Consider the following 56405-nt stretch of genomic DNA (forward strand, 5'->3'; position numbering starts at 1 on the left):
GAAGTCGGACTTAACACCCACTGAGAGAGGTCGGCGACGCCCGCCGTGCACGGATCCTCGCGGTGTCCCACGGAATCCCTCCCTACCTGTGGATCGGCCTGCTCCTGTCGGCCTTGCTTCTGGTGGCTGCCGCCGCGGTCCAGATCCGCGCCGTGACATGGACGAGCGCCCTCAGCATCGGCCTGCTGACACTTTTGGTGTCAGCCGTGCTGGCCGTGCTGTCAGCAATGAACCACCCCTTCAGTGGGGGGATCCACGTCGAGCCCGAGCCGTTGAAATTCGCCTTGCAACGGTTCAACGTCCTCTGAGAGGACGTTGAGTCCGATCTTTCTCAATGGCGGCCGCGTGAACGTCATCGAACTCCTGGCAGATCTCCGGATCCGGCAGGACGCGGCCGCCACTCTCGCCTGATCAACCCGAACACCCACGAGTCGGATACCTCGCCGTTCACGACGCAGTCCTCCCGCAACGTCCCTTCATGCATGAAGCACCATGTCCATGCCGTCCGCGGTGCCGCGGCACCGGGCCCGGTGCGCGCCGGGCGTCTTCGGGGCCGCCACGGGGCACGTCATCCGCCCGCGGCGTCCTCGGGCTCCCAGCGCAGCAGGTCGCCCGGCTGGCACTCGAGCACCTCGCAGAGCGCGGCGAGCGTCGCGAAGCGCACCGCCTTGGCGCGGCCGTTCTTGAGTACCGCCAGGTTGGCGGGAGTGATCCCTACCCGGTCCGCGAGCTCGCCCACGGACATCTTCCGCCTGGCCAGCATCACGTCGACGTCGACGGCGATCGGCATCAGATCACCTCGTCCAACTCGGCCTGCATCTGCGACGCTTCGGCGTCGCGCGCGACGGCCTGGGCGAGCAGCATCCGCAGCACGAGCACGAGGAGCGCGACCCCCAGAATGGCCAGGCCGACCCCGCCCATGATGACGGTGACTCCCGGATCTTCCCGCTGACCCGGCGCATTGAGGATCGTGACCGCGAACCACACGAGGGCAACCGCCACGATCGCGCCGATCACGACGTCCACGTACCGGAAGGCTGCGTCGGAGAACACGGTTCCGCGTCGCACCATCGTCACCAGCCGCCACACGCAGACCAGGGCGACCTGGACCGGCACCAGGCCCAGGATCGTGATCAAGCGCAGCGGGGTCAGCGGGAGCGACCCGTCCTCCGGATCGGTGGCCAACGCCCACACCATCAATGCCTGCACGGACACGGTGCCGACGAGCACCACCACGAGCACGGCGCGCAGCGCACCCATTGTCAGCTTCCCCATGACCCATCCTTCCATCGACTCACGATGGGAATCTATCGAATCTCGACAGATGGGGCAAGGCCGGCCGCCCCTCAGCCGCGCGCTGCGGGTCGGAGAGGTGGCTCCGGTGGGCCTTGGGGGCCGGTGCGGGGCATCGGCCCCTTCAGCGCATCTTGAGCTCCTGTCCGGGGGCGAGCGCCGAGGAGATGCGTTCGGCGATGGTTTCGGCCGAGTTGCCCTCGGGACTCTTGGGTCCCTGCGTCACGGAGACGGAGATCGCGAGCTTCTTCGCCGGCAAGTAGGCCTGTATGGCCGCGTAGCCCGAGAACGACGGGTTCGTCAGGATCCAGCCGTTGACGACGATCAGACCCAGGCCGAAGTGGTGGGCAGCCGTATTGGTCAGGAGGCAGACGCTGGCCGGGCAGGAAGCCGTTGCGTGGCCGAGGCCGATGGTGCCGGGGTCGAGTTGGGTCCGGAACGACTTCTCGGACACCAGCTCCCCGGTCCCGACGGCACGCGCGGAGCGGTCCAGATCGCAGATGTTCTGCACGAGGACCGCGCCGGGAGCGGTGGTCCAGGAGGGGTTCCAGAAGGTCGACTCCTCGTAGGTTCCGCGTTCGGAGGTGAAGGCGTGCAGGACGGGTTCCGGGATCTGCGGCGTGTACTGGTTGCTGGTCTGGCTCAGCCCGAGCGGTTTCATCACGCGCTCCGTGAGCAGCTTGTCCAGCGAGACGCCGCTGATCTTCTCCAATGCGGCTCCGAGGATCGCGAAGTTGGCGTGCGAATAGCTCCAGTTGGTCCCCGGCTTGTACAGGAGCGGTTTGCCGGTCGCGATCCCGGTGACTTCGGCCGGTGTCCAGTTGCGGAACGGGGCGGCCTCGAGCTCGGCGAGGAAGGCGGGGTCCGTCACGTAGTCGTGGAAGCCGGACGTCGAGTCGCCGAGCATCCGCAGGGTGATCTCCGAACCGCGCGGGACCTCCGGCAGCCAGCGCGACACCGGGTCGTCGAGCGAGGCCTTGCCCTGCTCGACGAGCTGGAGCAGTACGGTGCCCATGTAGACGATGGCCACGGACCCCGTGCGGAAGTGCATCGACGGCTCGGCCGGAACCCCCGTCATCGACTCCCCGAGCGCGGTGGTGAGCACCTCCCGGCCGTCGGAGGAAACCCGCAGGATGACGGAGTTCAGGCCGAACTCCCGCTGGGCCTGCTGAGCGATGGTGAGGACCTCGCGCGCGTCTCCCTGGGCGGGGCCGGGCGAGCTGACGCAGGTGTCCGGCGCCGTCGCGGCCGAAGCCGGGCCGGCAGCGGTGCCGACCGGAAGGGTCGCGCCCATCAGGCCGGCGATGCACAGCAGAACCGTACGAGTACGCCTCATCCCGCCAGTATGGGCGGACCCGGCGTGCGGCGCACTCGGCCCGGACGGCCGCCCGTGCGGACGAGGCGGGCGACCACGGTCTTCACTGCCCTCGGTCTTGGCCGCCTTGGCTTCTAACCTGAAGCCAAGTCTCCGAAGGAGGGTGCCATGCAGATCGCCGTCACTACCCCGACCGGGAATGTCGGTCGCCACGTCGTCGCCGCACTGGTTCGCGCCGGAGTGCGGCCGCGGGTCTTGGTGCGCGATCCCGACCGGCTGACGCCCGAGATCCGGAACGAGGTGGATGCCGTGCCGGTCGACCAATACGACGCCGACGCGGTGGTGGCCGCCACCCACGACGTCGGTGCACTGTTCTGGGTGGACCCGACCACCGGCAGTGAGAATCCCCTCGCCGACTACGCCCGCGCCACCAACAGCGTGGTCCGCGCCGTCACCGAGAACCGGATCGGCCGCGTCGTCTTCCAAAGCAGCGTCGGAGCCGAGAAGCGTCACGGCGCCGGCGAGATCGACGGCCTGGCACACACCGAAACCGCGTTGGATGACACCGGCGTCGACGTCACGCACCTCCGCTGCGGCTACTTCTTCACCAATCTCGAACTTCAACTCGATGCCCTACGAACGGGCACCCTCAAGGTGATCCTCCCACTCGACCAGCCCATGGCCTGGGTGGCACCTCGCGACATCGCCGAGGTCGCCGTCACCCGCCTGCTTTCTCCCGCCTGGTCCGGACGCTGTGTGCAAGCGGTTCACGGACCCGACGACCTCACCTGGCGACAGGTTGCCGACATCCTTACCGCCGCCACCGGCCGGCCGATCGGCGTCGAACGGATCACCGACAACGCCATGCGCACCCAGCTCCGCCAGGCCGGGATGACCGACGGACTGGTCGAAGCCGTGCTCGGAATGTCGACCGGCCTGCGCGAGAACTTCGTGCCCGAACAGCACCGGACCGTCCGGACGACCACCCCGACCACCCTCGCCGCCTGGGCCTACGACCACCTCCGGCACCAGGTCAACGACGCGTCGTGAGTAGCGGTCCACTACGTGGAGCACGGGACGGGTCGACCCGTGCTGGTGCTCCACGGCGCCGACGTCGACCACCGCGAGGCCGAGGCTTGCTTCGAGCCGCTTTTCCACGGCGTGGCGGGACTGTGGCTCGCGCGCGTCGAGCGCTCGAGCTGACCTGTAAACAGGCAGTGGGCGACGGCGCCGCCGCGCGGCCGGGGCCCGCCCCCACCGTTCGGGCCCTTCCCGGCCTGCGATGATGAGCAGGACCGTACGAATGAACGTAGAGGCGGGGAACATGGCCGGTCTGGTGCTGCTCGGCGTCTTGGTGCTCGCCCTCGGCGGGTGCGCGTGTGTGGTGTGGGCGGAGCGGGGCGGGCCGCGGTGGGTCCGCGGCGTGGCGGCCGTGACGCTCGCCGCGAGCGATCTGGTGCGTCGATCCGAGAAGAACCGGCGCCGGAGTCTGAACCGGACCACCGGCGACGGGGACAGCGACTAGGAACGGGCGAAGCAGCCTGACGGTGAAGGGGCGGACCTCGACGGTCCGCCCCTTCACCCTCGGGGCCCGGCCCTTCGCCCTCGGGGCCCGGCCCTTCGCCCTCGGGGCCCGGCCCTTCGCCCTCGGGGCCCGGCCCTTCACCCTCGGCGGCCCGGCCTCGCCGGCTCAACTGCCGCAGGTGTCCGCCCTCGTTCGACAGCCCGTCGTGCTCATGCGCCGGCTCCCCCTGTCGGCCAGGCAACCGTCGTCTCCGTCGGCCGGCCGTAGTCGACACCGTCGACGCCCCATCCGTACAGTTCACGGATCTGTCCCATGAACCAGTCCGCGCCACCCCGTGCGCGCTCCAAACCGGCCTCCGGGTCCGCCCACAGTTCGCGTACCTGGTGCTGGACACCGGCGTCGAGTTCCCAGCCGTCCAGGCGGATGCGGCCCCGCTCGTCGAGGACCAGCGGCGCTGCCCCCGTCAGCTGCGCCCACAAGTCGGCCGCCTGCTCGCTCGTCGTACGGAACCCGTCTCCGAGGACGGTGCGCAGGAACGCGGTGTACAGGGCGATCGAGGGGATCGCGCTCGACGCCTGGGTCACGGCCGCGCCCGCGACCGCGGTGAACGCCCGGCCCGTGGTCCCCAGCTCGGCGTCCAGTTCCCCCGCGGTGCGCTCCAGGTCTTCCTTGGCCGCGCCGATGGTGCCGTTTCGGTAGATCGGCGCCGTGAGCTCCGAGCCGATGTACGTCAGCGCGACCGTGGTGAATCCGTTGGCCAGCAGGTCGCGTCCGGCCAGGGCCCGTACCCACAGCCTCCAGTCCGCGCCGCCCATCACCTGCTGCGTCGCGTGCCGCTCGTCGTCGCTGGCCGGCTCCAGCGAGACGTGTCCGACCTTGGGGGCGTCGCCGGAGAAGTCCAGGGCCGGAGCCTCGTACGGGCCGCCGAGCGGTTTGATCACCGAGTGGTGGACCGTACCGGTCGCCGGGTCGGTGCGGCGGGGGGCCGCGAGGCTGTAGACGAGGTGGTCGATCTTGCCGTACCGCTCCTCCACCAGGTCCAGTACCGGATGGGTGGATCCCCCGTAGATCCCGGGCAGCAGCCGTGGCCACCACACGGCCAAGAGCTCCTGCCACGCGTGATCGGCGAGCTCTCGTGAGAAGTACGCGATCCAGTCGGCTGCGCGGCGCGGGTCCCCCAGCGCGGTGCGCCAGTTGGCTTCGGTGACGGGAGCCACGGGGGTGGGGAACTCCTCGAGCTTCGTCTCGTAGAGATCCAGCCAGCGGTGCACGGCGCCCGACTGCCCGCGCGAGGCGAGCGCCTCGACCACCATCGGGGCGTGATTGGTGAGCCGGCCCAGGCGTTCGGGGCCCGAGGCGTGCAGCCGTTCCAGCGCTTCGTCGAGCACACCGCTCTCGTTCTGCATGTCCATGCAGAGCACGGTAGGCAAGGGGGCACGGCTTCCGTATCGGGCTGGGGTCGGAGCTTCGTCCGACCGGGACCTACGACCAAAGTCCGTCTGCTCACGACCCGAACCCCGCCCCGCACCCCTTCAGCCGGTTTCAGTCGTCGCGCCCGGCACCACGGTCGGGTGCGCTCATGTCTCCCGTCCCCGGCGTGCCGTGGGCGAGCCCGTAGCGCAAGTACACGGTGCCCTTCGGACCGGCTGCCGGCGGTTCGAGGAGCGTGACGTTCGTGGGCACCGCGCCATCGTCGAAGACCTTCTTGCCGACGCCGAGCACGATCGGGTGCACCCAGAGGTCGAGACGGTCGAAGAGCTTCTCGCGCAGGAGGGTTTGCACCAGGTTCAGGCTCCCGACGACCTTCACGTGCTCGTGCCGGTCACGGATCTCGCGCACCGCGCCGGCCAGATCCGGACCGAGCTGCGTGGACCCGGCCCACGAGAGGTCGGGCCGGCCGCGGGAGGCCACGTACTTCGGGACGCTGTTGAAGAGCGTGGCGATCTCGTTGTCCTGGCCGCCCTCCTGGTGCGGCCAGTAGGCGGCGAAGATGTCGTACGTCCGCCGGCCGAGCAGGAGGGCGTCCGTGCCCTCGTACGCGGCGCCGACCTGCGTCCCGGAGACGTCGTCCAGCAGGGGCGCCTGCCAGCCGCCGAACGGGAACCCCACCGGGTCCTCGTCGGGGCCGCCGGGCGCCTGCCCGACGAGGTCGAGGGTCGCGAAGAGCTCGATGTGGATGAGGCCCATGGCGTGCTCCCGATGGTGGCGGTGTCTGTCCCCTTCGGAAGGTAGACCAGCGGGCGCCGGCAAGCTCATCGCTGCGCCGGCCCTGAGCCTCACGTGACCGGGCGCGCGGTGCCCCGCTCGACGCGATCGCCGGCGGCCCGTCTCCGGTCAGCCCCGACCCGGCCGCTCCAGACGTCCCACCCGCCCCTTCTCCCCCGCCGCCCAGCAGCCACCGTCCGCCGTGCAGGCGACCGTGTCGAAGGACCCCGGGTCCAGTGCCCGCCAGGTGCGGCCACCGTCCACGGTCACGTCCGTGCCCGTCGGGCCCACCGCCAGGGCCGTGCCGGCGCCGTACGGGAACCAGGCCGCGCCCGAGCGGTACGCCGGCGGCGGGGTCGACGCCGGGCGCCAGGTGCGGCCCGTGTCCGAGGACACCGCCGCGGCCTGCGGGGAGGCCTCCCCGGTGCGGTAGTCACCGCCGACCGCGAGGCCCCTCGTACGGTCCCGGAAGGCGAGGCCGAAGACCCCGCGCGCCGGGTTACCCGCAGGGACGGTGGAGTCGGCGACCTGCCAGGTCAGGCCGCGGTCCGCGGAGTGCAGCACCCGCGCGGCCGCGCCGCCGCCGGTGGCCAGCCAGGCGTCGCGCGGACCGGCGGACACCAGGCACTGGCCGCTCGCCGCGAAACCCGCCTCACCCGCCAGCGCCTCCGGCATCCCGGCATTCGGCAACACCCGCCAGCTCCGCCCGCCGTCGTCCGTGGACAGGATGCGGAACTTCCCGTCCACCGGATCGCTCATCGCGAGCCCGTGCCGGGCGTCGAAGAAGGTGAGGCAGTCGTAGAAGGCCCGCGGGTCCGGGTTTCGGAAAGCCTCGGTCCACGTAGCGCCGCCGTCCTCCGTGCGGAGCACGCGGGAGGCCTCCCCTTCGCCGATGGCCAGGGCCACGGCGCGCCGCCCGTCGAAGGCCTCGATGTCCCGCAGCTCCAACCCCTCCGCGACGGCTCCCGGCGGCGAGACGTCCCGCCAGTTCCGCCCTCCGTCCGAGGTGCGCAGTACGGTCCCCTTCGAACCGGCCACCCAGGCCGTGGACCGGCTGACCGCCGCCAGGCCCCGGAAACGGGCGTCCTTGCCGGTCTCCTTGAGCGCCCAGCCCGCGCCCCGGAGGTCCCGGGACCCACCGGCGGCCTGCGCCGGCGCGGCCACCACCCCCAACAGCAGAGCCGCCGCGCACATGCCAACTCCCAGAAGTCTCATGGCGCCGGAAGCTAACGCACCCCGGACCCACCGTCCAGGGCGCGTCCCCATCCGCCGGCTTCCGGGGCGGCCCATGCCCCCGGAGGAACCGCGGCCGACGGGATCGGCGGGCGCCAGGAGACGCCGGTGCGGCAGCGAAGGGATCCGGCCAGACCGTGCCCGTACGTCGCCGGCCGTGGCCCGGGCAGGGCGACGGGGCTCGGGCGCTCTTCCGGAGCCATGACGGCTGGTCACCATCCCCTTCTCGGAGCGGCGTTGTCAGTGGCGGCGGTTACGTTCGAGGTGTTGCACAGGCCGTTTCCCGACAGGAGTGGACGATGTCCGAGAGCAGGGTTCAGCCCACGCTGAGGGTGGTGCTGGCAGACGTGAACGAACGCGTGGTGGAAGCGTGGCGGGCGGCGTTCGCCGACACCCCCGGCATCAAGATCCGCAGGGTTTCGATCCTCGACGAGGACGTCGACGCCTGGGTCACCCCGACGAACTCCCGGGGCAGGATGGACGGCGGGGTCGACGCCGTCATCAAGCGTCACCTCGGATCCGGCATCCAGGTACGTGTGCAGCGCGCGATCCGCGACCGGTTCTCCGGAGCCCTCCCGGTGGGCAGCGCGGTCTGCGTCCCCTCCGGGGCAACGGCCCCCCGATATCTGATATCGACGCCGACCATGGTGCGGTCCTCGCAGAACGTGAGTGCCACGCTGAACGTGGCGCTCGCGTGCGCCGCCGCGTTCCAGGCCGTCCACCGGCAGAACCGGCAGGCGCCGGGGAGCATCCGCTCCGTGGCGCTGGTCGGGCTGGGTGCGCAGACCGGACGGGTCCCGGCCAGGGTGTGCGCCAACCTGATGTGGACCGGCTACACGCTCTTCCACGACCACTGGTTCGAGGATGACGACGAGTTGCGCGCCACGATCATCACGCAGCTCGACGGGATCGAGAACGCCCCCGTCGAGGAGCGGGTACGCATAGTGCCGCCGAAGACCGTTGAGCCCGTCCCCGCCGGCCAGTCCGCCGGCTACGTCCATCCCTCGGACACGACGACCGAAAGTCACTCCCCCATGCCTGACGCGATCAGCGGCGCTGCGCCGATCCAGCCCGACATGAACGACCCGTTGGCCCTCGACGAACTCTTCAACGGCGGCGGTGAGGCCTGGCTTCCGCTCCTGAAGCCCGTCATCGAGGCGCTGCCGGACGCCGCCCGGTTCATCGGCAAGGGCCGTAGCCCTGAGGTCGTGCCGGTCCGTGAGCTGACCTTCCAGGCTCTCAAGCCCCATCCTCCGCACAAGTGGAAGGTCGTCGCCTTCGGCCAGAACCCCTACCCGCGGCCGGAGAGCGCGACGGGCATAGCCATGTTCGACAACGCCTTCAACGACTGGAAGGACAGCCAGTTCGGCCGGGTCGTCAGCGTCCGCTGCATCATCAAGGCGGCGGCGATGTGGAAGTACGGCATCGCCAAGAAGACGCCCATCGCCGACGTTCGCGCGCTCTTGAAGGAGCGGGACACCGTCCAGCCGCCGGAGTGGTTCCAGGCGATGCTCACGCAGGGCGTGCTGTTGCTGAACGCCTCGCTCACCGCCAGCGGCGACGGAGCGATGGCTACGGACCAGCACACGGCGTTCTGGCGGCCCGTCGCCGAACGGATCGTCGAGGAGATCCTCAAGGCCAAGCAGGAGGCCGACGAGGAGGACCGCGGGATCGTGTTCGCCTGGTGGGGGGCGCACGCCCGCAACCTGAAGAGGGTCGTCCTGCGGCTCCAGGAGAAGTACCCGGACGTCGAGGTCCGGCACATCGACCACGCGAACCCGGCGGCGCAGGGCGACATCTTCTGCGAGGGCGATCACTTCGCCCTGGTGAACGAGGCTCTCGCGTCGCTGGGTGCCGACGGGATCGACTGGCTGCCGAGCAAGGGGTGGAACGAGGGAGCCGCCGGTACGGACGGGGGTGTCGCGGCGCGCATGGGCGCCTTCATCGAGTCCACCATGAACCTGCACCAGCTGTACCTGGAGCGGCTCACCAGCGTCAAGGACGAGGGCCTGCTCCTCCCCGCGATCACCGGTGTGTTCGATACCCCGCTGATGGATTTCCAGGACGCCGTCGCACCGGTCGCCGAGACGCTGTCCGGGCTCGCCGGGCACATCGACCGGTCACGCGACTTCGGCAAGCGGCGGGCGGACGAGACGTCCGGCAGCCTGTCCGCCGACGCGATCGCCGCGCTCCACCTCTACACCTGCGAGTCCGCCTTCTACCGCGAGATCAATGCCGTCCTCCGCTCCCCGGACCGCACCAGGGTCGGGCCCTACCTGCCGTACCTGCGGCTGCTGTTCTCGGCGGTCTCGGGGCTGCCCGCACACACGCAGCCGCTGTGGCGCGGTGTGTCGCTGGACCTGCGGGCGCAGTACCCGGTGGGTCGGACGGTCACCTGGTGGGGCGTCTCCTCGTGCACCTCCGAGCTGAAGGTGGCCCGGTCGTTCCTGGGCAGCCGCGGAAAGCGGACGCTCTTCGAGGTGACCGCCGCCCAGGCGGTCGGGATCAAGCGCTTCTCCGCGTTCACCGGAGAGGAGGAGTACATCCTCACGCCGGGCACTCAGCTCAAGGTGACCGACGTGAAGAGCGAGCGCGGCGGCCTGTGCACGGTCAAGCTGACCGAAGTGGACGCCGCTCCCGTGGTGTACTGACCCACCCTCCCGGGCGGGCCACCCCTGCCCCGCGCTCCGCGCTCCAGGTGACCCTCGCGGCAGCTGCCGCGGCCGCACCCGACCAGCCACGGGGCCGGGGGACCCGCCTGCGCGGGCCCTGCCGTCATCCGGCGCCGCCTCGCCAGATGTTGTCGAACGCCGCGTTCTCGATGGCTCGGCGTTGTCTTACGGACGCCAGTTCCACCAGCGCGTCGTTGACGGCGGCGAGCACGGTCGCGACGGCGTCGTCGGTCACCTCCGGAGAGTCTCCGGTCCGCTCGCCGCGGACGCCCACGGCCTCGGCGAGGGCCACGAAGGCCGGGTCCTCCGATGTCCAGCGGTCCGCTGCCAGACGCCGGGCGGGCGAATCGGCGAGCATCAACTGACCGGCCCGGAAGGAGATTCCGGTGCGGCGCTGCCGGATGAGCTGCCCCTCCGCCTCGAGCGCCGCCTGGTAGGCCGCTGACAGGCCACGGCCCCTGCGCCACAGCCAGTCGGCGACCGACTCGTACGGCGCTGTCCGGACGAGCGCGGCGGCTGCCTCGTCCAACAGGCGATCGGCCGGTGCCGACTGGTCGCCCGGCACGATGTCATCCCCGTGCAGCCTGATGGACCGGGCGGCGAGGAGGTCGATCAACTCCGCCCCTGCGAGCGCGAGGGACAGGTCGCCCTGCTCGACGGGGCGACTGCCTTCCATGTCCATGGCAACGATCAGCAAGTCCCGCGGTGTGGTCATCAAGGGCTCCTCTCCATACGGATGCGATGTCGGTCTCCTCCAGCAGCGCCCGGATGGCGGCGGGCCGCCGGCCGTCGAGCAGCCCGGCCGCGGCGAGCACGAAGGCGCCCGGGCAGATGCCGACGATCCGCGCCCCGCGCCGGTGCGCCCGGCGGGCCGGCCGACTGGGGGCCTGCAGCAGGGCCACGACCCGGTGGAGTGCCGGGGACTTCGGCAGCGGACGAGGCGTCATGGCGTGAAAGTACCTGGTCCTGTCGTTTGGGACACTGGGGTCGCCGATTGGTCCAGTCCAGTATCGTCCTATGACCACCGCGCAGACACATATCCAGAACGTCCAGAACGCCGAGCCCTCCGGGAACGCCGGGAACGCCGGGAACTTCGAGACCGTCCAGTCCGATCCGCCAACCGCCCGGCACCCGTTGTGGGACCGGCGATTCACGCTCTACTTCATCGCCCGCGCCGTCTCCCTGGTCGGCGACGCGATGATGCCGGTGGCCGCCGCGCTCGCCGTCGGCCCGCTGTACGGGATCTCCGGGGTCGGCTGCGTCCTCGGCATCTGGACCGGGACGTTCGTGCTCCTGGTCCTGTTCGGCGGAATGTTCGCCGACCGGATCGGCGCCCGCCGGATGATGGTCGGCGCGGACCTCGTCCGGGTGCTCACCCAGGGTGTGCTGGCTGCCGCGTTCTTCGCCGGGGCGCCGCCGTTCTGGCTGCTGGTGACCATGGCGGCACTGGCCGGTGCGGCCGTCGCGATGTTCCTGCCGGGGGTGAACGGGATGGTCCCGCTGGTCGCCCGCGAGCCGCAGCGGGCGAACGCCACGCTCAAAGTGGCCGACGCGCTCGCCCACTTGGCCGGACCGGCCGTGGCCGGCGTACTGATCGCGCTGACCGGCGCAGGGACCGTGTACGCGATCGACGCCGGCACCTTCCTGCTCAGCGCGCTGTGCCTGGCGCTCATCCGGCTCGCCCCGGCCGACGCACCGACGGGCACCTCGGGAGGCGCCGACTCCTCCGCCCGCGGGGGCGGTTCACTGCGTCTCGACCTGCGCCAGGGCTGGCAGGAGTTCCGCGCCCGCACCTGGATGTGGGCGGTGATCCTGATCTGGGTCGGCTACGGCGTGCTCGTTTTCGGCCCGCTGGTACCACTCAGCTCGGCGCTGGTCGGCGCCCGCCTCGGCCCCAACGCCTACGGCCTGGCGGTCTCCTTCCTCGGCGTCGGAACCGTCCTCGGCGGGCTGCTGGCACTGCGGCTGCGCCCGGCCCGGCCCCTGGCCGCCGGCGCGGCGGCGATGGCCCTGTACACCGTGCTGCCGCTCTGCGTGGCACTGGGCGCCGGCCTGCCGGTGCTGCTGGCGGGCCACGCCGTCGGCGGTGGCGCCTTGGCGTTCTGGTCGGTGATGTGGGCGACCAGCGTGCAGACGCACACCCCGCCCGCGGTACTCAACCGGGTCAGCGCCTACGAGTTGGCCGGCTCGGTGTCCGGGATCGCGCTCGGCCAGATCCTGACGGGGCCGGCCACCTCGCTGGCCTCCCCGGACCGCCTGCTGCTGGTGTCGGCGGGCGCCGGCCTGGCGGGCTGCGTGGCGCTGTTCGCGATCCCCGCGATCCGCACCCTGGGCCACGCCGCTCCGTGAACGGCGCCAAGCCCGCCACAGGCCCTCGTTGTCGCGGTGCCCGGCGCGCCGCCACTTGACCCTATCCATAGCCACCTCTAAATTTAGAGAGCTCTCTAATATCTGGCGAAGGGGCGTGCGCGATGCAGACGGTCGAAGGGGGGCTACGTGAGCACCACAAGGCCCAGCGACGGCTCCGGATCCTGGACGCGGCCCGCGAGCTCCTGCGCGCCGAGCCGGACGCGGCGATCAGTACCGAGCGAATCGCCGCGCGGGCGGAGGTCTCCCCGGCCACCGTGTACAACCTGATCGGACCGCGGGACAAGATCTGGGAGGCGCTGGCCGCCGGGTTCATGGACGAGCTCGAGGGCCGCCTGGCGGTACTGGCCGGCAGTGACCCCCGGGAGGTCGTCCGGTCGACCGTCCAGCTGTTCGTGGACGACCCGGTCGTGTCGCGCCGCATGGTGCGCGAGTGGGAGAAGAGCGGCCTCGTACTCGACCGCAGTCCGCTCACCCAGGTCCGCCAGGCGATGGCGGACGCACGGACCCGAGGCCTCCTGCGCGCCGACATCGACACGGACGCCCTGGCCGCCGTGGTCGCCGCCTCGTGTGTGGGCGCGTTGCACCAGTGGGTCGCCGCCCTGATCGATGACGAGCGCTTCCTCGCGCGCGCTCTGTTCTCGCTGGACGTCGCGCTCGCCGCCGCGGCCGCGGATCCCCACCGCGACCAGTTGCTCGCGCCGCTGCGGACCCGAGGCCCGGCATGACGGCCGGCGCACCGCCGCGACCGCGAAGCTTCGTGGGCCGCGGCGGAATCCGGCTCGCGGCGGACGTGTGGGGCGAGGCGTCCTCGCCGCCCCTCGTCCTGCTGCACGGCGGCGGCCAGACCCGGCACGCCTGGGCTCGAACCGGATCGCGACTGGCCGCTCTGGGGTGGCAGGTCATCGCCCCGGACCTGCGTGGGCACGGCGCCAGCGGATGGTCCGCCGACGGTGACTACGACCTCGAACTGTTCGCCGATGACGTCCGGGCGCTCGTCGCCGACCTCGACGACCAGCCGGTCCTCCTGGGCGCCTCCCTCGGAGGCCTCAGCTCGCTGCTCGCCGCCGGAGAAGCACCCCACGCGGCGATTCGCGCCCTGGTGCTCGTCGACGTCGCCCATCGACCGGATCCCCGCGGGTTTCGCCGCATCGTCGAGTTCATGCGCGGCCACCCGAACGGCTTCGCCGATTTGGGGGAAGCGGCCGCGGCGGTTTCCGCGCACTTGTCGCACCGTCCGCGTCCGGACGGCCCCGACGGGATGCGGCACAACCTGCGACGCCAGGGCGATCGCTGGGTCTGGCACTGGGACCCGCGGATGCTGGACAGCTTCGAGGGCCGGATGGACCCGCCCGGCATGGCCGAGCGTCTCCTCGACGCCGCGCGCCGCGCCGGCGTGCCGATCCTGCTCGTCCGCGGCGGGAACAGCGACGTGGTGCGCGAAGAGGTCGCCGAGCAGTTCTGCGACCTGGTCCCGCGCGCACGGCGCGTCGACGTCACCGGCGCGGGGCACATGGTGGCCGGGGATCGGAACGAGCGCTTCATCGACGCGGTCCTCCCCTTCCTGGAAGAGACCGGCTGAGCGGGGCGAAGGCCGGCAGCGGAGGAACAGGGCCCCGCCGGGTCGAACGGCTACGGACGCTACGGACTCCTCGCCGCCGTTCACCCGGCGTGCCGAACCAGCCGGATCCCCGCAGGCTGGACACATGCCGGATCAGACAGAGATCGTCATCCATCCCGTATCCCCCAAAGGTGGCCGAAAGGTGACCGTGCACGCACTGGGCGTGGACGCCGACCTCGGTCGCGCCCACTCCCCCGCCGACGTGTCGCAATTCCTGGCACGGGCCGGCCTGGAGCATGTGAATCTGTCCGAGGACGGGCCGATCCATTGGGAAGGCGGCGGCCCGGACGTGTGGAGTGCCGATATCTGACGTCCTCCGCACACAGCCCTCCTGGATAATTCCTTTCATCGGATCATCGCTTATTCGTCGTCTGGCGCTCTCCGGCGATGAATTGGAAGCGGTCCGTGCCCGATTGCGGGGCACGCGGCGGTCAGTGGTGGACGACGGCGAGACGGAAGCGGAACCGATCTCCGATGAGGTATTCGGCCTGCTCGGCGCCGGAGCCGTTGCCCTCGCGGCTCCCGGCGGGCCGACCGCGGACCCCGGTGCCGGCCCGCCGGCGAGCGCCTTCGCCGCGGTACCGATCACCGCCCTCACCGCGGTCGGAAACGCCCTGATCGAGGTCCGGCGGGCGGCGGGCACGGCGCCGGGCGCCGATCCCGCACAATCCCAACTCGCCGTGCGTGCCGCAGTCGTGGCCACCAAATCGCTAGAGGCCAACTCGGTCGCCCCGAACATCGGCTGGATCAACCTGGAGCGCATGGAAATGGCCCCGGCGGGCCTCGAGCGGGGCGAGCTCATCGCGACCATTCCGCTCGCACCGCTGGAGGAGACCGCCGTCACGCACAAGGAATGGTCGGTGCAGACCAAGGAGTTCAGCTCCATCGTGACCGACTCCCTGGAGAACACCAGCGAGACCGGGGTCACGGACAACACCGAACTGGCCCGGGCATCCCTCCGGCCAACCTCGGGCGTTCCGCCGTGCGGCTGGAGGACGCCGTTTACACCACCTGCGCGACCCCACTGGCACCGAACCCGACCAACCCGCAGGGCCCGGTGACCATCAAGGTCGAGTCGGCGGCGGGGTTCGTCGTCGGTGCGACGGTGGTGATCGACGTCGCGGACGAACGCGGGGTCCAGGAGGCCCAGACCGTCGTAGCGGTCAACACGGACCGCGACCAGATCGTCGTCGGGATGCTGAGTTGGTCCCACTCGGCGTCGCCCGCCGCGATCCCGGTCCTCCAGCCGGGGACCAAGGGGGCGCTCATCGCGGAGTGGAACGAGTACACCCCGTCGTCCGGGACGGACATCGCCATCACCTCCAACCTCGGCACCATCGCATAGGGAGGGGCAGTGCCCACGGACGAGCTGGACGAAGACACCCGCTGCGAACTCCTGGGTGAGCGGGACCCCAAACTGCTCACCGGATGGGAGTGGATCACCGCCGATCTCTGAGTCAGGTACCACTTCGAGCGCTACGTGAGGGAGTTGCCGGGCTCCACCCACGTGACACACCAGTTGGACCGGCTGCAGGAGGTCTTCGACCTGATCGCCGGTCAGGAGAAGGCGCAGGGCGGTCGGCCCCCGCTGTCCCGCGGCGAGGCCGCGCCGTACCGCAGGCTCACCGTCCAACCCAGCGATCCGGTGCTGTGGATGGCCTTGGAGGTGCTGAGCGAGGACTTCCGCAACCCGTCTCACCCTCCAAGGTCCTGGAGTTCCAGAAGCTGCTCGACCCCGCCGCGAAGACTCCGGCAGGCGTACTGATCGAGGCCGTGCGCAAGCTCACGCCGGGCGGTCAGCTCAAGCCGGACATGCTGGGGCTCCAGTCCTACGGCCTACGGCGGCGAGCTCACCATGGAGCAGGTGGAGGTCGGCACCCGGCAGGGCGGCCTGGAGACGTACTAGGCCGTGTATCGAAAGTAGATCTTGAGCTGTGCATGATCACGGTTCATGGGTCGGGGAGATCTCACGGACGAGCAGTGGGTGGTGTTGGAGCCGTTGTTGCCGAAGGGGGCGAAGGTGGGGCGGCCGCCCATCTGGCCTCGGCGGCAGTTGATCGACGGTTTACGGTTTCGGGTCCGGACCGGTGTTCCGTGGCGGGACGTGCCCGTCGAGTACGGGCCGTGGGGCCGGATCTACGACTTGTTCCGTCGCTGGCAGCGGGACGGGACCTGGCACCGGGTCCTCACCGGCCTCCAGTCCCTGGCCGACGCGAAGGGTGCGATCACGTGGGACCTGAGCGTCGACTCCACGGTGTGCCGCGCCCATCAGCATGCGGCCGGGGCTCGCAAACAGGGTGACCTGCAGAAGGAACCACCGGGCGGCGTCTTTGACGAGCCCCGCGATCACGGACTGGGACGCTCGCGCGGCGGGTTCACCACCAAGCTGCACCTGGCCGTCGAGCAAGGGCAGAAGCCCATGTCGATCGTGGTCACGGCAGGACAGCGCGGCGACTCGCCGCAGTTCGAACCCGTACTGGAGAAGGTCCGCGTGCCCCGCACCGGGCCGGGCCGGCCACGCGTCCGCCCCGACCGCGTGCGGGCCGACAAGGCGTACGCCTCCCGCAAGAACCGCGCCTACCTGCGCCGCCGGGGAATCCGCTGCACCATCCCGGACAAGGCCGACCAAGCCCGCAACCGGAAGAAGCTTGGTTCCCGCGGCGGCCGTCCGCCGAAGTTTGACCCGGAGGATTACAAGTCCCGCCACGCGGTCGAGTGCGGCATCAATCGCCTCAAAAGGCACCGCGCCGTGGCCACAAGGTACGACAAGCTCGCGGTCCGCTACGAGGCGACCGTCCTCGTAGCGGCCATCAACGAGTGGCTGTGACCAGCGGTCATACGAAACCGGCCGGGATTGCGCGTGGGCGTCAGGAACTCATCGCGGCTCGGTCGGACTCGCTGCGGAGAACGCAGAATTCGTTGCCCTCGGGGTCAGCAAGGACTGCCCACCCAGAGCCATCGGGATTCCGGTGATCGGTGACAAGGGTGGCACCGAGGGCGAGCAGCCGTTCCACCTCCTGCTCACGGGATGTCTCAGGGCGCAAACACAGATGGATCCGGTTCTTGATCTTCTTGGCCTCGGGCACCTGGTTGAAGTACAGCACTGGGCCCTCCGCCAGCAGCACCTGAGTCTCCCGGTCACCCGGTTTGTCCTCCGGATGGAGTGGACGGTCAGTCACTCTGCTCCAGAACCGGGCCAGCTCGTAGGCATCCGCACAGTCAATCGCCACGTTCTGCAATACCGAAACCATGCGTGTGATCCTTCCTCACTTCCACTTCCAGGCGCCACCGAGTTGCACTCGGCCTTGGCGCACACAGCTCAGGCGCATGGCAGCACTTTCGATACACGGCCTAGGAGCTGCAGAGCAAGCTGTCCATCCTGGAGGATCCCTGCGCGGTCCGGATGCGGCTCGAACTGACGTGGATGCAGCGCTCGCTCCAGGTCAGTGCCCGGGCCAGCACGTGGCGGCTGCATCCCGCCCTGATGCTCGTACCCCTGCCCCTGCACATCGACACCACGACCGGGAAGGCCGTGGTGTCCGACTGGCTGCGCTTCTGGCCCACCAACCGGGCACGGTTCCAGGCGTATCCGCAACAGGAGGGCGGCCGGCCTGGCTATTACGGGCTGGTCCTCTACCACGTGCACCGGGCGGTGTTCGACAGCTCCCTGATCCCGAAGAAGATCAAGGAGCTGATGGGCAAGGCGGTACGGGAGTGGCACCAAAGGCGCCGGGCGCCCGGGCCGACGCTCGTGCCCGAACTGGTCACGGTGATGCAGGCCGACCGGCGCCTCTTCACACGGGCCGGCGAGCTGTTCCTCGCCGACCTCGGCGCGACCGCCCTACTGGCCCTCTTCGTCTGGGTGGCCGTCGAGGCGGGGGTGATCGCCGGACTCGCCGCCGCTGGCCGCGTGGGCCTGTCCGCACTGGCGGCCACGCCCGCGGCGCTGTCCCGGGCGGTCGTCGACATGGCGGAGTTCACCCGTGATTTCCTGGCCGTGGCCACCCAGATGGCCTTCGCCATCCCGGCCCGGCCCTGACGGCGTCCGGCCGGGTCCTGATCCGCCGCGGGCGGCGGCCGCCCCGGCGCCGGCGCGGGCCATCCGGGCGGGCCATCCGGGCGGACGCCCGGGCCGTGCGCCCTGGCACCACGGCGCCCCTGTGGCTGCCGCTGTACGTTGGGAGTGGCCGTGCTGGTCGGGACCGGAGCGCGTGAGATCCGGCAGTCCTGAGCAATGAGGGCGACGGCCGGCCGCGGGACCGTCGGCCAGAGCACTGGCGCGTCGTTGTCGCTCTCACGCAGGCTCCCGGACGGCCGACGGAAGCAGACAGGGACAGAGTCCGCGGCAAGGCCCCACTGCCCGCTCCCGTCCCCCTCTCCCCCGTTGTGAGGAACGATGTCGCCTTTGATCCCGCAGGACCCCGGGTCGCTGAAGGAATTCCTCGCGCGCGAGGTGGCGGCCCTGCGCAAGGCCGCCGTGGGCGCCGCGGGGGTGCGGCTGGATGAGGGGGCGTCCGCGTCCGACCTGGCGGACGGTCCGCCTGAGACCTGCGCCTGCGGCGAAGGCCACGCCCACGGCCACGCCCACGGCCACGGGCATTCCAGCGGCGACGGGCCGGAGGGCCACGATCCGTGGGCGTGCATCTGCGCCACGCTGCCCGCCATCCCGGTTTCCGCGGCACTGCTCGTACCCGTGCGCGACGACGACGGCCTGACCGTGGACTTCACCGTCAGGGCCGGGAACCACGTCCGGCCGGCCCGGTGGATGGAGGCACCCGACCGCCACGTCGGCAGCGCGCTGCGGGACGTCCAGCCTGGGGCCGCCGCCGCTGGTCTGATCGACGCGCTGGCCGGAGTGCTTCGCACCGGTCGCGCCCTGACGTCGATGGCGGTGGACTACACCGAGCGGCGCGCGGACGGCCTGCACCGCACGCAGTTGCTCTACGAGGCCGCATCGTGCGGGGACAACGTGCTGGCGACCTGGCGGCCCGCCCACAACCGTGCGGAGCTCCTGTCGCGCGACGCGCAGTACATCGCGTCCATGGGCTGGGGAACCTGGGACCTGCTGTCGGGCGAGACCACCTGGTCCGAAGGGCTGTGCTCGATCTTCCGCACCGATGCGACGCGGCCCCTGTCGCTGGCGGACCTCTGCGACGCCGCCCTGCTGGAGGACGTTCCCCGGTTCGGCAAGCTGCTGACGGGCCTGCTCGACGGGGAGGAGCCGCCCGGAGTCGAGGTCCGCTTCAGCGTGCTGGGCGAGATCCGGACCTTGCACCTGGTCGGCCGTCCGGTCCTCTCCACGGACGGGCTGGTGTGGTCGGTGCACCTCATCGCTCGCGATCTCACGACGCAGGTCCGCAGCCGGCAGCGGCTCGCGGCGACCCGGCGCCAGTCGGAGCGGCTGCGGGAGGAGGCGGCGGCCGAGCGGCGGGTGGCCGCGGTGCTGAGGGAGGCGCTGATGCCCACCCACTCGGCGGAGCTCGCCGGGATCGGGCTGTCCGTGGCGGCCGCCTACGTACCCGCGGAATCGGAGGCCGCCGTCGGCGGTGACTGGTACAAGTGCCGCCTGCTGCCCGACGGCCGGGGCCTGCTCGCCATCGGTGACGCCTGCGGGCACGGGCTGGGTGCCGTCGCACGGATGGCGCAGCAGCGGCACGCCCTGGCGGGTCTCGCGCACGCGCCGGGAACCCACGCCGGTCAGCTGACCACCTGGCTCAACGAGCTCCTGTGCAGCGACCCGGCAGCCCAGACCGCGACCGGGATCATCGGGCACGTCGACGCCGACCGCAACTTCCGCTGGGCCTGCGCGGGCCATCCGGCACCCCTGCTGCTGCGCGAGGGCCGGGCGACGGCCCTCGACACCAGCCACCGAGGACCGCTGTTCGGCATGCTGCCCGGCCACGAGTACGCCACGGTCACCCTGCCGCTCCGGCCTGGCGACCTCCTGCTGATGTACACCGACGGCATGGTCGAACGGCGCGGGGAGGACATCACCACGGGCATCGACGACCTCCTCGCGGAGCTGGTGGCGTGCGACGGGCTCACCGCCCAGGACGCCCTCGACCACATCATGGCCGCGTACACGCCGGAGACCCACGAGGACGACACCTGTCTGCTGGCCATCCGGCTGGACTGACCGACACGGCACCTGTCCCGGGCCCGGCGAGACGTGTGCGGGCGCTGTGCGTCAGATCGAGCCGACGACCTTGCGCGGGGTGATGCGGACGACGACGCGTTCGGCGTCGTCCTTCGACGCCGGGTTGAAGTCCGCGTAGTCCTTCCCGGTGTACTTATGCGACAGCGCGTTGATCAGTTCCTGCCCGCCCTCCAGCTCCAGAGTGGCCGAGCCGCGGACCTCGGCGTAGGTGTAGGGCGCGTTGTGCGGGTTGATCATGACGGTGGTCCGCGGGTCGGCGCGCAGGTTCTTCTCCTTGCGGCGGCCGACGGTCGTGGAGATCAGCAGGTCGTCGCCGTCCCGGGCGAGCCAAGTGATCGACAGCTGCGGGCTGCCGTCCGGCTGGATGGTGGCCACGGTCGCGAAGACGGGGCTGTCGTCGATGAGCTTCTTCAGGTCATCGGAGAGTTCAGCGGACACGGAGCGGGTTCCTTCCCTCGGCTGACTGCTGTCCCCGGACCGACTGCCGTCAGTGGAGCTCAGCACGGACAGCCTGCAAAATCAGGGCTGCCCCGGCAAGCTCGGCCGCTCCCGTGCCGCGCCGCGCGCCGCGGCTCTGACGCGCCCGATCCCGGGGATGGCCGGGCCCTCCCGACCGGTCCATCCGAGCCGCGCACGCCGGACAGTCCACCCGTCCGGCCCAACCGGTCACCCGCTCACCCGCTCACCCGCTCACCCGCTCACCGGCTCACCGGCTCACCGGCTACGGAGCCGTACGACCGGCATCCACGATGGACGACACCTACTCCCTGCCGGCCGTCCTGCTGGAACCGGCGTGACCCAGCTCGTCGGTCTCCTCCGGTGTCGAAACGATTCTGTCGTGGCGTTCGAGTGAACGCCCGTTCCCGGCGGTTCTGTCCGGCCGTTGAACCGGCCGACGCCCCCATCCATCGGCGCGTCGTTCCGAAGATCCTTAGGGGAATCATGCGTATTCGCTCTGCTGTGACCGCCTCCGTCCTTGCCGCCGGCATCCTGCTCGGCGGCGCCGGCGCCGCCCTGGCCAACGACGGCGTCGACATCGACTACTTCTCGGGCGGCCACAAGGCGTTCTCGTCCAGCTGCTCCTCCGCGGCCGCGGTCGCGGCGCCCTTCGGGCCGGCCTACACCTCGACCTGTGCGAAGGACGGCGAAGCGAAGTGGGTCGACGGCGCCCACCTCGGCACCAGCTGAGCACGTCCGGCGCGAGCCGGAGCCGCGGGGGCGGACGGACGGCGACGTCCGCCGCCCCCGCGGCGTTCGCGGGCCAGCAGGTCAGCAGGTCAGCAGGTCAGCAGGTGACGGTTCCCTTGCGGAGGGCGTGGCCGCTGGTGTTGCTGTCGTCGGACCAGTAGACCGGCTTGGAGCCGGCTACGCATTCGGCGGCCGGGGCGATCGCGAAGCCCTCGTTGTTGAGGTTGGACATGCCGCTCGGGCGGTTCAAGACGGCGCTGGGGGCGAAGGCTCCGGAGGCGTCGACCCGCAGGGTGCGGTGCCGGCCGGAGCAGGTGTCGTCGCAGACGGCCCACAGGCGGTTGGCCCGCGGCTCCCACTGTAGTTCCATGATCGCCGACATGCCGCTGCTGAAGGCGGCGACTCGGGTGTACGCGCCCGAATCCGCGAGAACGTAGCCGTAGATCGTGCCGGTGCCCTCCAGGCCGACGAAGAACACGCCGTTGGTGTGGGCGCCGTAGCGGGCCGGATCGTAGGCGGCCCCGGTCGAGGCGTCCTTGAAGCCGGCGCCGGTCAGGTAGCCGTCGGGTACCCAAGTGACCGCCTCGAGGCCGAGGTTGGAGCTGACGGCGGGGAGGTCCTGGGTCAGGTTCCACTCCTTGCCCGCGGTGAGGGTGGTGGCCGTGCCGCTCACGTCGTAGCGCAGGACGGACAGACGGCTCGTGCCCGAGGAGGCGGCGTTGCGCTCGCTGGCGACGTACACCCCGCCCGAGGCTCCCGCACCGGTGACGGTGACGCCCTCGCTGTCGGGGCTGCCGGAACCGGCGGGGAAGCGCAGCGACTTTCCGGCGGACCAGCCACCGGTCGTGTCAGGACGCCAGCCTCCGGAGCCGTTCTTGACGAGCCGCCAGAGCTTGCCGGAGTTCTGCGCGCCCCACATCACGGAGCCGTCCTGCTGGAGAGCGCTGAGGTCCTCGCCGAAGACGTTCGAGGCGTCGGCCGTGGACACCGAGGAGCCGCCGGGCCAGGCGACCGGGGTGGTGCTGCCCCCGCCGGGGCCGGTCCCGCAGTCGTTGGGGGCGCCGAGGGTGAGTGCGGCGGCCTTGAAGGTGCCCGTTCCGTCGGCGCAGCGCGACCAGGACGGCTCGGAGTGCTTGCTCCAGGTGAAACCGTCGACGAGCGTGCTGCCGTCCGGGAGGTACAGGCGCGCCTCGTCGGAGGAGCCGAGGCCGAAGGAGGAGCGGACGTCGAAGGCGCGGAAGGCGCCCGGGGCCAGGGTGGTGCCGGAGGAGATCTTGTACTTCGAGCTGCTGCTGTCGTCCTTGAGTATCCAGCCCGAGAGGTCGACGGGGGTCGTGCCCTTGTTGTAGAGCTCGATCGAGTCGTCGGCGTCGCCGGTGGTCACCACCTCGTTGATGCGGATGCCGTCGGCCGGGGCGGCGTGGGCGGGGCCGGCCGTCAGGGCGGCGAGCACGGCCAGCGCCGGGACGGCGCCGAGGCGCAGGGCGGGGGTGCGGGCGGAGCGCGGGTTCGGGTGCGAGGTGCGGGAGGCGGTCATCGTGTACTTCCCGGGGTTCGTCGTGTCGGGGGCCGCCTGAGGGTAGCCGCCCGGTCCGACCGCGCGCCCCGCCAGGAGATGGGGAGTTCGTGAACGGCTTCGGAACGCGGCGCGTGCCCCGCGCGGTGCCCGCGGTCCGGGCGGAGACCCCGCACACCGCGGTCCACGGACGGAGGCGTAACCCGTGCTCCTACGAGTCCTTCGAGTCCTTGCGGGTGCGCGCCGAGTCGGCTCCGGACATCGCCCGGTCGAGCTCGGCCCGCAGCAGCGACTGGAAGACGGGCACGTGCTTGGGTCCCATGAGGGTGTGGTGCTCGCCGGGCACGTCGATGTACCGGGGAGCCTCGCGCGTGAAGTCCGCCCAGCGCTTGAGCTCGTTGTCCAGCCAGTCCTGCTTGTTGCCGCGGAGCGGGGCGGCGTAGAAGACGCTCATCCGGTCGACGCTGCCGGCGGGCCGGTAGGTACGGCCGAGGCCGGTGAGGCCGTCGGCGAGGTCCGCCCACGCGGTGAACCGCTCCAGGTCCAGGTCCAGTTCGGCGAGGCGCTCCGGGGACGCGATCTCGATCAGGCGGCCGAGCCGCTCGCGGCGGCCGAGCGGGCGCAGTTCGGCGGGCAGTGTCCGGGCCCGCTCCTCGGAGACCAGGCCCAGGAACATCGCGAGGTTGACCGCGGTCTCGACGAAGTCGAGCTCGTCCATGCGGCCCTTGATGTGCGGGGCCAGGTTGAAGCTGCCCAGGAAATCGACGCTCTCGCCCTGCTCTTCGAGGTGCTTGGCCACTTCGAAGGCCACCGCCGCACCGAAGGAGTATCCCGCGATCGCGTAGGGCCCGTGCGGCTGTTTGGCGCGGATCGCCTCCGCGTAGGTGCGCGTCATTTCCGCGAAGCTCGTGAAGGACTTCTCCCCCGGATCGAACCCGCGCGCCCGCAGGGCGTAGAAGGGCCGCTCGTGGACGAAGTACTTGGCCAGGTTCACGAAGACGAGCACCTCGCCGACCCCGGAGTGGACGCAGAAGAGCGGGGTCTTGTCCCCGCCGGCCTGCAGTGCGACGAGCGGATCGTACGCGGGCCCTCCGTCCCGGTCCGAGCGGGCCTCCTCGATCCGCACGGCCAGTTCGCGGATGCCGGGCGAGGTGAGGATCGCGGGCACGGAGAGCTCCGTGCCGGGGAAGCGCAGGGAGATCAGGTGCTTGAGGCGCAGGACGTCCAACGAGGTCCCGCCGAGGTCGAAGAAGCCTGCCGTGGCGCTGATCGTGGACGGTTCGGCCCGCAAGAGGTCGCCGTAGAGCTCCGCGAGGGTCTCCTCGACCACGCCGGTCGGGGTCGTCTGACCGCCGGGTCGGCGGGTGACCAGATCCCGCACCGATGCCACCTGCGCGGAGTAGTCGCCGGATTCCAGCCGCCGCCGCACGAGCGAGCGCCGGATCTCGCCCGGCCCCGTCTTCGGGAAGGCGTCCTCGGGGAGCGGCAGCACCAGCGCCGGGCGCAGCCCCCAGTGCAGTACGGCACTGTTGGCGACCTCGGTGAGCAGGCGGCGGAGCGCCTCCTCGTCGGCGGCCACCTCGGGGCCGGCGGCGAAGACGATGGCGAGCTGCTCGGTGTCGCTGCCCGGGGGGCGCGTCGGGAACACGGTGACGAAGGACTTCCGCACGCCCACGAGACCTTCGAGTACGGCTTCGAGGTCGTGGCTGTGGTGGTTGACGCCGTTGACGACGATGCTGTCCTTGATCCGTCCCACGAGCGTCAGCCGCCCGTCGGCGAGCCGGCCGAGGTCACCGGTCCGGAACCATCCGTCCGCCGTGAACGCGCCCCGGGTCGCCTCCTCGTCGTTCCAGTAGCCATCGGTGATCATCGGGCCGGCGAGCTGGACCTCGCCGACCTCACCGGCGGCGAGAGGAGTGCCTCCGCCCTCTTCCGTGACCACCCTGATCCGGAGCCCGTCGACGGGCTGCCCGACCGCCGCGAACTCGGCTCCGAGGTCGGCGTCGGGGAACGCCCGGTTGTAGATGCTGCCGGCGCAGGTCTCGATCATCCCGAAAGCGGGCCAGAGGGCTCCGCGGTGCAGGCCGTACGGGGCCAGCCGGTCCAGGAATCCGGTGCCCGTGGCGACGGGATTCGCCTCACCGCCCGAGACGATGTGCCGCAGGCAGGAGAGGTCCAGGGACAGGGACGGGGACCGGGGCGGGACCGGATCCGGGTGCGGGCCCGGTCTCAGGGCCGGGTCCGGGTCCGGACCCGAAGTGGGCGGCAGCTGGTCGAGGGCCTTGTTGATCAGGCCGAGCAGGAAGTTGGGCGTGACGGTCATCGTCACCCGGTGGGCGTCGATCAGCTCGAGGAAGTGCAGCGGGTCGGCCAGTACGCAATCCGGTGTCACCTGGAGCTGCACGGCTCCCACGGACACCGGGAGCAGGTGTGCTTCGAGGAGCGCGGCGACGTGGTCGTAGGAGATCCAGTTGAGCGTCACGTCGGCCGAGGTGAGCCCTTGTACCTCGGCTTTCGCCGTCAGGGAGGCCAGCAGGTTGCCGTGGGTGAGCCGGACCGCTTTGGAGGCGCCGGTGGACCCGGAGGTCAGCAGCAGCAGGGCGACGTCGTCCGGACCGGCGCCGCTTCCCGCGATCGTGCGCGGGTCCGTACCGGCCGAGGACGCGGCCAGGTCCTCGATCGTGGCCACGGCCAGGCCGTGGACGGCGGGCAGCTCCGCGTGCGTCCGGCGGTCGGTGACCACGAGCGGTCCGTCGAGCAGGGCGTTGACGTGGCCGAGCCGCGCCGCCCAACGCTCGGGGTCGTCGCGGGAGGGGGTCAGTGGGCACACGGTGATCCCGCCGAGCAGGCACGCCCAGAGGGCCGGGACGAACTCCTCGGGCCGTTCGAGCAGCAACACCACGACGTGCTCCCGGCGGACACCCGCCTGCCGCAGTGAGTGCAGAAGGCGCAGCGATGCGTCGAGGAGCTGCGGATAGGTCTGGAGCGTGTGCGCGAGGGGCCGCTCGGCCGGGCGGTAGCGCACCCCGTGCGCCGGGAACTCGGCCGCGGCCCTCACCAGTAGTCCGCCCACGTCGGCACGTGCCGCGTGCTGGACCGCGACGCTTCGACCGGCGGCTGGTGCCCAGGAGGTCTCCTGGCTCGTCGGCATGACGCTCCTCTCTCGGTTCTCAGTGGTTGCTCCGGGCCGGCAGGACTCGGCCCGACGCGCGTCGTGCGTGGAGGGTTTCGGGGGCCGGCCGATCCACGGGCGGCGGCCGCCCCGTCGGCGGGCACTCCGTCCCCGTGGGCAGCCGTCAGGAGCGGGGCTCGCGTCCGTCTTGGAGATCATCGACCGGGGAAACAACATAGTGATTATTACGTTTTTTGTCGAGAACACTGCGGACCGGCCCCGCAACCACGCGGGGCCGGTCCGCCGGCGGCGTCAGGGCCGGCCGCGGCCCTTTTTGGAGAGGAACTCCCGGAACACCCGTCCGGAGCGGGGGTTCTGGCCGCACTGCCACACGCCGTGCGGGCAGTAGTCGGTGATGCTGTGGTAGAGCGGCTTGTGCTTGGCGATCCATGCCAGCATGCGGCGCACGTACTCGGGGTTGTCGCCGTTGCGGAACAGCCCCCACTCGGGGTACGAGATCCGCTTGCCGTGCGCCTTCGCGAAGTCGACCTGCTGCTGGAGCCCGTACGGCTGGGTGACCTGCTCGGCGAATGTGTGGCCGGGCGGCTGGTCGTAGGAGTCCATGCCGATGATGTCGACCACGTCGTCGCCGGGGTAGCACCTGGTCCAGGCGATCGCGTCACCGCCGCGGTTGGGGGCGAAGTCGAACCGGAACCGCTGTCCCTCCACCGAGCGCATGGCAGCCACGATGCGCTGCCAGTACCTCTTCCAGCTCTCGGGGTCGGGCCGGCAGCGGTGGGTGTAGTTGAAGCCGTTCATCTCCCAGCCGAGCACGATCACCGTGTCCGGCACGCCCAGTGCGACCAGACGCTTGGCCAGACGCTCGAAGTGGTGGTCGTACTCGCCTTCCGCGCCGGAGCGCAGGAGCTCGGCGACCTGGTCGTCGGGAGCGCCGGTCTCGTTGCCCTCCAGCATGGGCACGTTCAGGACGAACAGCCGGTTGGCTTTCGCCTTGCGCCACCGTGCCCAGCTGCGCAGGGAATCGGGTGCCCCCTCGATGTTCGCCCAGGTGTCGCCGGGCAGGTAGGTGTGGCCGGCGCGCAGCTCGGCACCCCCGAGCCAGCGCGAGAGCCCTTGCATCCTCTCGACGCCGGGCGAGCCGTAGTGGAGGTAGGCGCCCACTGCGATGCCGGTCCCGGCTTTGCCGCCGGGAGCCGGTCGCTGCGGTGTGACGAAGGTACCTGCGGTGGCGAGCAGAGCGGCAGCCAGGGTGCTTATGCAGGCGCCGGCCAGCCAGCGGACTCGATGGGACATGACGTCTCCATAAGCTGCGCGAACGAACCGATGTGTCTGAAGCGACGATAGGCATCTCATCCGACTCGCGGCCTGTCCGGTGCCCCGCCGCTGAGCCATTCGCGGCAGTCGGCCGCCTCCGCTTGGACCCACCGGATGAGAGACGGCGGCCCCGCGGCAGGGCGGCGGCGAGCGGCGTCCGCGGCGCACCGCCCGCCCCGCACCGCCGCCGCACGGCGAGCGGCCGGCACGCGATGCGTGCCGGCAGCGGCCTGTCCTGCTCTCCGCCCCGCGAGTGCTTAGGGCGCCATCTCGTAGGCCCCGGCCAGAGCCTCCACCCGCGCCCAGACGCGGCCCGCGCGGTCGGTGTCGACGACCGGACGGCGGACGGCGCCGAGGGCCCATTCCTGCTGGACGGCGGTGGCGGACTCCTTGCCGTGGAGCTCGACCGCGTGCGCGGAGAAGTCGCGCACGAGGGCGCCGAAGAGCTCGTCGAGCACGTCCTCGTCCAGGCCGGACAGGCGCGCCTGCTCCAGGATCAGCTGGCCGTGCACGACGAGCGCGAACAGCTGGCCCACGGCCAGGAGGAGGTCGAGGTCGCGGCTCTGCGCCTCGTCCGGAGCGGCCGTGGTGACGAACTCGCACAGGGCGTCCGCCTGCTCGCGGAAGCGGGCGACGTTCGGCACGGCGGCGTACGCGTCGTAGGCGGGGCGCCAGTCGTGGAAGCGTACGGAGCCCAGACCGCGGGCGGGGCCCTGGCGGAAGAGGAAGGCGTCGTCGGCCGCGTCGAGGCGGGTCGGGACGGGCGCGTACTCGGCCGGTTCCAGCAGGTGGTTGCGCATGAACTTGAGGATCAGGGCGAGATTGACGTGGACCGTGCCCTCCAGCTTCGGCAGCCCGCGGATCTCGACGGCCGCCTGCGCGAAGTAGGTGTCCTTCTCGAAGCCCTTGGCCGCGATGACGTCCCACATGAGGTCGATGACCTTCTCGCCCTCGGTGGTCACCTTCATCTTGGTCATCGGGTTGAACAGCAGGTAACGGCGGTCGTCGGGGCCGGCGGAGCGGAAGTAGTCGACGGCGCGGTCGCTGAACAGCTTCATGCCGACGAGGCGGACGTACGCGTCGGTCAGCTCGCGGCGCACGTGCGGGAAGGCCGTGACGGGCCGGCCGTAGAGGATGCGGCCCTGCGCGTGGGTGACGGCCTCGTACATCGCGTGCTCGCAGATGCCGATCGACGCGGTGCAGAGGTTGAACTTGCCGACGTTCACGGTGTTGAGGGCGGCGTCGAAGGCGGCGCGGCCGGTGTGCAGGACGTCGGAGGCGGTGACCGGGTAGTCCGTCAGGCGGAACTCGCTGACGTACTTGGACGAGTCGACGACGTTCTTCACCAGCCCGTAGGCGGGGTGGCGGCTGTCGGCCGCGAAGAACACGTAGCCGTCGGGGCCCTCGACGTCGGTGCGGCGGCCGAAGACGGAGACGAGTCCGGCGGCGTTCCCGTTTCCGATGTAGTACTTGGATCCGGTGGCCCGGAAGCCGCCCTCACCGTCGGGCTCGAGGAGCATGTCGGTCGAGTAGATGTCCGCACCGTGGGTCTTCTCGGACAGCCCGAACGCGAACACCTCCCCCTCGGCCAGGAGTTCGGCGGAGCGCGCACGGGCGGCGGCGTTGTCGCTCTGCCAGACGGGACCGAGGCCGAGGACGGTGACCTGCCAGGCGTACCAGTAGTCCAGGCCGTAGAAGCCGAAGATCTCGTTCAGGGCGGCGATCCGCGCGGTGTCCCAGCGCTTGTCCGGCTCGTCCTGGCCGGCGGCCGGGGCGGGGGTCAGGAAGGTGGCGAAGAGCCCTTCCTTCGCGGAGAACGCGAGGAAGTCCCCGAGCCAGGCCCGGGAGCGGTAGTCCTCCAGCAGCTTGCGCTTGCCCCGGTCCTCGAACCAGTCGACGGTGGCGCGCAGCAGCCTGCGGGTCTCGGGGTCGAAGTGCGCGGGGTCGTAGGTGCGCGGGTTGAACAGCAGGGGGTCGCTCATGGACGTTCGCCTTCCGGTCGGGTGATGAGGGGTGGGGTGAGGGGTGAAGGGGGAGGTGCGGAGGTTCGGGGGGAGGAAGCGGCGCCGGGGGGTCAGGGCGCCACCAGGCGGTGGAGCGTGGCGAGTACGTCCTCCAGCCAGGCGAGCTGCATCCGCTCGTAGGCGATGCCACCGCGGAGCACGACGTGCTGGAGTGCGCGCCCGGCGTCGTCCGCCGCGGGCGCGCCCACGGCAGGCGCGTCCGCCGCAGGCGCGTCCACGGCGGGGAAGTCGCGCAGTTCGCCCGCGAGATAGTGCGTGAGCCGGTCCGCGTGCGCCCGGTGGTGCCGCTCGACCTCGAGGATGAGCGCGGCCGGGTCGTCGAAGGCCGCCCCGCGGATCTTCACGGCGAGCTCGTGGCGGACGCTGTCGGGCTGGATCGGCTCGTGGAGCCACGCGCGGAGCGCGTCCCGGCCGGCCGGGACGACGGAGTACTCCTTCTTGTCCGGCCTCGCTCGCTGCGCCACTTCGAGGACGTCGACCCAGCCGTCGCCCTCCATCCGCTTGAGCACGCGGTAGATCTGCTGGTGGGTGGCGGTCCAGAAGTAGCCGATGGACCGGTCGAACCGCCGGGCCAGTTCATAGCCGGAGCCCGGCTTCTCCAGGAGAGAGACGAGGATCGCGTGCTCAAGTGCCATGGCCCCGATCTTTCTATGCAACTCGTTGCATAGACAAGCGCCGCCGTGCGGTTGAGACGCGGCTCACGCTGTGCGGCGTCCTCCCCGGGAGCCGCTCGGCCCGGTCGGGGCTCCCGCGCGCGGCCGGTTCGCCTCGGGGCCGGCCTCCCCCATCGGCCGGGTCGGCCCATGGCCGGACCGAAGGACATCCGGCCGAAATGCCCGGTTGGAGGGCGCTTTCCCGCTCGCCCCCTTCCCCGTACTGCTGTTCCCTTGGTTGACTGCCTGTCGGCGGATGGTCCGGCCATCCGGCCTGCAAGAAGGGGCCACCCTTCCGCAACGCGTTCAGGACGGCGAGCCGATGTCTGATTCCCCCGTAAGGTCCGGTGACTCCACCCCCAGCACTGCCGGCTCCGACTACACCCGGCGGCTCGCCCGTCTCGAGCAGTCGGGGATCAAGCGGCTGCTGCCGACCCAGGCGCCGTACCGGTGGAACCTGCGGCGGCTGCGGCTGGGCCGGGTCCTGGACATCGGCTGCGGCCTGGGGCGCAACCTGCTGAACTGCGGCCCCGAAAGCGTCGGCGTCGACCACAACCCCCACTCGGTGCGGACCTGCCGCGAACGCGGCCTGACGGCCTACACCACGGAGGAGCTGGCCGCCGCCCCGGACTGCGGGCCGGGGTCCTTCGACAGCCTGCTCGCCTCGCACGTGCTGGAACACGTGGACGAGGACACGGCCGCGTCGATCCTGGAGCAGTACCTCCCGCTGGTGAAGCCCGGCGGGACCATCGTCCTGATCACCCCCCAAGAGCTCGGTTTCCGCAGCGACGCGACGCACATACGGTGGGTCGGCTTCGACGAGCTGCGCGGTCACGCCGACCGAGCCGGGGTCGCGGTGCGGCGCACCTACTCCTTCCCCTTCCCCCGCCCGATGGGCAAGGTCTTCCCGTACAACGAGTTCGTGCTGGTGGGCACCGTTCCCGCGTAGGGGTCAGGACGCCGGACACGGCCGCGGCCAGGACGCCCTCAGGGGCCGGGCGGGCCCGTGTCCGGCGCCGCCGCCTGGGACGCGGGCCGGCCGGCTCCGGCTCAGGCCTGGGTCGGGTCCTCGGGGATCGGGTGCACCTCGACCGGGTCGCTGCCGGGCCGCCCGCCCGGACCGGGGCACGCGGACGCCCGGGCGGCGATCTCCAGGGCCCGGTCCTCGCTCTTGACGTCGACCACCCAGTACCCGGCCAGGATGTGGCCCGCCTGGGCCGGCCCGTCGGTCACCTGGGGCCGCCCGTCGCTTCCGGCCCGCACCGTCTTGACCAGTGAGGGGCCGCCGAGGCCTTGCCCGTCCACCCATTCTCCGGCGGCGGTGAGGTCGTCGTTGAGGGCGCCCATGTGGGCGAACATGGCCTGCATGTCTTCCTTGGAGTACGACGACATGATGGCGTCCCACTCGGCGGCAGGCACGTTCATCTGGATCATGTACTTCATGTTCCTCACCCTTCCGGGGCAGCTGTCGGGCTTCTCGGGCTTTCACAGGGGTAGACGCCCGGGCCCAGCGAAACTCATCGGCGCTCCCGGCACGAATCCCCGGATGGCCGTCCCGCTCGGCGAGTCGAATCCACACGTGGTCCTACCCGGGGGCCGGCTCGCAGGCGTCGGTGCCGCATCCCGCGCTCGGCTGCGGCCCCGGCTCGGCGCGATCTCCGTACGGAGCGCCGGTGCGGGAACGTGCTTAGGCTGGAAGAGGACCGCACGGCGAGCAGCGGACCCGCCGTCCCGGCGAGCGCCCAGATGAGGTGACGGCATGGCCATGGCCATGAAGAAGCGCGAAGCGCATGTGCGCCCGGGCAATCGCGTCACTGGGATTGCCGCTGTTCTCGCCGTCGCAGCCGCCTCGTGCCTGCTGTCCGCTCATACGGGTTCCGGCGCGAGGACGCCGTCCACGACGGGCGTTCCGGCCGTGCGCGCCGTCGGCGCGCGGGACGCGTCCTGTCAGACCTCGCTGCCGGAGAGTTTCTGGCGCGCACCGGTGGACACGCTTCCCGTGCACCCGCGCTCCGCGCGGTACGTCGCCTCGATCGGCTCCACCGAGCCCTTGCACCCGGACTTCGGGGCGGGGCTCGTCGAGGGACGGCCCTTCGGCATTCCCATCAACGTCTCGGACGGGACCGTGCCGGAATCGAAGGTTTCCCTGGACTACGCCGAGGAAAGCGATACGTCCGGGTACCGCATCCCGCAGGATGCCAAGATCGAGAACGGTCCGGCGAGCGACGGGGACCGGCACGTCATCGTCTGGGACCGCGACCTGTGCAAGTCCTACGAGCTGTGGGACGCGAAACCGCTGGGCGGCAACGCCTGGCACGCCGGCTCGGGCGCCGTCTTCGATCTGCGGAGCAACGCCCTGCGGCCCGACGGGTGGACGTCCGCCGACGCGGCCGGCCTTGCCATCCTCCCCGGTCTGGTGCGGTACGAAGAGGCGGCAGCCGGGCAGATCGATCACGCGATCCGCATCACCGTGCCCCGCTCGGACCAGAGCTACGTCTGGCCCGCGAGGCACCAGGCGGGCTCCGCGGCGGACGCGTCGCTTCCTCCCATGGGGCTGCGGCTGCGACTCAAGGGCTCGGTGGACACCTCGAACTTGGCCCCGCAGGCCAAGGCCGTGGCCGAGGCGCTCAAGAAGTACGGCGCCATCGTCGCGGACAACGGCTCTGCCTGGTACATCACCGGGGAGGAGAACTCCGGCTGGGACAACGCCCAGCTCGACGCACTCAAGGGCTTCAAGGGATCCGACTTCGAGGCGGTCGACGCGTCCGGACTCCAGCAGTCGCCGGACTCGGGAGCCGTTGCGCCGAGGTGACGTCGGGTCGGGTCTCCTCGACGCCCCCTACGCACTGTTCGCCGAGTACTGGGTGGGGGCGGGCGGGGCGATCATGGTGTCCAACCGACGGACCGCGGTGCGGCGTTGGACGGTCGAGAGGGCCGCGATCGCCGCGCCGAGGGTGAGCCAGCCCACCGGGCCGGCCGTCATCACCAGGCCGGTCAGGAGCAGCGGGCCGGCGGACTTCTGGATGGATTGGGCCATGCCCGCCACGCCCAGGTAGGACGCCCTGGCCTCCACCGGGGCGAGCGAGAGCGCGAGCTCCCAGGAACTCACCGAACGCATCAGCTCCGCCGCGGTGGCCAGTACCGCCGCGGCGAGGAGCACGAACGACGCGGCCCAGGCTCCGGCCCCGGCGGTGACGGCCAGGAGGGTGCAGCACGCCAGCATCGTCAGCCCGTACAGGACGACCGCGGCCGCGGCCTGGCGGGGCTCCTCGACCCTCGCCGACACGCGCAGCTGGAGTACGACGACGAGCACGGTGTTGATCACGAGGAAGGCCGGGACCAAGGCGTGCGGTGCGCCGGTGTGGTCCACCAGCCAGAGCGGCAGGCCGACGCCCAGGATCGAGTCGTCCAGGTTCATCGGTATGTCGAGCAGCACGAAACGCAGATAGCCGCGGTCCCGCCAAGGGCTCGGTGCGCCCGGTGGGCCCGCCGGAGCCGCCGCGTCGCCGGTGCGCGCGGCCACGAGCCCCTGGCCGCGCGGCTCCCGGGTGCGCCAGACGAGGGCGGCGGCCGCGAGGAAGGACAGGGCGTTGGCCAGGATCAGGGCGTGGTAGGCCTCGCGGGCCCCCACGGCGAGACCGATCGCGGCGATGCCCGCGCCGAGGGCGTAGCCGGCGTTCGCCGTACTGCGCGACAGCGCCTGGTAGGTGGTTCGCCGCTCACCCGCCACGCGCGTGGCGAAGAGCATCTCCAGGGTCTTGGCCGCCCGGTCTCCCAGGTACGTGACGGCGACCAGGGGCAGGAGCACGTCGAACCGGGTGACCACGAGCAGTGAGCCGAGGGTGCCGAGGCGCAGGAGGTGACAACCGATCAGCAGGGACCGCACCGGGAAACGGCCTGCCAGGTGGCCCGCCAGCGGCGATCCGGCGATGCCCGCCACGGCGGCCGCGCCGAGCAGGAGACCGAGCCGACCGGCGTCCAGGCCGATGACGAAGAGGAAGAACAGGACGGAGGAGGCGGCCCACACGCCCGTGCCGGTGCGGTCGAGGAACTGGGCGAGCAGCATGATGCGGGCGTCCCGGCCTCCCGGCGGACGGCGCAACTGCGCCACCAGGCCGGGCCGGACCGGCCGCACCTTCCGCGTCCCCACACCGCGCCGCCACATCCCAGGCCTCCGAGTCCCCCGCCGAAGGTATCTCGATATCGAGATACCTGGCGGTAGACTGCCCGAGATCAATCTTGACGTCAAGATACTTTCGGGCACCGGCCACGGGTCAGCATGCGGGACCCGGCGTGGCCGAAACTGCACGGATGCTGTCGTTCCAGACCCTCACGGTCGAACGCCTCGCGCGGCGAGACTCGGATCATCAGGACATCGAGGACGGGGAAAGACGATGAGCACGACGGCTGCAGTGGTGGTTTATGGGGCGACAGGGCACACCGGTCGCTTCATCGTCGCCGAACTCCGGAGGCGGGGTATCTCCAGCGTCATCTCGGGCCGCAACGCCGCCCAGTTGGAGCTGTTGGCGGCCGAGTGGCCGGGCGTGAGCGTGCGGCCGGCCTCCGTGGACGACACGGACTCGCTGGACCGGGCCCTCGCGGGCGCTGCGGCCGTCATCAACGCCGCCGGTCCCTTCGCGGTGACGGGAGGCCCCGTCGTCGAGGCGGCCCTGCGCGCGGGGATCCCGTACCTCGACGTCGCGGCGGAACTCGAGGCGAACACGGCGACGTTCACCGATCACGCGGAAGCGGCCCGGAAGGCGGGCACCCCGGTGGTGCCCGCGATGGCCTTCTACGGCGGACTGGGTGACCTGTTGGCGACCGCGGCGATGGGAGAGTGGACCTCCGCGGACGAGGTGCACGTCGCGTACGGGTTGAGCAGCTGGCACCCCACGCCGGGCACGCGGACGGCCGGTGAGGTGTCCCACGAGCGTCGCGCGGGCCGGCGGGTGCGGTACACGGGCGGTGCGCTCCAGTACCACGACGACAAGGTGCGGGAGCAGGACTGGCTCTTCCCGGAGCCGCTGGGCCGGCGGCCGGTGATCGCGGAGTTCACCATGGCCGACGTCGTCACCGTTCCCAGCCACCTGGACGTGCCCGAGGTCCGGACCTACATGGCCGTCGAAGCCGCGCGGGACCTGGCCGGGCAGGACACGCCGACGCCGGAGGCGGTGGACGCTCTGGGCCGGTCGGAGCAGACCTTCGTCGTCGACGTGCTGGTCCGCTCGGGTGGCGTCGAACGGCGCGCCACGGCCCGTGGCCAGGACATCTACGCGATCACCGCGCCGCTGGTCGTGGAGGCCGTCGAGCGGATCCTGGCGGGCCGGACGCGGACCACGGGCGTGGCCTCGGCGGGCGCGATGTTCGACGCCGCGGACTTCCTGCGGGCGCTCTCCCCCGACCTGTCGGTCGAGTTCCCGGGCTGACCCCCGCACGCAAGCGACGCCCGCCCAGGAGTAGCTCCTGGGCGGGCGTCGCCGCGTCGCGCCGTCACAGGACGAGGCGTCCTGGACATCGAACGGTTTTCAAAGGGCGTGGTCCCCACCCCCGCGGTTCCCTCCCCCGCCGGCGGCCGCCCCCGTCAGCGGTCGCGTCCTCTCATCGAAGGCTGGGGAGGAAGTTGTAGCAGCCGCTGCCGTCCCCGTCCTTGGTCTCAGTCAGGATCGAGGAGCCCGTTGCAGGGCCCACGATCCCGTCCTGGGACAGCCCCTCCCACTTCTGGAACGCCTTGATCGCACCGTAGGTGTCGGGGCCGAACGCGCCGTCCTCGTCGATCACGTGATAACCGGTCTGGTAGTGCAGGGAGTTGGCGAGTACCTGGAAGCACCTCACGCCGTTGTACGTGTTCGCCTGGCCGTAGCCGATCCAGGGCGCCCCGGGCACGGCGTTCGCCGGTCCCCCGGACACGCCCAGGACGAGGCAGGTGAGAGCGGTGGCGAGCCCGGCTCGCGTCATCGCCTTCTTGATGTTCACAGTCGTAGTCCTCGGTTGCTCGCGTTCCTGAATGGCGGTGAGCCGAGGGCAACGATGCCCACCTCCCCCAACGAAGGACCAACAAGGCGCCAACGGGGACGGTGGATCCAGGGTTCCCCGGGGTGCCTACACCCCGTACCGTTCCCCGGTCGCCTTCAGCTTCGCCCGCCCTGCGGATCACGGACGGCGGCGAACAGTTCGAGTGCGCTCTTGAAGTGCGCCTCGGCTTCGTCCTGCCGCCCGGACAGGTCGAGCGCCTTGCCCAGACTGCGGTGGGTGTGAGCCTGTACGACGAGGTCGCCCAGGCGTTGCGCGGCGCGCAGCGCCGCGGTCTGGGTGACGACCCAGTCGGCCCACTGCCCGCTCCAGTACAGATACGTCTTGACGGCATAGGCGAGCTGCCAGCAAGCCCTGTCGAAGCCGGCCGCCGACGCCTGGCGGATCACCCCCAGGAGCACCGCGTGCTCGGCCGTGAACCACGCCCTGGCCCCGGCCAGGTCGGCCAGGACCTCGGGCCGGACGTGCCGCGAGGCCAGTGGGGGGAGTTCGAGCGGGGCCAGTTGGGGATCCATCAGACGGATCCCTTCCTGGGCGGTGTACAGGTAGTGCTCCAGCTGCCGCTCCAGGGCCGAGGCCCGGGCTTCGCCGGTGTCCACCAGCTCCCCCAGCTCCGAAGGAGCTGGGGGAACACCGCGAGCGCCTCCCCCTGCCGGTCCGTCCGGTGCAGCACGAGCATCAACTGCCGGTGGAGGCCTCCCGCAAGGGGTGCTCGGCCGCGAGCAGCGCCAGTTCGGCCGCCAGGCCCTGGTGGCGGCCCAGTCGCAGCTCCGCCTCGCAGCGCAACTCCATGGCGAGCAGCCAGGATTCGTCGAGCGACTGGATGCGCCGCGCGTAGGGCATGACCTCCGCGAGGGCCGGGACGTCGGCCAGCGGCCTGCCCCGCCACAGTTTCAATGCCTTGGCGCACTCGCGGCGGACGGATTCCCAGTCTTGATGCCTGTGTGCGGCGCGGGCCTTGTCCAGCGCGGCCTGGTGGAGGTCCATGTCGAGTTCCCCCTCGCCCACCTCCAGGACGTATCCGGGCGGTACGGCGCGCAGTCGGCCGGCGGCGACCTCGCCGAGTGCCCGCCTCAGGCGCGACAGGTGGTTGTGCAGGGAGCTGGAGGCCGTGGCGGGCGGGCGTTCCCCCCACAGGGCGGCCTTCAGATCGTCCGAGGCGACCACTTGGTCGTGCTGGAGGAGCAAGCTGGCCAGCAGGACCTTGGCCTTGGGCTGACCGATGACGAGCGCGCTCGCGCCGTCGTGGACGGTCAGCGGGCCCAGCACCCCGAAGCGCATGTGCACGACTCCTCCCCCGGGACCCCGATGACCGGCGCGGTCAGCCGCTCACTCGGCTCAAGATACGGTGATCACGCCTCCGTACTCCAAGGGTTTGGCGCGAGTTGCGAAGCGGAGCGGGTCGCCGACGCCCCCCTTCGGCAAGGTGCGGGGCATCGGGTCCCTTCCGTTTCCCGTCGGCCGGCCAAGGGTTGCGGGATCCAGGGCCATCCGGCGTAACGGGGGCGTGTTCCCCCCGGCCGGCCGACCGGACGGTGGATAGTCGTTCGGTGGCCGGCGCCGTGCGCCGCCGATCCAGGCCGAGGCGACACAGGGAGAGTGGATCCGATGGTGAAGAAAGCACTGCTGACGTACGCACTGGCGGCGGGCGTACTGATCGGCCCGATGGGTACGGCCGGCTGGGCGGCCGACGGCCCCGAGCGGGCCGACAACCACCCCGTGGGTGTGGTGGACTCCCGGGCGCCGCTCAACGTCCGCGAGAGGCCGACCGTGTACTCGGACGCGGTGGGGAAGCTCTATCCGCACGAGCGGGTGCTCCTGTCCTGCCAGCAGCGCGGAGGATGGGTCGACGGCAACCCGGTGTGGTACCGGCTCCGAGGCTCCCAGGGCTGGGTGTCGGCCCGCTACGTGCACAACCTCCAGCCGGTCCGCCCCTGCTGAACTCCCCTCCCGGGTGCCTCACTTCGCTGGTCCGAGGCGCCCGTTCAGGGGTGCAGACGGCGCGTCCAGTCCTCGGGGACGCGGTCGGCGGGACCCGGGGCCGACTGGTCGGCGGGGTGGCTGCCGGGGGGTGCCAGCTCGGGACCCGACTCGTACAGCTCGTTGCCGGCGTAGCTCCAGAACCAGTCCTCGCCCGGTTCGAAGCTCTGCACCAGCGGGTGACCGGTGGACTTCCAGTGGGCGGTGGCGTGCAGGGCGGGCGAGGAGTCGCAGCAGCCGATGTGGCCGCACTGGGCGCATCGGCGCAGGTGGAACCACCAGCCGCCCACCGCGTCACAGTCGAGGCAGCCCGTACCGGTGGACGGGACGCCCGGGTCGACTCCGTCGATGGCGGTCATACGGGCTCCTCGGTGGTTTCGGGGCCGGACCCTGTGGCGGTGGCGGTACTCGCACCCGCATCGCCTTCGGTGTCCGTGTCCGTGTCCGTGTCCGTGTCGTGAGCGGTCAGCGGCAGCAGGACCTGGAACCGGGTGTCGCCCGGCGCGGACTCGACCTGGAGGCTGCCGTGGTGCTTGTTGACGACGATCCGCCAGGAGATGTCCAGGCCGAGGCCCGTGCCCTCGCCGACCGGTTTGGTGGTGAAGAAGGGATCGAAGATGCGGCTGCGGATGTCCGCCGGGATGCCCGGGCCGGTGTCGCGGAACTCCACCAGCAGCCGGTCGCCCTGCCGTGCCGTGCGGACCGTCAGCGTGCCCTCCCGGCCGGTGCCGGTGATGGCGAACACCGCGTTGTCGATGAGGTTGGTCCACACCTGGTTGAGCTCCGCCGGGTAGGCGGGCACGTCCGGCACCGAGCGGTCGTAGTCCTTGACCACCCGGATCCGGGGACCGATCTTGCCGGACAGCATCAGCAGGGTGCTGTCGAGGAGTTCGTGGACGTCGACGACCCGGTGCGGTGCGCGGTCGAGCTGCGAGTACTGCTTGCCGGCCTCCACGAGGTGGGAGATGCGGGTGGTCGAGTCGTCGATCTCGTCCATCAACAGCTCTGTCTCGACCGTGTAGTTGAGCCAGCCGATGGCCCCCGGCAGGATGTCCTCGGCCACGGTCGCCGCGACGTGCTCCAGCCAGTCCGTGTCCAGACCCGCCTGGACGAAGGTGGGCGCGACCCGCCAGCCCTCCGCGATGCCGTGGTCCTCGAGCCAGTCGGCGAGTTCGTCCTCCCGGTCGGAGGCCTCCAAGGGGCTCAACGACGGTGCCTTCGCGACCCGTTCCGCGGTGCGTTCCTGGATCTCGATGAGGTCGGCCAGCGCCTCACGGGAGTAGGTGCCCTGCGCGATGTGGGCCAGCTTGTGCCGCATCTTGCCGACCCGTTCGCGCAGCGCCGCGGTGGCCCGGACGGCGGCGGCGGCCGGGTTGTTGAGTTCGTGGGTGAGCCCGGCGGACAACGAGCCGAGGGCCAGCAGCCGTTCACGCTGCCCGATGGCCTGCTGGGTGGAGCGCGAGCCGAAGAAGAGTCCCTCCAACAGGTGCGCGGCCATCGGGAACCATTCGCGCATGACGTCCGAGAACGACTGCGCGGGCAGTACGAAGAACCGCGTCTGCTCGGTCACCCGCATCGAGTTGTTGTACGTCTGGGGCACCCGGTCACCCAGGTAGGCCTGCATGGCCCCCGCGTACACCCCGCGCTGCGAGGTCCGGGACACCTCCACCTCGTCGCCGCCGACCCTGCGGGACAGGACGACGGTGCCCTCGATCATCACGTAGAAGCAGGTGGCCGGGTCGCCCTCGGTGTACACCGGACCGGCTTCGAACCGCTCCACCCTGCCCTGCGCGCACAACCGGCCGAGCTGCCCGGGGGAGAGCTTCTCGAACAGGAACAGCGAGGCGATCTCCTGCGGGCCGCACGGCATGACCTGCCCGCTCATGACTGCTCCAGGTACCGGTGGACGAGCATCACGGCCATGGCTCCCTCTCCGACGGCGGACGCGACGCGCTTCGCCGACTGGGCGCGCGCGTCGCCCGCCACGAACACGCCGGGAATGTTGGTTTCCAGGTGGTACGGCGGGCGGTCCAGCTCCCATTCGCCCGGCGGCCGGCCGTCCGGGGTGAGGTCCGGTCCGGCCAGGATGAAGCCGTGCTCGTCGCGCAGCACCGTACCGTCCAGCCAGTCGGTCAGCGGGGCCGCGCCGATGAAGACGAACATCCACTGGGCGTCGACGAGTTCGGTCGCACCGCTGACCGCGTCCCGCAGCGTCAGCTGCTCCAGGTGCCCGTCGCCGTGCGCCGCCTCGACGACGGTCCGGGTCCGCACCGTGATGTTCGGCGACTCCTCGATCTGCTGGATCAGGTAGTACGACATCGACGCCGCCAAAGATTCCCCGCGCACCAGCAGGGTTACCGACTTCGCGCCCCGCGCCAGGTACATCGCCGCCTGTCCGGCGGAGTTCGCGCCGCCCACGATGTACACGTCCTGCTCCAGGCAGGAGGCCGCCTCGGTGAGCGAGGAGCCGTAGTACACCCCGCGGCCGGTCAGGTCGTCGCAGCCCGGCGCCCCGAGCTGCCGGTAGGAGACACCCGTCGCGAGGATGACGCTGTGCGCGGCGATCGCCGAGCCGTCGGAGAAGCGGACCACGCGCGCCGCGCCGTTGACCTCCAGCCCGGTGACCTCCCGCGCGGTGAGGATCTCAGCGCCGAACCGGCCGGCCTGGCGGCGGGCGCGGTCCGTGAGCTGCGCCCCCGACACGCCGTCCGGGAATCCGAGGTAGTTCTCGATGCGGGAGCTCTGCCCGGCCTGCCCGCCGGTCGCCGACCGCTCGACCAGTACCGTTCGCAGGCCCTCGGAGGCCCCGTACAGTGCCGCGCCGAGCCCGGCCGGGCCGCCGCCGATCACGATGAGGTCGTAGAAATCGGCGGTCGGCGTCGTCGCCAGCCCCACGTGGGCGGCCAGGTCGGGCTCGTCCGGCTCGATCAGCACGGTGCCCTGCGCGGTGATCACCACGGGCAGCCGGTGTCCGTCCGCGCCGGCCGCTTCCAGCAGGCGCTGCCCCTCGGGCTCGTCGCAGGAGTACCAGCGGTAGGGGATCTGGTTGCGGGCCAGGAACTCCCGGACGCTGGAGGACCGCGCCGACCAGCGGTGCCCGACCATCTTGGTGGCCCGCACCGGCCGGTGGTCGCTGGAGCGCCAGGCCGACAGCAGGTCGTCCAGGACCGGGTAGAGCTTCTCCTCCGGCGGGTCCCACGGCTTGAGGAGGTAGTGGTCGAGGTCGATGACGTTGATCGCGTCGATCGCCGCGTTGGTATCGGCGTACGCGGTCAGCAGCACGCGCCGCGCGCCCGGGTACACGCCCAGGGCCTGTTCGAGGAACTCGATGCCGTTCATCTGCGGCATCCGGTAGTCGGCGAGGATCACGGCCACCAGGTCGCCCCGCAGCTTCAGCTCGCGCAGTGCCTCCAGCGCGGACTCGCCCGTCTCGGCGCGCACGATCCGGTACGTGGCGCCGTAGCGGCGGCGCAGGTCGCGGGCGATGGCGCGGGACACGCCCGGGTCGTCGTCCACGGTCAGGATGACGGTCCGCGCTGTGCCGGCGACCTCTGTCATGCGTCTTCCGCCTCCGAGCGGCTGGACTGGCGGCACGGCGAGGCGTCCGCGCCCGGTTCCCGCCCATCGTAGGTGCGATCGTCCGGGTTCGCTGCGGGACCCCCGCGGGCCGGGGCGGCCGGGGTGGTCGGGGTGGTCGTGGGGCGGACGGCCAGCTGGGCGGGGGCTGTCGTCAGCGGCTGCGGCAGGCGCAGGCCGGGGCCGCCGGGCGTGATCGAGCCGAGGACGGTCGCATGGCGGGCACCGGTGCAGGAGGGAACGGTTCCGGGCAGGCCGTGTGCGGTGAGCCAGCCCAGGACGGCGAAGGCGTAGGCCTCCTTCGTGCCCGACGGCAGACCGAGCTCGTCCGACGTCCGCAGCGGTGCTCCCCCGTCGTCCCCGCCCAGTTCCTCCCGCAGCCACCGCATCAGCACCGGGTTGCGGGTCCCGCCGCCCGACGCGATCACCTCCGTCGCCCCGAAGGGGCGGACGGCGTCGGCTACGGTCCGAGCCGTGAGGCGGGTCAGCGTGGCGACGACGTCCTCCACGGGCAGCGGATCGAAGGCGTCCAGCGCCGCACGCAGGTAGGCCGTGTGGAAGAGCTCCTTGCCCGTCGTCTTCGGCGCGGGCAGGGCGTAGTACGGCTCGTCGAGCAGCCATCGCAGCAGGGGTGCGCGGACCCTGCCCCGTGCGGCGAGCCGGCCGTCGGCGTCCATGGTGTACGCACCGCCCGCGGCGTCGCGCCCCGCCAGCTCCCGCACCGCGGCGTCGATCAGCGCGTTCGCGGGGCCGGTGTCGAAGGCGAGCGGAGCACCACCCGACCCGTGGGCGACCACCGTCACGTTCCCGATACCGCCCAGGTTGAGCGCGACGGGCACGCCCGGTCGTCCCCGCAGCCACATGACGTCGAAGACGCTCACCAGGGGCGCGCCCTGGCCGCCGGCGGCCACGTCCCGCGTGCGGAAGCCCGAGACGACGGGGCGGCCGGTGGCTTCGGCGATCCAGGCCGGCTCCCCGATCTGGAGCGTGCCGTGCACCCGTCCGGTCTCGGCCCAGTGGTAGACGGTCTGGCCGTGCGATGCGATCAAGTCGGCGCGCCCGCCGCACAGTTCGCGGTCGGCGCGGACCGCCGCCGCGGCGAAGGCCCGTCCGATGCGCGTGTCGAGCCGGCACACAGTGGCCAGGTCCGTCCCGGCCGGCGGCAGTGCCGCGGCCAGCTCCGCCCGCAGATCGTCTTCGTACACCGTGCTGATCATGCCCAGCGGGGTGAGCGCCAGCGTGTCCCCGTCCAGGCCGAGGTCGGCGGCGGCCGCGTCGATGGCGTCGTACGACGTGCCGGACATCAGCCCGACCACCCGCAGGGAGCTCATCGCAGTGCCCTCACGTGGTCTTCGCCGCGCAGCGTCAGCAGCACGGCGGCGCTGACCGTGCAGGCGGCCGCCGCGTAGTACGCGGGAACGTCCACGTCCCCGGTCCGCTCGACGACCTCGGTGATGATCAGCCCGGCGCAGCCCGAGAACACGGCGTTGGACAGCGCGTACGCCAGCCCGAGCCCCGTGTAGCGCACCCTGGTCGGGAACATCTCGGCCAGCATCGCGGGCCCGGGTCCCGCCATCAGCCCCACGGCGGCCCCCGCGCCGAAGAGCGCGGCCCCCTTCGCGTACGTCGGCACGCCGGTGTCCTGCACCAGGTTCAGCAGCGGCAGTGCGAGGACGGCGACGAGCAGCGCTCCTGTCAGCATCACCGTCCGCCGCCCGATCCGGTCGCTCACCGTGCCGGCGGGCAGGATCGACGCCGCGAACCCGAGGTTGGCCAGGACGGTGGCGACCAGTGCCTGCTGGAACGTCGCGTTGAGCGTCGCCTGGAGGTAGGAGGGCAGGACCACCAGGAAGGTGTAGCCGGCCGCCGACCAGCCCATCACCCGCCCGGCGCCCAGCGCCACGGCCCGGATCGTCTCCCCGGCGCGCGGACGCCGTACGGGCTCGCTCCCCTCGGTGGCGGCCGCTGCGGAGACGGCCCCTACGAAGGCGGGTGTCTCGTCCAGCCGCAAGCGCAGCCACAGCGCGACGGATCCGAGCGGCAGCGTCAGCAGGAAGGGCACCCGCCAGCCCCACCCGTTCAGCTGCGACGTGGTCAGCACGGTCGCCAGGAGCGCCGTCGTCCCGGCGCCCGCGAGCAGGCCGAGCGCCACCGTGAACGACTGCCAGGCTCCGCACCGCCCTCGGCGGCCCGGCGGTGCGCACTCGGTCATGAGCGATACCGCGCCGCCGAACTCCCCGCCCGCCGAGAGCCCTTGGACGATGCGCAGCAGCGTGAGGAGCCAGGGTGCGGCCGCGCCGATGGAGGCGTACGTCGGCAGTGCGCCGATGAGCGTCGTGGCGCCGGTCATGAGGCAGATGACGAGGACGAGCGTCGGCCGTCGGCCGATGCGGTCGCCGAGCCGCCCGAACAGCGCCGCGCCGACGGGCCGGAAGAAGAACGCGAGGGCGAACGAGGCGTACGTCTTGACGAGCGCCTCGGCGTCGCTGCCGCCTTCGGGGGTGAAGAAGTGCGCCGCGATCACGGTGGCGAGGTAGCCGTAGACGCCGAACTCGTACCACTCGATGAAGTTGCCGACGGATCCCGCCACCAGCGCCCGGCGCGAGCCGGCCGACTGGGTCGTCACGGGAGACCGGACGGAACCGGGGGCGGGCGAGAGCATGGGGCAAGCGTGCTGATCGGGAGGCCCGTCCACAAGCTCCGTCCGCCATCTGCCGTACGGAGGACGTGGCGCCTCGCGTCGCGGGCGGGATGCGTCCGGATGCGTGCGGGCTCGTCCGGCGGCAGGCTGGGCAGATGGAGCATGCACCGATCGTCGTGCACCGGATCGCCCCGTCGGGCGGCCGGCGGGTCACGATTCGCGTGGGCGGTACGGAGACGGTCCTCGGCGTCGCGCACAAGGATGCCGACCTGATCGAGTTTCTGCGCCGGGTCGAGCTGCCGGACCCGGACGAGCTCGTCTTCGGGGATTCGACGGCGATCGAGTGGCAGGCGGACGGCCCGCACGTCTACGAGGCCGAGGACGAGCCGCCGCCTGCCGATCTTCCCTGACCTGCCTACGGGCCACGCGGTGTCGGCCGTCGTGGCCCCGTAGGTCGTCAGGTCGTAGCCCGTGGGCCTGGCCGTGGGCGGTGGGCCGTGGGCGGTGGGCCGTGGGCCTTGGCCGTGGGTCAGCGAGTGGCGATCAGCTCGAGCGTGTCGATGACGCGGTTCGAGAAGCCCCACTCGTTGTCGTACCAGGCGACCACCTTGATGTGGCGGCCTTCGACGCGGGTGAGGGCGGAGTCGAAGATCGACGAGGCGGGGTTGCCCGTGATGTCGGAGGACACGAGCGGGTCGTCCGAGTACTCGAGCACGCCGGCGAGCGGCCCGGCCGCCGCGGCGCGGTACGCCTCCAGCACTTCCTCGCGCGTGACGTCGCGGGCGACGGTGGTGTTGAGCTCGACGATCGATCCGACCGGAACGGGGACGCGGATCGAGTCGCCCGAGAGCTTGCCGTCGAGGTTGGGCAGCACGAGCCCGATCGCCTTGGCGGCGCCGGTCGTGGTCGGCACGATGTTGACGGCGGCGGCGCGGGCGCGACGGGGATCGCGGTGCGGGCCGTCCTGCAGGTTCTGCTCCTGCGTGTAGGCGTGCACCGTGGTCATGAAGCCGTGCTCGATGCCCGCGAGCTCGTCGAGCACCGCGGCCAGCGGTGCGAGCGCGTTGGTCGTGCACGAGGCGTTCGAGACGATCGTGTGCAGGGCCGGGTCGTACTTGTCGCTGTTCACGCCGAATGCGAGCGTGATGTCGGCCCCGTCAGCCGGCGCGCTGACCAGCACCTTCTTGGCACCCGCGTCGATGTGCGCGCGGGCGGCCTTGGCCGTGGCGAAGCGGCCGGTCGCCTCGAGCACGACGTCGACCTCGAGCTCGGCCCACGGCAGCTGCGCCGGCTCGCGCTCGGCGAGCACCTTGATGCGGCGGCCGTCGACGACGAGGACGTCCCCGTCCACGGTCACCGGGCGGCCGAGGCGGCCGGAGGTCGTGTCGTACGCGAGCAGGCGCGCGAGGGTGGCCGGCTCGGTGAGGTCGTTGACCGCGACGATCTCGAGGTCGCTGTCGCGTTCGAGCAGCGCGCGCAGCACGTTGCGTCCGATGCGGCCGAATCCGTTGATGGCGATGCGAGTCATGGTGTGTCTCCCTGTCCCTGTCCCTTGGGTTCGCCCCCAGGTTCGCGCGTGGCGGCCGCCGGTGACAGCGGCGCGATCGCCATGGTCCGCAAGGATCGCGCCAACGGCCGCCAACTGGTGCGGCTAACGGGGCGGACGACGGCGTACGAGGGCGTAGGGGTAGCCCGTCCGGGGCGGCGTCCGACAGGTAGTCCGTGCGCGTAGTCGCGCGTAGGCCGTACGGGCCGGCGGGTCACTCGCCCTGGGCGAAAGTGCGCCGGTACTCGCTCGGCGTGGTGCGCAGGATGTGCTGGAAGTGCAGCCGCAGGTTCGCGCCGGTCCCGAGGCCGACGTCCGCGGCGATCTGCTCGACGCCCCGCTCCGAACGCTCCAGCAGTTCGCGGGCCATGTCGATGCGGGCGCGCATCACCCATTGCATCGGGGTGTATCCGGTGTCTTCGGCGAAGCGCCGCGAGAACGTGCGCGGCGACACCGCCGCGTGCCGGGCGAGCACTTCCAGGGTGAGGGGCTCGCCGAGCCGGTGGAGCGCCCACTCGCGGGTGGCGGCGAACCGCTCGCCGAGCGGCTCGGGCACGCTGCGCGGGACGTACTGTGCCTGGCCACCGCTGCGGTAGGGGGCCGCGACCAGCCGCCGGGCCGTGTGGTTCGACGCGGCCACGCCGAGGTCGGTGCGCAGGACGTGCAGGCACAGGTCGATGCCGGAGGCGGCACCGGCCGAGGTCAGCATGCTGCCCTCGTCGACGAACAGGACGTTCTCGTCGACCCGGACCAGCGGCCACTTCGCCGCGAGCGCCCGCGCGTAGTGCCAGTGCGTCGTCGCGCGCTTGCCGTCGAGCAGGCCCGTGGCGGCGAGCGCGAAGGCGCCCGTGGAGATGGCGGCGAGTCGCGCGCCCCTACTGTGGGCCTCGATCAGCGCGTCGACCACGGCCCGCGGCGGGTCCTCCCGGTCCGGGAACCGGTAGCCGGGGACGAAGACGGTGTCGGCCCACGCGAGGGCCTCGAGGCCGTGGGCGACGGAGTAGGCCAGGCCGTCTCCGCCGGTCACGAGCCCGGGCTCCGCGCCGCACACCCGTACCTCGTACGGCATGCTCGCGCGGGTCGTGAACACCTGCGCGGGAATGCCGACGTCGAGGGGCTTCGCCCCTTCGAGGACGAGGACGGCGACGTGATGGGGGCGGGAGGCTGGCACGGAAAGAGGTTACGTGGGGGTTCGGGGGCTCCTGACCTCGGCCGGGCCGCCGCCGCGTGTCCTACAACTAGGCCAGCTGGTCCGTGGGGCGCTTGTAGTAGCGCCAGGGGAAGGACCAGGCACCGACCTGTGTCCATCCCTCCGCCTTCATGCGTCTGCGCTGGCCGCCGAAGGTCCGTCGGTGTTCCCAGATCCGGTCGGAGGCTTCCACCAGGAGGAAGAGCGGTCCGTAGTCCACCAGGTGCCAGCCGTCCCTCGCGGCCCCGTCGAGTTCGGCCATCTCGTTGAATGCGGTGACCGGGGTGATGGTCCGGCGCGCCGGCGCGCCGGGCGCGTGGTCCGCCGGACCGGTCGCGGAACCGGGCTCGGGCGCGGGCTCGGGAGCGGGCGACTTGACGGCGAACCGCTGCTGGGCCGCCTGCCGGCTCACCCCCAGGACCCCGCCCACGCTGTCCCAGCTGTGGCCCGCCGCCCTGGCCCCCTGGATGGCTTGCCGCAGGAGCCGGCTGGATTCCTCGGCTCCCACGCGGGCCGCGGCCACCAGGCGCAGGAAGCCCTCCGGGTCGTGCTCCAGTGAGGCGGCGAGGCCTTCGGGACCGCCGAGGACGGCTCCCGCGATCTCTTCCCGGATGGCGGCGATCTCCTGCGCACTGAGCAGTGGGGCCGGGGGGGCTTCGCTCATCGCCCCTCTCCTCCGGTTCCCCGGGCGGGAGCCAACGGCTCCAGCGCGTCGAGCAGTTCCTCGTCGCGGACTCGTCGCGCCGTACCGTCCGGCGCGACATCGCAAGCGGGGGCGGGAACGGGGGCGGGCTGTGCCCTCAGGGTGGCGAGCAGGGCGCCCATCGCCCCGACGAGGACGAGGTCCGCGCCGATGAGCGCGGCGGTGCCGCCCGTCCCGAGGTGGTCGGCGAAGGACATGGCCACGGCGATCAGGCTGATGGCGAGGGCGATCAGGCCCAGAGCGGAGGCCAGTGCGGGATGGGGGGTCGCGGAGGCGCCGGGTCCGGCGTCGGCCGGGGCGTTCTGGGAGGGGTTCATGACGTCAAGACTTCCTTGACATGATCATCTTGTCAAGGGAATCTTGACGCCAGGTGACGCTTCGACCATCGCTCCCCACCGCTACGCCTCCCGCTCGCCGCCGGCGAGGAGGTCACGCAAGGCGGCATCGGCGCGGTCGTCAAGGGTGGTGGCGAGCTGGGCCAGTTCCTCGCGGCGTTGCGCGTCCGCCCGCCCTCTCAGGCGCGCCGCCCAGAGCCTCTTCCGCTCGTCGGTGATCCCGGCCGTCTCGTTGAACAGCGCGTACAGGGCGTACCAGCGCACGGCGTCGTGGTCGTCTCCGGCCAGCCGCAGGAGGGCGTCCACGACCCGCGCCTGCGTCCGGTCGGGATCGGCCATGCCGGGCAGAGCGGCGGCCACCGCGAAACGTACGGGCTGCTCCGCGTGAGCCTGGTGGTCGAGTACCAGGTCGAGGGCCCGGCGGGCATGGTGGTAACCCAGTACCGAGATCATCCAGCCGAGGACCTCCGGATCGGGCTCGTCCGCCATCTCGGCCAGGACCACATCGATGGTTTCCGCGGTGAAGGGCCGACGCCCTTCGGTGCCGTACGGGCCCAGTTCGCGCAGGACCCGCGCCCCCAGCTCCCGCTCGACGGGATCGTCACAGGCCAGCAGGCGCGCCGCACGGTCGAAGACTTCCCGGGTCGGGCGGCCGTGCAGGGCTAGCAGAGAGGGCAGGGGGCCGTCATCCGCGCCCTCTCCGCTGCCATCCCTGCCCACCTCGCCCAGTGCGCTCGCGAACAGGTCGTCCGTAGATCCGCCGGCTCCGCCGACTCCCATGCGATTTCCCCCCCATCCCATGGCCCGTAGCCACTCCCGACCCGCACCCCGCCGAGGGCCGCCCACATTCTCACAGGGGCCCTCGCCGACCCGGAACGCCCATCGGCGACCAGGGCGGGCGCCCGCGCGCCCTCGCCCCTGGCGCGCAGCAGCTCGACGGTCAGGCCGCCCACGGGACGAGCTCGGGCAAACCAGCCAAGGCGCTCCGGGTGGCGTCGAGTTGACGGGAGCCCAGATCTCGAGAGGTGCCACCGAGACCCTTTTCAGAGCCATGTGATGTGTGCCATGTTACATCGCACACATCATTGCCGTGGTCACGCCAGAGTCGGAATCCCCGTCAACTCCCTTTGGTGCCACGGCCATTACTCCCGTTTCGCCGTGCCGCCAGCACGGCCGCAGACCGGCTCGGAGGCCCACCCCCATGCCAAGAACCCCCACGACGAAGGGCCGCGTCCGGCCCCTCATAGCCGCTCTGGCCTGCTGTCTGGGCCTGACCGTGCTCGCCCCCGCCGGCCAGGCCCTCGCCCGCGAGGTGAACCCCGCCGCCCCGGCTCCGGCCTGGAAGTCCAGCGCCGCCCCGCAGCCCTCGACGGAGACGGCAGCGGCCGCCGCGCTCACGGCCGAGCACGCCGCCCGGCCGAGCACGGACCTGTCGCAGCGCGCCCCGCTCCGGGCCGCCAACGACCCGGAGCAGAGCGAACGACGCAAGAGCACCGCGGAGTCGGCGCCCGGCGCCCGCGACGCCGCCGCGACCTGCAACGTCGCTGACTTCACCTCGAAGACCGGTGGCGCCCTGGTCCAGCAGATCAAGTCCTCCGAGCTGGACTGCGTGAACTCGCTGTTCCAGCTCAAGGGCACCAATGCGAAGGCCGCCTTCCGTGAGGCGCAGATGGTCTCGGTAGCCGACGCACTGCGCGCCGGCTCCGCCAACTACCCGGGAGACAACAGCACTTCGGTCGGCCAGCTGGTGCTCTACCTGCGCGCCGGGTACTTCGTGCAGTGGTACAACGCATCCACCGTCGGCGCTTACGGCCCGGCTCTGAAGAGCTCGATCCGGGGCGCCCTGGACACCTTCTACGCCGCACCGCGCTCCAACGACGTCACCGAGGCCAACGGACAGACCCTGTCCGAGGCGGTCATCCTGGTCGACAGCGCCCAGGAGAACGCCCGCTACCTCCGCGTGGTCAAGCGCCTGCTGACCGGCTACAACTCCACCTACGACAGCTCCTGGTCCATGGTCTCGGCGGTCAACAACGCCTACACCATCCTGTTCCGGGGCCATCAGACCCCGGAGTTCCTGCCCGCCGTGCAGGCCGACCCCGGCATCCTCACCGTGCTGCGGAACTTCGCCGTGGCCCATGACGACCTGCTCGGGACCGGGAAGGGCTACCTGACGGCCAACGCCGGCCGTGAACTCGGGCGCTTCCTCCAGCACTCCGCGCTCCGGGCGACCGTCCGGCCGCTCGTCAAGCAGCTGCTCGACCGCGGCGCGATCACCGGCCGGACCGCCGCGCTCTGGGTGCCGCTGGCCGAGATGACCTCTTCGTACGACGCGTCCAACTGCGCCTACTACAACACCTGCGACCTGCCGAGCCGGGTGCGCACCGCCGTACTCACGGTCAACCACACCTGCAGCCCGAGCCTGCGCATCGTCGCGCAGCAGATGACCGCCACCGAGCTGGCCGCGAGCTGCACCAGCCTGGCCAAGCAGGACGCCTACTTCCACGGCGTCGTCAAGGACGGCGGCGCGGTCGCGAACGACAACAACACCCGCCTCGAGGTGGTGGCGTTCGACTCCAGCACCGACTACCAGACCTACGCCGGCATCATCTTCGACATCAGCACCGACAACGGCGGAATGTACCTCGAGGGCGACCCGGCCGCCGTCGGGAACCAGCCGCGCTTCATCGCCTACGAGGCGGAGTGGGTGCGGCCGGAGTTCCAGATCTGGAACCTCAACCACGAGTACACCCACTACCTCGACGGCCGCTTCGACATGTACGGCGACTTCAACGCGGGCATGACGACCCCCACAGTGATGTGGGTCGAGGGCCTGGCGGAGTACATCTCCTACTCGTACCGCAACGTCACCTATGACCGCGCGATCACCGAGGCGGGCAACAAGACGTACAGGCTCAGCACGCTGTTCGACACCACCTACGACAACTCCGACTCCACCCGCGTCTACCAGTGGGGCTACCTGGCGGTCCGGTACCTGATCCAGTCGCACCCGCAGGACGTGGCCACGCTGCTCGGCCACTACCGCACCGGCAACTGGGCGGCCGCCCGCACACTGCTGACCTCCACCATCGGCACCCGCTACGACGCGGACTTCGGTGCCTGGCTGGCCAAGTGCGCCGCTGGTGACTGCGGTGGTGGCACCATCCCGCCGGCCAACCAGGCTCCGGTGGCCGGGTTCACCGCCTCGGTGAACGGTCTGGCCGTCAACTTCACCGACACCTCTACCGACGCGGACGGCACCATCGCGTCCCGTGCCTGGAGCTTCGGTGACGGAAGCGGCTCCACCGCCGCCGGCCCGGCCAAGACCTTCGCCGCGGCCGGCACCTACACCGTGCGGCTCACGGTCACGGACGACAAGGGTGCCACCGCCAGCACCAGCAAGGCGGTCACCGTGGGGGCTGCCGCGCCCGCCGAGTGCGCCGATGCCGACGTCCGCGTGCTGGGTGACAACTGCAGCCGCTCCAACGTCTCCGCCACCACCGGGAACCACCGCTACTTCTACCTGCAGGTCCCCGCCGGCACGACCTCCCTCAAGATCAGCGTCGCGGGCGGCACCGGCAACGCGGACCTCTACTACAGCCCCACCAACTGGGCCACCACCAGCAACTACACCGCCCGCTCGACCCAGAGCGGCAACACCGAGACCCTGACCATCAACAACCCCCCGGCCGGCTACGTCTACATCAGCCTCCACGCCGTCCAGGACTTCGCCAACACCACCATCACGACCAGGTTCTGAGCCTTACCGAGCTGCCGGCCCCACCCCTGCTCGCAAGGGTGGGGCCGGAGCCGTGCCCCTCTCGGGCCGTGGGGCACGGCAGACTTCGGCGATGGCGCCTTCGGCTATCCGGACGTCGCCAAGCAGGCGTACCGCGAGGAATACGACGCGGCCCGGGTCCTCGCGCAGGACTTGCCCCCGGCCTGACCCCGACCACGGCCGGTCTCGGGCCCCCCACCCCCGTGGGGGGGCTCCGATCCGGCCGGGACCCGTACTCGGCCCCGCGGTCGACCCCGTTCCACGAGGTCAACGGTATCTCCGGCGCCATGCGCACCGTGCGAGAACGAACACCAGACTATGGCCGAGAAAACCGCACGGCCCCGGGCAGCACACGCCGTCAAGGGGACCGAACGCGCCACGGGGGGACCCTCCGCGCCATGTTGGGGACACCAGGCCCCGCTACCCGCCGATCCTCTGGCATTTCGTCCTGCCCTATGCTCAACCCCCGTGGTCTCTCATGCACATCAGGGGACAACTTCCTCCGCCCTCGCCCGACTGAGCGTCAATGTCGCCCGGTTGCTCGGCATACCCCCACACGCATACGCGCACCTGCTGGGCCTGGCTCCCGAGCACCTCGACGACGACTCGTGCCGGACTCCGACGGCCACGAGCATCCGCGTCGCGGAGCTCACGACCGTCCACGCTCCCTGGACGGAGATGTCCATGCTGCTGGCGCGGCAGTCGAGCATCGGCAGCCTCGGGGTCTGGGACTACCTGATCACCTCGGCGCCCACACCGCTCGAAGGGATCCGCGACGCGGCGGCCTACTTCGCCACCGTCGCCGACACCGGCACGGACAACCTCCGAGTCACCGAGGACGGCGAACAGGTCACCATCAGCCACGTCAACGAGGCCGATCTGACCTACGAGGCGGCCTGCGCCATCCGCGGCTACGCGCTCGGCCTGTACCAGCGGCGGCTCGGCGAGGCCGCGGGGCGTCGCATCATTCCCCTGCGCGTCTCCCTGGCCGCCAAGGCACCCCGCCGGCACGACGCCCTGACCGAGCTCTACGGCACCCGCGCCATCGCGTTCGAAGCCCCGTCCAGCTCGATCACCTTCCTCACCGCCGACCTCGACTCCCCTACCCCGCACGCCCAGCCCGGCCTGTCGAGCGTGCTGCGACGACACGCCGAACAGACCCTCGCCACCGCGGTCCCGCTGCACGACTGGCTGGACCTCTTCCGTACCGCCCTGGCCTCCGCCCATGCCGAAGGCGCCCCCACGCTGTCCGTGGTGGCGCGGCGCCTGGCGGTCAGTCCGCGAACCCTCCAGCGCCGCCTCGACGAACACGGCACCACGTGGAGCGACGAGGTCGACGCCGTGCGCCGGACCCACGTCGCGCGGCTGCTCCACAGCACCGACCTCGGCATCGACTCGATAGCCGCGAAGAGCGGCTACGCCGACGCCCGCGCCCTTCGCCGGGCGGTCCGGCGCTGGTACGGCACCACCCCCGCCGCCCTGCGCCGCACCGGCCACCCCGTCGGCGACGCGACAGGCCTCCTGGACGCGACGCGAACGTAGCGGTCCGGGGCGCCGTGCGCGTGCGGCGGTCGTGGTGTCCCCACTCCGGCGTCGTCGCATCCGGCATCCGGCATCCGGCATCCGGCATCCGGCATCCGGCATCCGGCATCCGGCATCCGGCATCCGGCATCCGGCATCCGCTAACGATCTTGTTCGGGTGAGGCTGTGACAGCATGACTCGGGTGCTGAACATAGAGATCAACGGTCGGCCCGCAGAGGTCGCGGACGTGCACCGGGTCGCCACCTGGAACTACGGCCACTTCACCTCCATGCAGGTGCGCGCGAGGTCGGTCCGAGGTCTCGACCTCCACCTGAGGAGGCTGGAGGAAGGCTCGCTCGAGCTCTTCGGAGCGGGCGGCGGGAGCGACGGCGGCAGGATCCGGGAGCTGATCCGCCATGCCCTCGGTACGGAGCGGGACGCATCGGTGAGGGTGACCCTCGTCCCCCGGGCCGACGCGCCGTCGGCGGCCGATGTCATGGTGTCCGTGTCCGAGCCGGTCGACGACACGCCCGGACCGGCCCTGCGGGTGCGCACGACAACGTACGAACGCGAGCTGCCGCACCTCAAGCACGCCGCGACGATGGGCCTCTCCTACCACCGGCTCCAGGCCCGAGCAGCGGGCTTCGACGACGTCCTGTTCGTGGGGCGGGACGGGGCCCTACGTGAGGGATCGGTGTGGAACGTCGCGTTCTGGGACGGCCGGCAGGTCGTATGGCCCCGCGCCGACGTTCTGCCCGGCATCACCATGCAGCTGCTCCAGGGAGCCATGACCCGCAGCGGGACCCCGTGGTCGACGAGGCGTCTGACCCGGGGCGACCTTCCGGCACTGCGGGCTGCCGCAGCAACCAATTCCCACTGCCCCAGCCAGCCGCTGGCCGGCATCGACGAGGTGGCGTTCGCCGACCCGGGCGATTTGGAAGACGTACTCAACACCGCCTGGGCCGACGTCCGCTGGGACGTGGTCTGACAGCTCCCGACGCCGCGTCAGCTCCGGCCCGCACGGCGGTGGCACGGTCGAGGTCCGTGTCGATGCGGGTGGGTGTCTTCACGGTGATGTGAACGGCGGCGTCGGAACCGACACCGGCACCCCCGACCCGGGCGGCATCCGCGCCGGCCGCCCCTGGCATCCGTCCCTTCTGCGCGAGCCGCCGCCACCCTCGTGGCGACGGCTCGCGTCGGGGCCGGCGGAGGGCGTCACCGAGGCGGTATCGGCAGCCCAGTAGAATCCCTGACTGTGGCGGATACTCAGTACGAAGACTTGTTGCGCACCGTGCTCACCTCAGGGACGGCCAAGGCCGACCGGACGGGCACGGGCACCCGAAGTGTCTTCGGGCACCAATTGCGCTACGACCTCTCGCAGGGGTTCCCGCTGGTCACGACCAAGAAGGTGCACCTCAAGTCCATCGTTTACGAGCTGCTGTGGTTCCTGCGCGGCGACTCGAACGTCGGCTGGCTGCGCGAGCACGGCGTCACCATCTGGGACGAGTGGGCGAACGCGGACGGCGAGCTCGGCCCGGTCTACGGTGTGCAGTGGCGTTCCTGGCCCACCCCGGACGGCAGGCACATCGACCAGATCAGCGAGGTCCTCGACACGCTGCGTAGCGACCCGGACTCCCGCCGGATGATCGTCTCCGCCTGGAACGTCGCCGAGCTGCCCGCGATGGCCCTCGCGCCGTGTCACGCCTTCTTCCAGTTCTACGTCGCGGACGGCAAGCTGTCCTGCCAGCTGTACCAGCGCAGCGCGGACCTGTTCCTCGGCGTCCCGTTCAACATCGCCAGTTACGCCCTGCTCACGCACATGGTGGCGCAGCAGGTCGGCCTCGAACCGGGCGACTTCATCTGGACCGGCGGCGACTGCCACATCTACGACAACCACACCGAGCAGGTGACCGAGCAGCTCTCGCGCACGCCCTTCGAGTTCCCCGAACTGCGCCTGCGCCAGGCCGAATCGCTCTTCGACTACGCGTACGCGGACGTGGAGATCCTCGACTACAAGCACCACCCGGCCATCAAGGCTCCGGTGGCGGTGTGAACGTCGGGCTGATCTGGGCGCAGACCCCCGACGGCGTGATCGGCGCGGGCAACACGATTCCGTGGCGACTGCCCGAGGACATGGCGCATTTCAAGGCGACCACCCTCGGCCACCCCGTGGTGATGGGCCGCAAGACGTGGGATTCGCTGCCCCCGAGGTTCCGACCGCTGACCGGCAGGCGCAACATCGTGGTGACGCGCGATCCGAAGTGGGCCGCCGAGGGCGCGGAGCGCGCGGGGTCGATCGCCGAGGCGCTGGAACGCGCGGCCGAGCCGGACGCGGCGGCCCGCGCCCGGGCAGCCGCACCCGCGGCCGCCGTGTGGGTGATCGGCGGCGGCGAGATCTACCGCGCCGCCCTGCCCTACGCGACGACGCTCTCGGTGACCGAGGTCGACTCGCCGGTGGAGGGCGACACCCACGCCCCGATACCGGACGCGGCGTGGAACCTCGCCGAGGACGCGGGCTGGCAGTCCTCGGTGTCCGGGCTGCGCTACCGCATCCGCAGGTATACGCGGTAGTCGCGGAACCGGTCCTGAGGGTCCTGAGCAGGGGAAACGGAAGCGAGACCCCTATGTGCGCGATCGGCAACAATCCCCTGTGAGGGGGCGTACGGCGATTTCTTCGGAGCATAACCGAAGGACCAGCCAGCCACCTGAAGCACGTAGAAGCACACGGGGGACCACCATGCTCAAGACCCGCCCGACCCACACGACCCGCACGGGTTGGAAGACGTACGCCCTCGGGGCCCTGTCCATCGCCGCCCTCCTCTCGTCCAGCGCCTGCGGCCCCGACGGCAAGGACGACAAAGCGGACCCCGGCGTCCCGAGCCCGACCGC

General features: G+C 71.3%; 55 protein-coding genes (1 of these 55 running past the window's edge). 26 read left to right on the forward strand and 29 right to left on the reverse strand.

The window, feature by feature from the left end:
* The first annotated feature begins 62 nt into the window (after positions 1–62).
* Positions 63–308: a hypothetical protein gene (locus J7E97_RS26200; protein WP_215031967.1), complete on the forward strand. Its 246-nt coding sequence runs from the start codon at positions 63–65 to the stop codon at positions 306–308.
* Between the two features lie 260 nt (positions 309–568).
* Here the strand turns inward: J7E97_RS26200 and J7E97_RS26205 are convergent, their stop codons facing one another.
* The 3 genes from J7E97_RS26205 to J7E97_RS26215 all read right to left on the reverse strand — a co-directional run bounded on the left by J7E97_RS26205 (position 569) and on the right by J7E97_RS26215 (position 2629).
* Positions 569–790, reverse strand: a complete 222-nt coding sequence (locus tag J7E97_RS26205) for a helix-turn-helix transcriptional regulator (protein WP_215031970.1) — start codon at positions 788–790, stop codon at positions 569–571.
* On the reverse strand, positions 790–1275 hold the full coding sequence (locus J7E97_RS26210) for a DUF2975 domain-containing protein (protein WP_215031972.1): 486 nt from the start codon (positions 1273–1275) through the stop codon (positions 790–792). Before J7E97_RS26210 ends, J7E97_RS26205 begins: the two co-directional genes overlap by 1 nt.
* 142 nt (positions 1276–1417) lie before the next feature.
* Complete coding sequence (locus J7E97_RS26215) at positions 1418–2629, reverse strand: serine hydrolase (RefSeq protein ID WP_251055181.1); 1212 nt, start codon at positions 2627–2629, stop codon at positions 1418–1420.
* A gap of 147 nt (positions 2630–2776) precedes the next feature.
* On the opposite strand from J7E97_RS26215, the gene J7E97_RS26220 reads away from it, so the two are divergent.
* Both J7E97_RS26220 and J7E97_RS26225 read left to right on the forward strand, forming a co-directional pair.
* Positions 2777–3658: an NAD(P)H-binding protein gene (locus tag J7E97_RS26220; protein ID WP_215031975.1), complete on the forward strand. Its 882-nt coding sequence runs from the start codon at positions 2777–2779 to the stop codon at positions 3656–3658.
* A gap of 253 nt (positions 3659–3911) precedes the next feature.
* Complete coding sequence (locus J7E97_RS26225; RefSeq protein ID WP_374224239.1) at positions 3912–4133, forward strand: hypothetical protein; 222 nt, start codon at positions 3912–3914, stop codon at positions 4131–4133.
* 209 nt (positions 4134–4342) lie between these two features.
* Here J7E97_RS26225 and J7E97_RS26230 read toward each other — a convergent pair whose 3' ends face one another.
* The 3 genes from J7E97_RS26230 to J7E97_RS26240 all read right to left on the reverse strand — a co-directional run bounded on the left by J7E97_RS26230 (position 4343) and on the right by J7E97_RS26240 (position 7553).
* Entirely contained in the window at positions 4343–5545 is a 1203-nt protein-coding gene (locus tag J7E97_RS26230) for a questin oxidase family protein (protein ID WP_215031977.1), read from the reverse strand.
* A 130-nt stretch (positions 5546–5675) separates the two neighbouring features.
* Entirely contained in the window at positions 5676–6320 is a 645-nt protein-coding gene (locus tag J7E97_RS26235) for a dihydrofolate reductase family protein (protein ID WP_215031980.1), read from the reverse strand.
* Positions 6321–6467: 147 nt separating this feature from the next.
* Entirely contained in the window at positions 6468–7553 is a 1086-nt protein-coding gene (locus tag J7E97_RS26240) for an oxidoreductase (RefSeq protein WP_215031983.1), read from the reverse strand.
* A 317-nt stretch (positions 7554–7870) separates the two neighbouring features.
* On the opposite strand from J7E97_RS26240, the gene J7E97_RS26250 reads away from it, so the two are divergent.
* Positions 7871–10222, forward strand: a complete 2352-nt coding sequence (locus tag J7E97_RS26250; protein WP_251055182.1) for an ADP-ribosyltransferase domain-containing protein — start codon at positions 7871–7873, stop codon at positions 10220–10222.
* 124 nt (positions 10223–10346) lie between these two features.
* Here the strand turns inward: J7E97_RS26250 and J7E97_RS26255 are convergent, their stop codons facing one another.
* The gene (locus J7E97_RS26255; RefSeq protein ID WP_215031986.1) at positions 10347–10958 is read right to left on the reverse strand and encodes a GPP34 family phosphoprotein; all 612 of its coding nucleotides are present in this window, start codon (positions 10956–10958) and stop codon (positions 10347–10349) included.
* A gap of 302 nt (positions 10959–11260) precedes the next feature.
* Here J7E97_RS26255 and J7E97_RS26260 point away from each other — a divergent pair, with 302 nt between their 5' ends.
* The 8 genes from J7E97_RS26260 (at position 11261) to J7E97_RS26295 (ending at position 17058) form a co-directional block, all read left to right on the forward strand.
* Positions 11261–12592 (forward strand): MFS transporter, encoded by a 1332-nt coding sequence (locus J7E97_RS26260; protein ID WP_215031989.1) that lies wholly within the window; start codon positions 11261–11263, stop codon positions 12590–12592.
* 122 nt (positions 12593–12714) lie between these two features.
* Positions 12715–13338: a TetR/AcrR family transcriptional regulator gene (locus tag J7E97_RS26265; protein WP_215031992.1), complete on the forward strand. Its 624-nt coding sequence runs from the start codon at positions 12715–12717 to the stop codon at positions 13336–13338.
* Between the two features lie 32 nt (positions 13339–13370).
* A complete protein-coding gene (locus tag J7E97_RS26270) occupies positions 13371–14192 on the forward strand; it encodes an alpha/beta fold hydrolase (RefSeq protein ID WP_215031995.1) in 822 nt (273 codons plus the stop codon).
* Positions 14193–14373: 181 nt separating this feature from the next.
* A complete protein-coding gene (locus J7E97_RS26275; RefSeq protein WP_251055184.1) occupies positions 14374–14541 on the forward strand; it encodes a hypothetical protein in 168 nt (55 codons plus the stop codon).
* Positions 14542–14665: 124 nt separating this feature from the next.
* On the forward strand, positions 14666–15292 hold the full coding sequence (locus J7E97_RS26280; RefSeq protein WP_215032000.1) for a hypothetical protein: 627 nt from the start codon (positions 14666–14668) through the stop codon (positions 15290–15292).
* The gene (locus tag J7E97_RS26285; RefSeq protein WP_215032003.1) at positions 15289–15576 is read left to right on the forward strand and encodes a hypothetical protein; all 288 of its coding nucleotides are present in this window, start codon (positions 15289–15291) and stop codon (positions 15574–15576) included. Before J7E97_RS26280 ends, J7E97_RS26285 begins: the two co-directional genes overlap by 4 nt.
* A gap of 162 nt (positions 15577–15738) precedes the next feature.
* Positions 15739–15996, forward strand: a complete 258-nt coding sequence (locus J7E97_RS26290) for a hypothetical protein (protein ID WP_215032006.1) — start codon at positions 15739–15741, stop codon at positions 15994–15996.
* Positions 15997–16182: 186 nt separating this feature from the next.
* On the forward strand, positions 16183–17058 hold the full coding sequence (locus J7E97_RS26295) for an IS5 family transposase (protein WP_215032009.1): 876 nt from the start codon (positions 16183–16185) through the stop codon (positions 17056–17058).
* Between the two features lie 40 nt (positions 17059–17098).
* On the opposite strand, the gene J7E97_RS26300 is transcribed toward J7E97_RS26295, so the two are convergent.
* Positions 17099–17482 (reverse strand): VOC family protein, encoded by a 384-nt coding sequence (locus J7E97_RS26300; RefSeq protein WP_215032012.1) that lies wholly within the window; start codon positions 17480–17482, stop codon positions 17099–17101.
* Positions 17483–17634: 152 nt separating this feature from the next.
* Here J7E97_RS26300 and J7E97_RS26305 point away from each other — a divergent pair, with 152 nt between their 5' ends.
* A complete protein-coding gene (locus tag J7E97_RS26305) occupies positions 17635–18270 on the forward strand; it encodes a hypothetical protein (protein WP_215032015.1) in 636 nt (211 codons plus the stop codon).
* A 357-nt stretch (positions 18271–18627) separates the two neighbouring features.
* On the forward strand, positions 18628–20367 hold the full coding sequence (locus J7E97_RS26310; protein ID WP_215032018.1) for a PP2C family protein-serine/threonine phosphatase: 1740 nt from the start codon (positions 18628–18630) through the stop codon (positions 20365–20367).
* Positions 20368–20418: 51 nt separating this feature from the next.
* Here the strand turns inward: J7E97_RS26310 and J7E97_RS26315 are convergent, their stop codons facing one another.
* Positions 20419–20826, reverse strand: a complete 408-nt coding sequence (locus J7E97_RS26315; RefSeq protein WP_215032021.1) for a PPOX class F420-dependent oxidoreductase — start codon at positions 20824–20826, stop codon at positions 20419–20421.
* A gap of 522 nt (positions 20827–21348) precedes the next feature.
* Here J7E97_RS26315 and J7E97_RS26320 point away from each other — a divergent pair.
* Positions 21349–21576: a hypothetical protein gene (locus J7E97_RS26320; RefSeq protein ID WP_251055185.1), complete on the forward strand. Its 228-nt coding sequence runs from the start codon at positions 21349–21351 to the stop codon at positions 21574–21576.
* A gap of 97 nt (positions 21577–21673) precedes the next feature.
* Here J7E97_RS26320 and J7E97_RS26325 read toward each other — a convergent pair whose 3' ends face one another.
* The 5 genes from J7E97_RS26325 to J7E97_RS26345 all read right to left on the reverse strand — a co-directional run bounded on the left by J7E97_RS26325 (position 21674) and on the right by J7E97_RS26345 (position 30198).
* Entirely contained in the window at positions 21674–23113 is a 1440-nt protein-coding gene (locus J7E97_RS26325) for a lamin tail domain-containing protein (protein WP_215032027.1), read from the reverse strand.
* 190 nt (positions 23114–23303) lie between these two features.
* On the reverse strand, positions 23304–26243 hold the full coding sequence (locus tag J7E97_RS26330; protein WP_215032031.1) for a non-ribosomal peptide synthetase: 2940 nt from the start codon (positions 26241–26243) through the stop codon (positions 23304–23306).
* Between the two features lie 273 nt (positions 26244–26516).
* Positions 26517–27518: a glycosyl hydrolase gene (locus J7E97_RS26335; RefSeq protein ID WP_215032034.1), complete on the reverse strand. Its 1002-nt coding sequence runs from the start codon at positions 27516–27518 to the stop codon at positions 26517–26519.
* A 278-nt stretch (positions 27519–27796) separates the two neighbouring features.
* Positions 27797–29521 (reverse strand): acyl-CoA dehydrogenase family protein, encoded by a 1725-nt coding sequence (locus J7E97_RS26340; protein WP_215032037.1) that lies wholly within the window; start codon positions 29519–29521, stop codon positions 27797–27799.
* 92 nt (positions 29522–29613) lie between these two features.
* Positions 29614–30198 (reverse strand): PadR family transcriptional regulator, encoded by a 585-nt coding sequence (locus J7E97_RS26345; RefSeq protein WP_215032040.1) that lies wholly within the window; start codon positions 30196–30198, stop codon positions 29614–29616.
* 340 nt (positions 30199–30538) lie between these two features.
* Between J7E97_RS26345 and J7E97_RS26350 the strand changes: the two genes are divergently transcribed.
* Positions 30539–31165, forward strand: a complete 627-nt coding sequence (locus J7E97_RS26350; RefSeq protein ID WP_215032044.1) for a bifunctional 2-polyprenyl-6-hydroxyphenol methylase/3-demethylubiquinol 3-O-methyltransferase UbiG — start codon at positions 30539–30541, stop codon at positions 31163–31165.
* Positions 31166–31266: 101 nt separating this feature from the next.
* Here the strand turns inward: J7E97_RS26350 and J7E97_RS26355 are convergent, their stop codons facing one another.
* Positions 31267–31659 carry a YciI family protein gene (locus tag J7E97_RS26355; protein ID WP_251055186.1) on the reverse strand — a complete coding sequence of 131 codons (393 nt, stop codon included), beginning with the start codon at positions 31657–31659 and terminating at the stop codon, positions 31267–31269.
* A 316-nt stretch (positions 31660–31975) separates the two neighbouring features.
* On the opposite strand from J7E97_RS26355, the gene J7E97_RS26360 reads away from it, so the two are divergent.
* A complete protein-coding gene (locus J7E97_RS26360) occupies positions 31976–33028 on the forward strand; it encodes a hypothetical protein (protein WP_215032047.1) in 1053 nt (350 codons plus the stop codon).
* A gap of 27 nt (positions 33029–33055) precedes the next feature.
* On the opposite strand, the gene J7E97_RS26365 is transcribed toward J7E97_RS26360, so the two are convergent.
* Positions 33056–34366 (reverse strand): MFS transporter, encoded by a 1311-nt coding sequence (locus tag J7E97_RS26365; RefSeq protein ID WP_308346809.1) that lies wholly within the window; start codon positions 34364–34366, stop codon positions 33056–33058.
* A gap of 244 nt (positions 34367–34610) precedes the next feature.
* Between J7E97_RS26365 and J7E97_RS26370 the strand changes: the two genes are divergently transcribed.
* Entirely contained in the window at positions 34611–35642 is a 1032-nt protein-coding gene (locus J7E97_RS26370; RefSeq protein ID WP_215032050.1) for a trans-acting enoyl reductase family protein, read from the forward strand.
* A 172-nt stretch (positions 35643–35814) separates the two neighbouring features.
* On the opposite strand, the gene J7E97_RS26375 is transcribed toward J7E97_RS26370, so the two are convergent.
* The 3 genes from J7E97_RS26375 to J7E97_RS26385 all read right to left on the reverse strand — a co-directional run bounded on the left by J7E97_RS26375 (position 35815) and on the right by J7E97_RS26385 (position 37527).
* Positions 35815–36189, reverse strand: coding sequence for a peptidoglycan-binding domain-containing protein (locus J7E97_RS26375; RefSeq protein ID WP_308346810.1), 375 nt, complete (start codon positions 36187–36189; stop codon positions 35815–35817).
* Positions 36190–36344: 155 nt separating this feature from the next.
* Positions 36345–36845 (reverse strand): hypothetical protein, encoded by a 501-nt coding sequence (locus J7E97_RS26380; RefSeq protein WP_215032053.1) that lies wholly within the window; start codon positions 36843–36845, stop codon positions 36345–36347.
* A 79-nt stretch (positions 36846–36924) separates the two neighbouring features.
* Positions 36925–37527 carry a BTAD domain-containing putative transcriptional regulator gene (locus J7E97_RS26385; protein ID WP_215032056.1) on the reverse strand — a complete coding sequence of 201 codons (603 nt, stop codon included), beginning with the start codon at positions 37525–37527 and terminating at the stop codon, positions 36925–36927.
* 327 nt (positions 37528–37854) lie between these two features.
* Between J7E97_RS26385 and J7E97_RS26390 the strand changes: the two genes are divergently transcribed.
* Positions 37855–38187, forward strand: a complete 333-nt coding sequence (locus tag J7E97_RS26390; RefSeq protein ID WP_215032059.1) for an SH3 domain-containing protein — start codon at positions 37855–37857, stop codon at positions 38185–38187.
* Between the two features lie 44 nt (positions 38188–38231).
* Here the strand turns inward: J7E97_RS26390 and J7E97_RS26395 are convergent, their stop codons facing one another.
* The 5 genes from J7E97_RS26395 to J7E97_RS26415 are packed head-to-tail and all read right to left on the reverse strand — an operon-like array spanning position 38232 to position 44464.
* Entirely contained in the window at positions 38232–38585 is a 354-nt protein-coding gene (locus tag J7E97_RS26395; RefSeq protein WP_215032062.1) for a UBP-type zinc finger domain-containing protein, read from the reverse strand.
* Positions 38582–40111, reverse strand: a complete 1530-nt coding sequence (locus J7E97_RS26400) for an ATP-binding protein (RefSeq protein WP_215032065.1) — start codon at positions 40109–40111, stop codon at positions 38582–38584. Before J7E97_RS26400 ends, J7E97_RS26395 begins: the two co-directional genes overlap by 4 nt.
* On the reverse strand, positions 40108–41784 hold the full coding sequence (locus J7E97_RS26405; protein WP_215032068.1) for an FAD-dependent oxidoreductase: 1677 nt from the start codon (positions 41782–41784) through the stop codon (positions 40108–40110). The genes J7E97_RS26400 and J7E97_RS26405 overlap by 4 nt, the downstream gene beginning before the upstream one ends.
* Positions 41781–43124: an anhydro-N-acetylmuramic acid kinase gene (locus tag J7E97_RS26410; protein WP_215032128.1), complete on the reverse strand. Its 1344-nt coding sequence runs from the start codon at positions 43122–43124 to the stop codon at positions 41781–41783. The genes J7E97_RS26405 and J7E97_RS26410 overlap by 4 nt, the downstream gene beginning before the upstream one ends.
* A 5-nt stretch (positions 43125–43129) precedes the next feature.
* The gene (locus J7E97_RS26415; RefSeq protein WP_215032071.1) at positions 43130–44464 is read right to left on the reverse strand and encodes an MFS transporter; all 1335 of its coding nucleotides are present in this window, start codon (positions 44462–44464) and stop codon (positions 43130–43132) included.
* Positions 44465–44598: 134 nt separating this feature from the next.
* Here J7E97_RS26415 and J7E97_RS26420 point away from each other — a divergent pair, with 134 nt between their 5' ends.
* Positions 44599–44853, forward strand: a complete 255-nt coding sequence (locus J7E97_RS26420) for a hypothetical protein (protein ID WP_215032074.1) — start codon at positions 44599–44601, stop codon at positions 44851–44853.
* Positions 44854–44972: 119 nt separating this feature from the next.
* Here the strand turns inward: J7E97_RS26420 and gap are convergent, their stop codons facing one another.
* The 5 genes from gap to J7E97_RS26445 all read right to left on the reverse strand — a co-directional run bounded on the left by gap (position 44973) and on the right by J7E97_RS26445 (position 48996).
* The gene (gene gap / locus J7E97_RS26425; RefSeq protein WP_215032076.1) at positions 44973–45971 is read right to left on the reverse strand and encodes a type I glyceraldehyde-3-phosphate dehydrogenase; all 999 of its coding nucleotides are present in this window, start codon (positions 45969–45971) and stop codon (positions 44973–44975) included.
* Between the two features lie 232 nt (positions 45972–46203).
* Positions 46204–47160: a GlxA family transcriptional regulator gene (locus J7E97_RS26430; RefSeq protein WP_215032078.1), complete on the reverse strand. Its 957-nt coding sequence runs from the start codon at positions 47158–47160 to the stop codon at positions 46204–46206.
* A gap of 67 nt (positions 47161–47227) precedes the next feature.
* A complete protein-coding gene (locus J7E97_RS26435) occupies positions 47228–47842 on the reverse strand; it encodes a hypothetical protein (protein WP_215032080.1) in 615 nt (204 codons plus the stop codon).
* On the reverse strand, positions 47839–48198 hold the full coding sequence (locus J7E97_RS26440; protein ID WP_215032083.1) for a hypothetical protein: 360 nt from the start codon (positions 48196–48198) through the stop codon (positions 47839–47841). The genes J7E97_RS26435 and J7E97_RS26440 overlap by 4 nt, the downstream gene beginning before the upstream one ends.
* A gap of 81 nt (positions 48199–48279) precedes the next feature.
* On the reverse strand, positions 48280–48996 hold the full coding sequence (locus tag J7E97_RS26445; RefSeq protein ID WP_215032086.1) for a HEAT repeat domain-containing protein: 717 nt from the start codon (positions 48994–48996) through the stop codon (positions 48280–48282).
* A gap of 421 nt (positions 48997–49417) precedes the next feature.
* Here J7E97_RS26445 and J7E97_RS26450 point away from each other — a divergent pair, with 421 nt between their 5' ends.
* The 6 genes from J7E97_RS26450 to J7E97_RS26475 form a co-directional block, all read left to right on the forward strand.
* Entirely contained in the window at positions 49418–51976 is a 2559-nt protein-coding gene (locus J7E97_RS26450; RefSeq protein WP_215032089.1) for a collagenase, read from the forward strand.
* 486 nt (positions 51977–52462) lie between these two features.
* Entirely contained in the window at positions 52463–53536 is a 1074-nt protein-coding gene (locus tag J7E97_RS26455) for an AraC family transcriptional regulator (RefSeq protein ID WP_215032091.1), read from the forward strand.
* Positions 53537–53718: 182 nt separating this feature from the next.
* The gene (locus tag J7E97_RS26460) at positions 53719–54504 is read left to right on the forward strand and encodes an aminotransferase class IV (RefSeq protein ID WP_215032093.1); all 786 of its coding nucleotides are present in this window, start codon (positions 53719–53721) and stop codon (positions 54502–54504) included.
* 267 nt (positions 54505–54771) lie between these two features.
* The gene (locus J7E97_RS26465; RefSeq protein WP_308346812.1) at positions 54772–55569 is read left to right on the forward strand and encodes a thymidylate synthase; all 798 of its coding nucleotides are present in this window, start codon (positions 54772–54774) and stop codon (positions 55567–55569) included.
* Positions 55566–56087 carry a dihydrofolate reductase gene (locus J7E97_RS26470; protein WP_215032095.1) on the forward strand — a complete coding sequence of 174 codons (522 nt, stop codon included), beginning with the start codon at positions 55566–55568 and terminating at the stop codon, positions 56085–56087. Before J7E97_RS26465 ends, J7E97_RS26470 begins: the two co-directional genes overlap by 4 nt.
* A 166-nt stretch (positions 56088–56253) precedes the next feature.
* Positions 56254–56405 carry the 5' portion of a DUF4232 domain-containing protein gene (locus J7E97_RS26475; RefSeq protein ID WP_215032097.1) on the forward strand. Its footprint extends 559 nt past the window's final position, so only the first 152 of its 711 coding nucleotides appear in the window; its start codon is at positions 56254–56256; its stop codon lies beyond the right edge, outside the window.

It is taken from the genome of Streptomyces sp. ISL-66, from assembly GCF_018614135.1.
Classification (GTDB): Bacteria; Actinomycetota; Actinomycetes; order Streptomycetales; family Streptomycetaceae; genus Streptomyces.

Coding starts and splice junctions, on each gene's coding strand:
- J7E97_RS26205 (WP_215031970.1), bottom strand. CDS start 790: ATGCCGATCGCCGTCGACGTCGACGTGATGCTGGCCAGGCGGAAGATG.
- J7E97_RS26210 (WP_215031972.1), bottom strand. CDS start 1,275: ATGGGGAAGCTGACAATGGGTGCGCTGCGCGCCGTGCTCGTGGTGGTG.
- J7E97_RS26215 (WP_251055181.1), bottom strand. CDS start 2,629: ATGAGGCGTACTCGTACGGTTCTGCTGTGCATCGCCGGCCTGATGGGC.
- J7E97_RS26220 (WP_215031975.1), top strand. CDS start 2,777: ATGCAGATCGCCGTCACTACCCCGACCGGGAATGTCGGTCGCCACGTC.
- J7E97_RS26225 (WP_374224239.1), top strand. CDS start 3,912: ATGAACGTAGAGGCGGGGAACATGGCCGGTCTGGTGCTGCTCGGCGTC.
- J7E97_RS26230 (WP_215031977.1), bottom strand. CDS start 5,545: ATGGACATGCAGAACGAGAGCGGTGTGCTCGACGAAGCGCTGGAACGG.
- J7E97_RS26235 (WP_215031980.1), bottom strand. CDS start 6,320: ATGGGCCTCATCCACATCGAGCTCTTCGCGACCCTCGACCTCGTCGGG.
- J7E97_RS26240 (WP_215031983.1), bottom strand. CDS start 7,553: ATGAGACTTCTGGGAGTTGGCATGTGCGCGGCGGCTCTGCTGTTGGGG.
- J7E97_RS26250 (WP_251055182.1), top strand. CDS start 7,871: ATGTCCGAGAGCAGGGTTCAGCCCACGCTGAGGGTGGTGCTGGCAGAC.
- J7E97_RS26255 (WP_215031986.1), bottom strand. CDS start 10,958: ATGACCACACCGCGGGACTTGCTGATCGTTGCCATGGACATGGAAGGC.
- J7E97_RS26260 (WP_215031989.1), top strand. CDS start 11,261: ATGACCACCGCGCAGACACATATCCAGAACGTCCAGAACGCCGAGCCC.
- J7E97_RS26265 (WP_215031992.1), top strand. CDS start 12,715: ATGCAGACGGTCGAAGGGGGGCTACGTGAGCACCACAAGGCCCAGCGA.
- J7E97_RS26295 (WP_215032009.1), top strand. CDS start 16,183: ATGGGTCGGGGAGATCTCACGGACGAGCAGTGGGTGGTGTTGGAGCCG.
- J7E97_RS26300 (WP_215032012.1), bottom strand. CDS start 17,482: ATGGTTTCGGTATTGCAGAACGTGGCGATTGACTGTGCGGATGCCTAC.
- J7E97_RS26305 (WP_215032015.1), top strand. CDS start 17,635: ATGCGGCTCGAACTGACGTGGATGCAGCGCTCGCTCCAGGTCAGTGCC.
- J7E97_RS26310 (WP_215032018.1), top strand. CDS start 18,628: ATGTCGCCTTTGATCCCGCAGGACCCCGGGTCGCTGAAGGAATTCCTC.
- J7E97_RS26325 (WP_215032027.1), bottom strand. CDS start 23,113: ATGACCGCCTCCCGCACCTCGCACCCGAACCCGCGCTCCGCCCGCACC.
- J7E97_RS26330 (WP_215032031.1), bottom strand. CDS start 26,243: ATGCCGACGAGCCAGGAGACCTCCTGGGCACCAGCCGCCGGTCGAAGC.
- J7E97_RS26335 (WP_215032034.1), bottom strand. CDS start 27,518: ATGTCCCATCGAGTCCGCTGGCTGGCCGGCGCCTGCATAAGCACCCTG.
- J7E97_RS26340 (WP_215032037.1), bottom strand. CDS start 29,521: ATGAGCGACCCCCTGCTGTTCAACCCGCGCACCTACGACCCCGCGCAC.
- J7E97_RS26345 (WP_215032040.1), bottom strand. CDS start 30,198: ATGGCACTTGAGCACGCGATCCTCGTCTCTCTCCTGGAGAAGCCGGGC.
- J7E97_RS26350 (WP_215032044.1), top strand. CDS start 30,539: ATGTCTGATTCCCCCGTAAGGTCCGGTGACTCCACCCCCAGCACTGCC.
- J7E97_RS26355 (WP_251055186.1), bottom strand. CDS start 31,659: ATGAAGTACATGATCCAGATGAACGTGCCTGCCGCCGAGTGGGACGCC.
- J7E97_RS26360 (WP_215032047.1), top strand. CDS start 31,976: ATGGCCATGGCCATGAAGAAGCGCGAAGCGCATGTGCGCCCGGGCAAT.
- J7E97_RS26370 (WP_215032050.1), top strand. CDS start 34,611: ATGAGCACGACGGCTGCAGTGGTGGTTTATGGGGCGACAGGGCACACC.
- J7E97_RS26385 (WP_215032056.1), bottom strand. CDS start 37,527: ATGCGCTTCGGGGTGCTGGGCCCGCTGACCGTCCACGACGGCGCGAGC.
- J7E97_RS26390 (WP_215032059.1), top strand. CDS start 37,855: ATGGTGAAGAAAGCACTGCTGACGTACGCACTGGCGGCGGGCGTACTG.
- J7E97_RS26395 (WP_215032062.1), bottom strand. CDS start 38,585: ATGACCGCCATCGACGGAGTCGACCCGGGCGTCCCGTCCACCGGTACG.
- J7E97_RS26400 (WP_215032065.1), bottom strand. CDS start 40,111: ATGAGCGGGCAGGTCATGCCGTGCGGCCCGCAGGAGATCGCCTCGCTG.
- J7E97_RS26405 (WP_215032068.1), bottom strand. CDS start 41,784: ATGACAGAGGTCGCCGGCACAGCGCGGACCGTCATCCTGACCGTGGAC.
- J7E97_RS26415 (WP_215032071.1), bottom strand. CDS start 44,464: ATGCTCTCGCCCGCCCCCGGTTCCGTCCGGTCTCCCGTGACGACCCAG.
- J7E97_RS26420 (WP_215032074.1), top strand. CDS start 44,599: ATGGAGCATGCACCGATCGTCGTGCACCGGATCGCCCCGTCGGGCGGC.
- gap (WP_215032076.1), bottom strand. CDS start 45,971: ATGACTCGCATCGCCATCAACGGATTCGGCCGCATCGGACGCAACGTG.
- J7E97_RS26435 (WP_215032080.1), bottom strand. CDS start 47,842: ATGAGCGAAGCCCCCCCGGCCCCACTGCTCAGTGCGCAGGAGATCGCC.
- J7E97_RS26440 (WP_215032083.1), bottom strand. CDS start 48,198: ATGAACCCCTCCCAGAACGCCCCGGCCGACGCCGGACCCGGCGCCTCC.
- J7E97_RS26445 (WP_215032086.1), bottom strand. CDS start 48,996: ATGGGAGTCGGCGGAGCCGGCGGATCTACGGACGACCTGTTCGCGAGC.
- J7E97_RS26450 (WP_215032089.1), top strand. CDS start 49,418: ATGCCAAGAACCCCCACGACGAAGGGCCGCGTCCGGCCCCTCATAGCC.